This is a genomic window from Duganella sp. CT11-25 (genome assembly GCF_047302815.1).
In the GTDB taxonomy this organism is placed as follows: Bacteria; Pseudomonadota; Gammaproteobacteria; order Burkholderiales; family Burkholderiaceae_D; genus Rugamonas.
Genome location: NZ_JBKBFD010000001.1, coordinates 1,379,090 through 1,435,566, shown reverse-complemented (window position 1 = coordinate 1,435,566; position 56,477 = coordinate 1,379,090). Strand labels below are relative to the sequence as shown.

The following is a 56,477-nucleotide window of genomic DNA, read 5'->3' as shown; positions in this document are numbered from 1 at the left end:
AGTCCGCGCTTCAGCACTTTGCTGGTCGCGTTGAAGGCGTTGATCTCGTCGCGGCGCTTGCGATAGCCGCTTTCTTCTTCCAGCTGCGCGACAAGTTCGTGGATGACGTTGTCGACCACTTTCTGCTGGTACTGCGTGACGTTGCGGCCTTCTTCGTCGTTACGGCCGTAGAAATTGATCTTGCGGACGTCCAGCGCATCCATGCCCAGGTTGCGCGCGATTTCGTCCAGGATGTATTCGATCGCGATGGCGCCTTGCGGGCCGCCGAAGCCGCGGAAGGCGGTGTTCGACTGCGTGTTGGTCTTGCCGGCCATGGCGCGGATGTCGACGTCGGCCAGATAGTAGGCGTTGTCGAAGTGGCAGACGGCGCGCGTGGCGACCGGCGCCGACAGGTCGGCCGAGTAGCCGGCGCGCGACACCATCTCGACCTTGGCGGCGACGATGCGGCCGTCGTCGCCGTAGCCCATCTCGTACTCGTAGTAGAAGCAGTGGCGTTTGCCGGTGACCATCATGTCGTCGTCGCGGTCCGCGCGCAGCTTGACGGGCCGGCGCAGGTGCGCGGCCGAGATGGCGGCGCATGCGGCCCACAGCGCCGACTGCGATTCCTTGCCGCCGAAGCCGCCACCCATGCGGCGGCACTCGACGACGATGTCGTGCGAATGGCGGTGCAGGGCGTGTGCGACGACGTGCTGCATTTCGGTCGGGTGCTGGGTCGAGCAGTAGATCAGCATGCCGCTGCCTTCCTTCGGAATGGCATACGAGATCTGGCCTTCCAGGTAGAACTGCTCCTGGCCGCCGACGTGCAGTTCGCCTTTCAGCTTGTGCGCGGAGCGCTCGAACGCAGCTTGCGCGTCGCCGCGCGCCAGGTGCATCGGCGGGACGACGAAGGACTGTGCGTCGCGGGCGGCTTGCGGCGTCAGGATGGCCGGCAGCTCTTCATATTCGATGACGGCCTTCTTGACGGCGCGGCGGGCGTTGTCGTGCGAATCCGCCACCACGATGAAGATGGGCTGGCCGATATATTGGACCAGGCCTTCGGACAGGATGGGGTCATCGTGAATGATAGGGCCGCAATCGTTGACGCCCGGGATATCCTTGTGCGTATAGACCGCCACCACGCCGGGCATGGCCTTGACGGCGTCGAAGTTCATCGACAGGATATTGGCGTGCGCCTTGGACGAGATGCCCAGCGCGGCGTGCAGCGTGCCTTGCGCTTCGGGGATGTCGTCGGTGTAGGTGGCTTCGCCCAGCACATGCAGCACCGCCGATTCGTGCGGATGCGACTGGCCGACTTCGGCCCATGCCATGGGGACGGGCTGCGTCAGGAATGCTTCCGATTTGCTGTTCATGCTGTCAGCGCTCCTTCGGCGTAGTGGTAGGCGTTGATCGATTGCAGCGGCTGCGCCGAGTCGGGATTGGTCTCCAGCCAGTAGCGCTGCAGCAGGTTTTGCGCGGTCTTCATGCGGTAGGCGGCGGTGGCGCGCATGTCGCTCAGCGGCGTGTAGTCCTGCGCCAGCGCCCGCATGGCCAGCCTCATGGTCGCCTCGTCCCAGCGCTTGCCGTTGACGGTCGCTTCGGCCAGCGGCGCGCGGCGCGAGGTCGCGGCCATGCCGCCGTAGGCGATGTGGGCATCGCTGACCACGCCGTCCTTCAGCGTGAAGGCGAAGGCGGCGCAGACGGCCGAGATGTCCTGGTCGTAGCGCTTGGCCAGCTTGTAGGTGCGGAAGTGGATGTCCGTGCGCGGCAGCGGGATGCGGACGGCTTCGACGAATTCGCCCGGCTGCCAGTCCTTCTTCATGTAATCGAGGTAGAACTTCTCCAGCAGCATGGAACGCTGGCCCCGATCGCTGCGGATGACGATTTCCGCACCCAGCGCGATCATCCACGGCGCCGAATCGCCGATTGGCGAGCCGTTGGCGACGCTGCCGCCCAGTGTGCCGGTGTTGCGGATCGGCTGAGAGGCGAAGCGCTGCCACATTTCGTGCAGCTCTTCCTTGTAGTGCTTGCAGACGGCTTCGTATGCGTCGTTGAGCGAGACGGCCGCGCCGATGGTCAGCATGCCGTTGCGCTCTTCCATGTGATGCAGTTCGCGCACCTGGCGCACATAGATGATGTCGCCCAGGTTGCGCATCTGCTTGGTGACCCACAGGCCGACGTCGGTCGAACCGGCGACGATGGTGGCGGTGGGCTTGTCGGCGCGCAGCGCGGCCAGTTCGGCCAGCGTGCGCGGTGCGTAGAAGGTTTGGCCATCGTGGCTATAGCTGTACATCTCGGTGCGCTGGATGGTTTGCAGCGAGGCTTTCAGCGCCTCGCGGTCGAAACTGACGGGCGGCAGCTCGCTCATGCGGCGCGCGGCTTCAATGATGGGGCGGTAGCCGGTGCAGCGGCACAGGTTGCCCGACAGGGTTTCGTCGACGGTCTTGCGGCAGGGCGGCGCGGTCCGGCCCTCCTGTTTGAGGTACAGGCTCCATAAGGACATGGCGAAGCCCGGCGTGCAGAAACCGCATTGGGAGCCGTGGCATTCCACCAGGGCTTCCTGCACCGGGTGCATGCCGCCGTTGGGCTGCTTCAGGTCTTCGATGGTGAAGACGGCCTTGCCATCCAGCGTGGGCACGAACTGGATGCAGGAGTTGACCGACTTCATGGCCACTTCACCGTCCGGCTGCAGCTCCGCCACGACCACGGTGCAGGCGCCGCAGTCGCCTTCGGCGCAGCCTTCCTTGGTGCCGGTGCAGTGCAGGTCTTCGCGCAGATGCTGGAGCAGGGTGCGGGTTGGCGCGCCGCCTTCGACGGCACGGACTTCGCCGCGGTAGAAGAATCGAATAGGTTCAGACATGATTGCTCCGCAATGACGGGGTTTGGAACTGGCGCAGGAAGTCCAGGAAGATCTGTGCCGATACCTCGGCGTCGTCCGCCGTCATGGTTTCCAGCGGGTTGTGGCTGATGCCGCCATTGCCGCAGCGCGTGAACAGCATGGCGACATCGGTCATGCGGGCCAGCGCCATGGCGTCGTGGCCGGCGCCGGACGGCAGCTCGAAGACTTCGATGCCGGCGCGCTCGGTGGCGGCGGCGATCTGCCTGACCAGCCACGGCGCGCACGGCGCGGCCGGGGCCTGCATGATCTTGGTGATCTTGAGGCCGATCTGGCGCCGCGCGCACACGGCTTCGGCCTGGTTCAGGATATCGGTGACGGCGGCGTCGCGGGTGGCGTCGTCGGCTGCGCGGATGTCGAGCGACAGCTTGCAGGCGCCGGGGATCACGTTGACCGAGCCGTCCGGCACGTGCAGCTGACCGACGGTACCGACCAGCGAACGTTCGCGGCCGCAGCGGTCTTCCACGTACAGCACAATCTCGGCGGCGGCAGCGGCGGCGTCCTTGCGCATGATCATCGGCGTGGTGCCGGCGTGGCTGGCGAGGCCGGTCAGTTCGACCTGGTAGCGGCAGCTGCCGGCGATCGAGGTGACCACGCCGGTCGGCAGGCCCTTGCCCAGCAATACCGGGCCTTGTTCGATGTGGACTTCGACGAAGGCCAGCACGTCCTCCGGCTTGCGCGCGACCGACGCGATCCTGCCGACGTCGTGTCCCGCCTCGGTCAACGCGCTGCGCATGGTGATGCCTTGCGCGTCGGCCTTGTCCAGCAGGGCCAGGTCGAACTGGCCGATGACGGCGGTGCTGCCCAGGAAGGTGCTTTGATAGCGCACGCCTTCTTCTTCGGAGAAACCGATGATCTCCAGGTTGAACGGCAGGCGTTCGCCGCGTTCGTGCAGATGCTTGACGACGGCGATCGGCAGCAGGATGCCTTCGCGGCCGTCATACTTGCCGCCGTTGCGCACGGTGTCGTAATGCGATCCTGTCAGCAGCGTCTTGGCGCCCGGCTGGTCCGACTTGTAGCGGCCGACGACGTTGCCGACCGGGTCGATCTCCACTTCCATGCCGGCTTCGCGCATCCATGTCGCCAGCTGCGCGGCGGTCTTGCGGTGCGCGTCGGTCATGTAGGCGCAGGTCAGGTTGCCGACGTCGTCGCTCCAGGCGCCGATCACTTCCGACCATTCCATGATCTGCGGGCCGAATTGCAGGTTCAGCTCCATCAGCGCATTGAGGCGCATTTCGGCGATGCGGCCGATCTGGCGCAGGCACTCGGCCAGTTCGTCGTCGCGCTGCGAGCGCAGGCGGCGGCTGAAGGCGGCGATGATCTCATGCCGCGTCAGTCCGCCACCGGTCGGGCCCTTGACCGCGAGGATGAAGGGGAAGCCGAACTTGCTGTTGTAGTCGGCGTTCAGCTTGTGCAGCGTGGCCAGTTCGTCGGCGCTGCAATGCGTCAGGCCGGCCTGCGCCTGTTCGCCGGTGGATTCCGCCGTCAGTTCGCCGGCCAACGCGGCTTTGCCTGCCAGCTCGGGATGGGCGCGGACCAGGCCGAGTTGTTCTTCTTCGCTGGCGTTGCGGACCACGGCTTGCATGGCCTGCTTCAGTGCCGCTGTCGTGATGAAGGGGCGTTGTGCGGCGGCGCGTTGCGGTATCCATGGCGAGTGTTCGTACAAGCCATGCAGCAGCGAGGTGAATTCGTCGGCGCTGCAGTTGTTCAGGTGGTGCAGAGTGATGGTCATTGTTGTGCAGGCGGCGCCTGTCTCCTCTTGTTGGGCCGCTGGGGGAACGGCGCTTGATATAAGAGGAATAATATAGTGCGGGGGCGATTGTTATATACGCCCGGAGCCATAATCGCACTCAGCCCGGGCTTATGGGAAGTGTTGTCGGCGTGCGACGCCGACGGCCGATTTCCAGGCGATGAGCTAGGCGGTGAGCTAGGCGGTGAGCGCGTGCGCGGCCTGCGTGACGAGGTCGCGCAGCCACTTGTGCTCCGGCGCGTGATGCACCCGCTCGTGCCACAACTGGTAGAAGCGCATGGGCGGGAAGCGCAGCGGCACGGTGTAGGTCTTGATCGGCAGGTTGCGCTCGTAGAAGCGCAGGTACTGGCGGCCCGTGGTCAGCACCATGTCGGTCTGCGTCAGCATGTAGGGAATCAGGCTGAAATACGCCGATTCCACCACCACGTTGCGCTGGTGGCCCTGCTGCGCCAGGAAGCTGTCGATCACGCCGTGGAAGCCGGGCAGCGTGGGCGAGGGCGCCACGTGCGGCAGGCTCAGATAGTCGTCCAGCGTCATGTCGTTGGCGCCGGTGCGCTTGGCGTAAGGGGCGTCGGCGCGCATGGCGCAGACGATGGGATCGTCAAACAGCCGTGACAGGTGCAGGTGCTCCGGCGGTTCCGCCCAGTTGCCGATCAACAGATCGAGTTCGCCGTCCGACAGCATGCGCACCGAGTCGACTTCCGCGCCCAGGCTGTGGATGATGACGCGGCTTTTCGGCGACTCGCGTCGCAAGCGCGCCACAACGTTGGGTAGAAATTGCACGTCCAGGTAGTCCGGCGCGCCGATGCGGAAGGTGCGGCTTTCCTCCTGCGAGGCGAACGGCGTCTTGTGCAGGAACAGTTGTCCGACCTCGTCGAGGATACGCTTGGCGGGCTTCTTCAAGCTCTCGCCGTGCTGGGTCGGCACCATGCCGCGCCCGCCCCGCACCAGCAGGGGATCGCCGGTCAGCTCGCGCAGTTTTTGTAGCGCGGCCGAGACAGAGGGCTGGGTTTGATCGAGTTTCATCGCTACGCGGGTGACGTTTTTCTCGCATAGCAGCATGTACAGAATGCGTATCAGGTGCAGGTCTAAATGGTCGGGAAGTTGTGCCATGGTGGTATGTCTATAACTGTGAGCCTATTTTTAATATACGGCCACTGCGATAAGAAAAGCCAGAATTAGTTTATCGTTCGTCCTACACCATGCGCGTTCGCGTGTGGGTTCAATCGGTCGCAGCGGAGCTCTCAACGGTTCGCGGCCAAAAGGGGACATCTTCCCCGTCGTCTGGAGCGCCCGCGGTGGCAGACGAGCTTAAATCCAATGAAGAGGAAGACATGGAATTGCTCGCTTACGGCGTGGATTGGCTCAATCTATTGGTGCGCTGGCTGCACCTGATCACCGGGATTGCGTGGATAGGCGCATCCTTCTATTTCGTTTGGCTCGACAACAGCATCCGTCCGCCCAAGCCGGGTTCCGACCTGGCGAAAAAGGGTGTGTCGGGCGAGCTGTGGGCCGTTCACGGCGGCGGCTTCTACAACCCGCAGAAATACCTGGTGTCGCCGGCCGAGCTGCCGTCGGACCTGCACTGGTTCAAGTGGGAGGCATACGCCACCTGGATCTCCGGCTTCTCGCTGCTGTTCATCGTCTACTACTTCAACGCCTCGGCGATGATGATCGACAAGTCGGTCGCGGACCTGACGCAGTGGCAAGCGATCGGCGTCGGCCTCGGTTCGCTGCTGTTCGGCTGGGTGGTCTACGACGCGCTGTGCCGCTCGCCGCTGGGACAGAAGGAGGGCTTGATGGGGATCGTGATGTTTGTCTTCATCGTCGCCATGGCCTATGTACTGACCAAGTTCCTGAGTGGCCGCGCCGCCTACATCCACGTCGGCGCCATGATCGGCACCATGATGGTCGGGAATGTGCTGATGCTGATCATTCCGGGCCAGCGCAAGCTGGTGCAGGCGATGGAGCAGGGCAAGTCGCCCGATCCTATCCACGGCAAGAAGGCCAAGCAGCGCTCGGTACACAACAACTACTTCACGCTGCCGGTGCTGCTCATCATGATCAGCAACCACTATGCGATGACCTACAGCCACGCCTATAGCTGGGCGCTGCTGGGCGCGATCATCGCGGCCGGCGTCCTGATCCGCCACTTCTTCAACCTGCGCCACCACGGCCACAACGCCTGGGGCTTCCCGGCCGCCGGCGTGGCGATCCTGGCCGCCGTCGCCGTGGTAATCGCGCCGCGTCCCGCAACGGCACCCGTGCCGGCGTCCGCTTCGGCGCTTGCCGCCGCGCCCGGCGCCGCCGGCGACGCGCACGGCGCAGCACTTGCGACGGCCGCGCCGACCGCTCCAGACATGGCCCGCGTCCAGGCCATCGTCAACCAGCGCTGCGCCAGCTGCCATTCGGCTCAGCCCACGCAGCCCGGCTTTGCCACCGCGCCGGCCGGCATCATGCTGCACACGCCGGAACTGATCCACCAGAACGCGGCAAAGCTGAACCAGCAGGCCGTGGTGCTGAAGGCTATGCCGATCGGGAATATGACCAACATGACGCCGGAAGAGCGCGCCGAAATCGGCGCCTGGTTCGCGGCCGGTGCGAACTGAGAGAGAGACTGATATGACTACCACCACCATCAATGGCTTCAACCTGACGGCCGCGCAAGTCGTCGCCGTCGCCCGCAACCACGCGATCGAAGTGAACCTGGCCGCATCGTCGCGCGCCGCGCTGAAGGAAAGCCGCGACTATATCGAGTCGACCTGGATGCACGACGAGGCGCCGATGATGTACAGCTTTAACACCGGCGTCGGCCTGCTGAAGGACACCCGCGTCAAGGTGCGGGACATCGAACTGTTCCAGACTCAGCTGATCAAGGCGCACGCCTGCGGCATGGGCGAGCCGTTCTCCGAGGAGGTCAGCCGCGCCACCATGCTGTTGCGCGCCAACGCCTTCGCCAGTAACTACTCGGCGCCGCGCGTCGAAGTGGTGGACCGCCTGCTGGCCTTCGTCAACGCCGGCATCCACCCGATCATGCCGCAGAAGGGCTCCGTCGGCGCCTCCGGCGACCTGGCGCCGCTGGCCTACCTGGCCGCCGCCATCGCCGGCTTCGACGAGGCGGAAGTGATGTACCAGGGTCGCCGCATGCCGGCGCCGGAAGCGATCGTCGCCGCCAATGTCGGCCCGATCAAGTTCGGCCTGAAGGCCAAGGATGCGTCGGCGCTGATCAACGGCTGCACGGTGTCGCTGGCGGTGGCGCTGCTGGCCGCTTCCGATGCGCGCAACATGCTGTCGGACGCCTGCCTGTCGCTGGGCCTGACGCTGGAAGCGATGCGCGCCGAAATGGCGGCCTTCGATCCGCGCATCCATGAAGCGCGTCCGCACGCGGGCCAGATCAAGACCGCCGCCATCGTGCGCCACCTGCTGCAAGGCTCGACCCGCACCACGCACGAGGCGCGCGCGGTGCAGTTCCCGGAAGAGTCGCGCCGCACCGATATCCCCTACACCGCCCGCATCCAGGACGTGTACTCGCTGCGCTGCGCGCCGCAGGTCTACGGTCCGGTGTTCGATGCGCTGGATTACATCGACACCATCCTCGACAAGGAGGTGAACTCCGCCACCGACAATCCGCTCATCTTCGGCAAGGACGGCGGCGGCTTCGAGATCATCTCGGGCGGTAACTTCCACGGCCAGTACCTGGCGCAGGCCATGGACCTGCTGGCGATGGCGGTGGCGGACCTGGGCAGCATCGTCGAGCGCCGCGTCGCGCGCCTGATCGACCCGACGCTGTCGTGGGGCCTGCCGCGCAACCTGATGTCCGGCGTGCGCGGCGTGAACACCGGCTACCCGGTGATGCAATGCTCGCTCAGTTCCCTGGTGATGGAGAACCGCACGCTGTGCATGCCGGGCAGCGTCGACTCGATTCCGGCCAAGGGCAACAGCGAAGACCACGTGTCCAACTCGACCTGGTGTGCCCGCAAGGCGGCCACTGTGGTATCGAACACACAATACATTGTCGGCGTAGAAATGTTATTGGCGTCGCAAGCGTTGACCATGACGGAAAACCTGCTGCCCGGTTTTGTGCTCGGCGCGGGCACGCAGGCGGCCTACGACGCGGTGCGCAGCCAGATCCCGGCCAGCCTGGAAGGTGACCGCTGGTTGCACGACGACCTTGAAATGGCGCGTTCCTTCATCGTCAGCGGCTCGGTGCGCAAGGCGGTGGAGGCGAAGATCGGCGATTTCGTTTAACCGACATTACGCGAAGCGATAGGAGGGACAGCAAGGGACTACGCCGTAGGCGATACGGCGCGTCCCGACTGTTATAGGCCATAACAGATAGCAGGTATGCCACCAAACCAATTTCATCAAGTGGCCCCTGAGATAAGGTCAACGCTGATTGTTCCCATGTTTAATCGGCGGATGACAAAGATAAGAAGTTAATTAGAACACGGAGACGACATGTTAATTCTAGAGAAGTTATTCAAGCTAAAAGAGAACGGTACAGACGTGCGCACCGAATTGGTCGCAGGCCTGACGACCTTCCTGACGATGGCGTACATCATTTTCGTCAATCCCTCCATCCTCGGTGACGCCGGCATGCCCAAGGGCGCTGTCTTCGTCGCCACCTGTATCGCGGCCGCATTGGGCTGTCTGATTATGGGCCTGTACGCAAACTATCCGATTGCGATGGCGCCGGGCATGGGGTTGAACGCTTATTTTGCCTACGTGGTGGTCAAGGGCATGGGCATGCCATGGGAAATGGCGCTGGGCGCGGTATTCATTTCCGGCTGCCTGTTCCTGTTTGTCAGCATATTCAAATTGCGGGAGATGATCGTCAACGGCATCCCGCATTCGATCCGCACCGCGATCACGGTGGGCATCGGCCTGTTCCTGGGACTGATCTCGCTGAAGAGCGCGGGCATCGTCATCAGCAGTCCCGACACGCTGGTCAAGGTCGGCAACCTGCATGCGCCGACGACGCTGCTGGCCATCTTCGGCTTCTTCGTGATCGTCGCGCTGGACCGCCTGAAGGTCAAAGGCGCGATCCTGATCGGCATCATGGTGGTGACGGTGCTGAGCTTCTTCGTTGCCGGCAACCAGTTCAACGGCGTGGTCGACATGCCGCCTTCGCTGGCGCCGACGCTGTTCAAGCTTGACTTCATGGGCGCCTTGTCGGTCGGCCTGCTGAACGTGGTGCTGGTGTTCTTCCTGGTTGAACTGTTCGACGCCACCGGCACGCTGATGGGCGTGGCCAATCGCGCCGGCCTGCTGGTCAACGGCAAGATGGAACGCCTGAACAAGGCGCTGCTGGCCGACAGCACGGCGATCCTGGCCGGCTCGATGCTGGGCACCTCCAGCACCACCGCCTACATCGAAAGCGCGGCCGGCGTGCAGGCGGGCGGCCGCACCGGCCTGACCGCGGTGGCCGTCGGCGTGCTGTTCCTGGCCTGCCTGTTCATTTCGCCGCTGGCCGGCGTGGTGCCGAGCTATGCGACCGCGCCCGCGCTGTTGTATGTCTCGTGCCTGATGCTGCGCGAGCTGGTTGAAATCGACTGGAGCGACACCACCGAAAGCGTGCCTGCCGCGATTGCGGCGCTGACCATGCCGTTCACGTATTCGATCGCGCTGGGCGTGGCGTTCGGCTTTATTTCGTATGCGGTGCTGAAGCTGATGACCGGCCGCGTGCGCGAAGTGCGTCCCGTGATCTGGGCCATCGCCTGTGTATTCACCTTCAAGTTCGTCTACCTCGGCGCTGGCTGAGACAAAAAACCAAGGAAAACCATAAAAATGAAAACGAGACAAATTCCTCAGCTGTTCTGCATCGCTTGTGTCTTCATCTCGGGCGGCGTGCACGCCGCCGACTGGAGCGATACGTCGATCAGCTGGCGCTACGGCCAGGACTTCCGCGAGCCGTTCAATTCCAGCGACATCTCCAAGCACATCGTGGCGCTCACGCATGTCAGCGGCTACAAGTACGGCACCAACTACTTCAACGCCGACTTCCTGATGTCCGACAAAAACGACCCGGCGTCGCTGACGCAGAAATCCGGCGCCAACGAAGCGTATATCCTGTACCGCAACACGGTCGACCTGAGCAAGGTCACCGGCGGCGAATACAAGTTCGGCCCGGTGCGCGGGTTGGGCATCACGGGCGGCTTCGACGTCAACACCAAGAACGACGTCGGCTACAACTCGCGCAAGCGCATGCTGGTGCTGGGGCCGACGCTGATGTGGGACGTGCCGGCCGGGCACTTCAACACCAGCCTGTTCCTGGTCAACGAGAGCAACGCGCCAAGCGGCGCCTTCCCGCCGATCTCCAACGTCGGTGGACGCTATACCTACAAGACGCATGCGATGCTGTCGTCCGAGTGGGGGATTCCGGTCGGTTCGCTGTGGTCGTTCGAAGGCTATGCGAACTTCCTGGCCCAGAAGGGCAAGGACGAAGTGGGCAACGACACCGGCGCCGAGACCAATATCGACATGCAGCTGATGCTGGACGTGGGCGCGGCAATGGGACGCGCGAAGAATGTGTTCCGGGTCGGCGTCGAGTACCAGTACTGGCGCAACAAGTTCGGCAACACCTCCGCCACCACCGGCGGCCAGGGCTATGTCGCCAGGACGCCGATGATACGGGCCGAGTATCACTTCTAGGTGATCACTAGACTTTGACTTCAGGGAACAGCGCCTGCAGCGCCAGGCGCTGGCCGCTTAGCGCGCCGTCGTAGCCGGGCAGGGCGGCCAGGGTGCCCTTGAAGCCGTCGCTCTCCATCACCGTCAGCGCCGCGGCCACCAGCGGCGCGGCGGGCGCTTCCCGGGCGCAGGCGAAGAAGTAGCGTTCGCGTATCACCGGCACGAAATCGAGGTCGAAGCGGCGCGCGGCGGTTTCCACGCCAAAGCCGGCGTCGGCCATGTCGCTGGCGACATAGGCCGCCACCGCCGCGTGGGTGAATTCGGCGCTGTCGAAGCCGTTGATGGCGTCCGGCGCGATGTTATGGCCGTCCAGCAACAATTCCAGCAGCAGCCGCGTGCCGGAGCCGCGCTGGCGGTTGACGAAACGGATATCGGGCCGGGCCAGGTCGGCCAGCGAGCGGATATCCTTCGGGTTGCCCTTGGCGACAAATATCCCTTGCATGCGGAAAGCCAGGTGGATCAGCATATGGCGCGCCGGATCCAGCCATGGCAGATACTTGGCCGCCGCCGCCCCCTCGTAGTCGCCGACCGGCAGGTGGAAGCCGGCCAGGTCGCACTCGCCGCGCGCCAGGGCGGTCACGGCCTCGGTGCTGCTGCGGTATTGCAGGTCGACCAGCACGTCCTGCTGCTCCAGCCGGTTGACCAGCGCCGCCACCGCGAAACCGTGCGAGGCGGTCAGGCGCAACGCCGGCGGGCGCTCGTCGAGCAGGCTGGCCAGTTCCTGCTGCAATTCCGAGGCCAGGCTGTCGAGCATGGGGCTGAGCCGGGCGCTGATGCGCTTGTCGGCCCAGAGCAGCTTGTCGGCCAGCGGCGACAGCACCGTTCCCTGCCCACGCGACTTGTGTACCAGCTCGGCGCCGAACTGCTCGTTGAACTCCCGCAGCAGTCCCCAGGCGTGGCGGTAGGAGATGCCGCGGGCCGTCGCCGCCTGGCTGATACTGCCCGAACTGCGCACCGCCTCCAGTAAACCCAGCAGCACCGGCAATGACACCGCCCGCCCGCTAGGTTGGCGCAATACCCAGTCGGGTTGGATCTCAACTTTGATCATATGCAAAATCCTTCATATTGCTTCGTTGTTTTTACAGTGCTAGCCTAGGGGCATGCGTTAATAATACGCGTGATATATGCTAAGTAGAACATATGCGCGCCCGTAGCACACGATAAAAAACACGGAGACATCATGTCGCAGCGTACACCCCAGGCCCAGACCGATATAGCCGCCCAGGCCAACGCCATTCTTGCCGCCAGCAGCGGCACCCAGGACCAGCTGTTGCCGGTCCTGCACGCGATCCAGGACGCGGTCGGCTACATTCCACCCGACCAGGTGGTGCAGATCGCCAGCACCTTCAACCTGTCGCGCGCCGAAGTGCATGGCGTGATCACGTTCTACCACTACTTCCGTACCGAACCGCCTGCGCGGCAGGTGGTGCAGATTTGCCGCGCCGAGGCTTGCCAGAGCATGGGCGGCGACGCGCTGCTGGCGCATGCCGAGCGGGCGTTGGGCTGCAAGCTGCACGCCCACAGCGGCGACGGCGCCTTCGCGCTGGAGCCGGTCTACTGCCTGGGACAGTGCGCCACCGCGCCGTCGCTGATGATCAACGAGGCGTTGCACGCGCGCGTCACGCCGGCCCGCTTCGACGCGCTGCTGGCCAAGGCCAAGGAGGCAGCATGAGCATCCGTATCTATATTCCCGGCGATTCGACCGCATTGGCGCTGGGCGCCGACGACGTGGCGACGGCCATCGCCGCCGAAGCGGCGCGCCGGGGTGTCGACGTCGACATCGTGCGCAACGGCACGCGCGGCCTGCTGTGGCTGGAACCGCTGGTGGAAGTCGCCACGGCGGACGGCCGCATCGGCTTCGGCCCGGTCGACGCCACCGATGTCGCCGCGTTGTTCGACGCCGGCTTCCATCTGGGGCAGGGCGGCCATCCGCTGGCGCTGGGCCTGGTCGAGCAGATCCCATATCTGGCCAAGCAAAGCCGCTTGACCTTCGTCCGCGCCGGCGTCACCGATCCGCTCTCGCTGGCCGACTACGAAGCGCATGACGGCTACAAGGGCCTGCGCAACGCGCTGGCGATGGAACCGGCCGCCATCGTCGCCGCCGTGACCGCGTCCGGCCTGCGCGGCCGCGGCGGCGCCGCGTTCCCGACCGGGATCAAGTGGAACACCGTGCTGAAGGCGGGCGGTTCCCAGAAATACATCGTCTGCAACGCCGACGAGGGCGATTCCGGCACCTTCGCCGACCGCATCGTGATGGAAGGCGATCCCTTCATGCTGATCGAAGGCATGACCATCGCCGGCCTGGCCGTGGGCGCCAACAAAGGCTACATCTACGTGCGCAGCGAATATCCGCACGCGATCGCCAACCTGAACCACGCCATCGCCAGCGCCGTCAAGGCCGGCTTCCTGGGCGCCAACATCCTGGGCTCGGGACGCGGCTTCGACCTCGAAGTGCGCAAGGGCGCCGGCGCCTACATCTGCGGCGAGGAAACCGCGCTGCTTGAATCGATCGAGGGCAAGCGCGGCGTGGTGCGCGCCAAGCCGCCGCTGCCCGCGTTGTCCGGCCTGTTCGGCCTGCCGACCGTGATCAACAACGTGCTGTCGCTGGCCGCCGTGCCGCTGATCCTCGAGAAGGGCGCGGCCTACTACCAGAACTACGGCATGGGCCGTTCGCGCGGCACCCTGCCGGTGCAACTGGCCGGCAATATCAAGCAGGGCGGCCTGATCGAACTGGCGTTCGGCGTCACCTTGCGCGACATCCTGTACGAATACGGCGGCGGCAGCGCCTCCGGCCGGCCGATCAAGGCGGTGCAGGTCGGTGGTCCGCTGGGCGCGTATTTACCCGAATCGCAGTGGGACACGCCGCTCGACTACGAGGCATTCGCCGCGCTGTGGGCGGTGCTGGGCCACGGCGGCATCGTGGTGCATGACGAGAGCGCCGACATGAGCAAGCTGGCGCGCTACGCCATGGAATTCTGCGCGGTCGAATCGTGCGGCAAATGCACGCCGTGCCGCATCGGCTCCACCCGTGGCGTCGAGGTGATCGACAAGATCACCGCCAACGCCGACGGCGAACGTCCGCGCCAGGTCATCCTGCTGCGCGAACTGTGCGACACCATGCTGCATGGCTCGCTGTGCGCGATGGGCGGCATGACGCCGTACCCCGTGCTGTCGGCCCTGAACCACTTCCCGCAAGATTTCGGCCAGGTCCCTGAAGACCAGCGCGCCGCCTAGGAGAACAATATGATCGAAACCATCATCGCCCGCGACCTGGGCACCCCGCCGCCGCTGAACCCGAACATGGAGTTCGTCACCCTGACCATCGACGGCGAGCGCGTGACGGTCGCCGCCGGCACCTCGGTGATGCGCGCCGCCGCCGAAAGCGGCACCAATATTCCCAAACTGTGCGCCACCGACAGCCTGGAGCCGTTCGGCTCCTGCCGTCTGTGCCTGGTCGAGATCGAGGGCCGGCGCGGCTACCCGGCCTCCTGCACCACGCCGGTGGAAGAGGGCATGGTGGTGCGCACCCAGACCTCCAAGCTGCAGGAACTGCGCAAGGGCGTGATGGAGCTGTACATCTCCGACCACCCGCTGGACTGCCTGACCTGCCCGGCCAACGGCAATTGCGAGCTGCAGGACATGGCCGGCGTGACCGGCCTGCGCGAAGTGCGCTACGGCTATGAGGGCGAGAACCACCTGAAGCTGAAGAAGGACGAATCGAATCCCTACTTCACCTTCGACTCGTCCAAGTGCATCGTCTGCAACCGCTGCGTGCGGGCCTGCGAGGAAACCCAGGGCACCTTCGCGCTGACCATCTCCGGGCGCGGCTTCGAGTCGCGCGTCTCGGCCGGCGCCGGCGAGTCGTTCATGGAATCGGAATGCGTGTCCTGCGGCGCCTGCGTCGAGGCCTGCCCGACCGCCACGCTGCAGGAAAAATCGGTGATCTGGCTGGGCCAGGCCGAACACAAGGTCACCACCACTTGCGCCTATTGCGGCGTCGGTTGCTCGCTCGATGCGGAGATGAAGGGCAGCGAAGTGGTGCGCATGGTGCCGTCGAAGGACGGCAAGGCCAACGAAGGCCACGCTTGCGTCAAGGGCCGCTTCGCGTGGGGCTATGCGACCCACAAGGACCGCATCCTGAAGCCGATGATACGCTCGAAGATCACCGATCCGTGGAAGGAAGTGTCCTGGGACGAGGCGCTCGACTACGCGGCGTCCGAATTCAAGCGCATCCAGGCCAAGCATGGCCAGGATTCGATCGGCGGTATCGTCTCCTCGCGTTGCACCAACGAAGAGGGCTACCTGGTGCAGAAGCTGGTGCGCGCGGCGTTCGGCAACAACAACGTCGACACTTGCGCCCGCGTTTGCCATTCGCCGACCGGCTATGGCCTGAAACAGACGCTGGGCGAATCGGCCGGCACCCAGACCTTCGCCTCGGTGGCCAAGTCCGACGTCATCATGGTGATCGGCGCCAATCCGACCGACGGCCATCCGGTGTTCGCCTCGCGCATGAAGCGCCGCCTGCGCCAGGGCGCGAAGCTGATCGTCATCGATCCGCGCCGCATCGACCTGGTCAAGTCGCCGCACATCCGCTCGCAATTCCATTTGCAGCTGCGTCCCGGCACCAACGTCGCCATGGTCAGCTCGCTGGCCCACGTGATCGTCACCGAAGGCCTGCTGGCCGAGCAGTTCATCGCCGAACGTTGCGACGACCGCGCGTTCAACCAGTGGCGCGACTTCGTGGCGCAGGCGTCGAATTCGCCGGAGGCGATGGAATCGGTGACCGGCGTGCCGGCCGAGCAGGTACGCGGCGCGGCCCGTTTGTTCGCCACCGGCGGCAACGGCGCCATCTTCTACGGCCTGGGCGTGACCGAGCATGCGCAGGGTTCGACCACCGTGATGGGCATCGCCAACCTGGCCATGGCCACCGGCAACGTCGGCCGCGAAGGCGTTGGCGTCAATCCGCTGCGCGGCCAGAACAATGTGCAGGGTTCGTGCGACATCGGCTCCTTCCCGCACGAACTGCCGGGCTACCGCCACGTTTCCGACACCACCGTGCGCATGCAGTTCGAGGCCGCATGGGGCGTCGAGCTGCAGGCCGAACCAGGCCTGCGCATCCCGAACATGTTCGAGGCGGCGCTGGACGGCAGCTTCAAGGGCCTGTATTGCCAGGGCGAGGACATCGTCCAATCCGACCCGAACACCCAGCATGTGATCTCGGCGATGGAAGCAATGGAGTGCATCGTGGTGCAGGACATCTTCCTCAACGAAACCGCCAAGTACGCCCACGTGCTGCTGCCGGGTTCCTCGTTCCTGGAAAAGGACGGCACCTTCACCAACGCCGAGCGCCGCATCTCGCGCGTGCGCAAGGTGATGGCGCCGAAGGCCGGCTACGCCGACTGGGAAGTGACGGTGCAGCTGTCGAACCGCCTGGGCTATCCGATGAACTACAAGCATCCGTCGGAAATCATGGATGAAATCGCGCGTCTGACGCCGACCTTCAGCGGCGTCAGCTACGCCAAGCTGGAAAAGCTGGGCAGCATCCAGTGGCCGTGCAACGACGCCGCGCCGGAAGGCACGCCGACCATGCACATCGACAGCTTCGTGCGCGGCAAGGGGCGTTTCATCATCACGCAATACGTGCCGACCGACGAGAAGGTCACCCGCATGTATCCGCTGATCCTGACCACCGGCCGCATCCTGTCGCAGTACAACGTCGGCGCGCAGACGCGGCGCACCGAGAACGTCCAGTGGCATGCCGAGGACCGGCTGGAGATCCACCCGCACGACGCCGAGGAGCGAGGCATCAAGGACGACCAGTGGGTCGGCATCCAGAGCCGCGCCGGCGAGACCGTGCTGCGCGCGCTGGTGACCGAGCGCATGCAGCCGGGCGTGGTCTACACCACCTTCCACTTCCCTGAATCGGGCGCCAATGTGATCACCACCGAGAACTCGGACTGGGCCACCAACTGCCCGGAATACAAGGTCACGGCGGTGCAGGTGATGCCGGTGCAGCAGCAGTCCGACTGGCAGCTGGAGTTCGCGCGCTTCCACGAAGAGCAGATGGCCCACAAGGACGCCGCGGCGGTCCAGCCGGCATAAGGAGAACCGATACAATGAACGTACATCACCTGGTCACCATGGCCAACCAGATCGGCTCCTTCTTCGCGTCCTATCCGGACCAGGAGGAGGCCAGCACGGAGATCGCCAACCATCTGCAGCGCTTCTGGGCGCCGCTGATGCGCCACAAGCTGCTGGCGCACGTCGCCGAGCGGCAGGGCGAAGGGCTGGATCCGGCCGTGCTGGCGGCCATCCGTGCCAACATCAAGCGTTTGACGCCGCCGCCGCTGCGGCTGACGGCGCACGCCGAAGGCTAGGCCACCTGCAGCATCACCTTGCCGATGTGCGCGCTGGTTTCCATCAGCGCGTGCGCTTCGGCGGCCTGCTCCAGCGGGTAGGTGCGGTAGATGACCGGCTTGATCAAGCGGTCCTCGATCAGCGGCCAGACCCGCGCGCGCAGCTGGCGGGCGATCGCGGCCTTGAACGCCACCGGACGCGGACGCAGCGTGGAACCGGTCACGGTCAGGCGCCGCAGCAGGATCTGCCCGAGCGGCACCTCGGCCCTCGAGCCGCCCAGCAGCGCGATGAACACCAAGCGTCCATCGTCGGCCAGGCAGTTGATCTCGCGCGGCACGTAGGCGCCGCCCACCATGTCCAGGATCACATCGACGCCCTTGCCGCCGGTGGCCGCCTTGACCACTTCCACGAAATCCCCGGTGCGGTAGTTGATCGCCTGGTCGGCGCCCAGTTCGACGCAGGCGCGGCATTTGTCGTCGGAGCCGGCGGTGGCGAACACGCGGTGGCCCAGGGCCTTGGCCAGCTGGATCGCCGTCACGCCGATGCCGGAGGTGCCGCCCTGCACCAGCAGGGTTTCGGCCGGCGCCAGCGCGGCGCGGTCGAACACATTGCTCCACACGGTGAACAAGGTCTCCGGCAGCGATGCCGCCTCCAGCGGCGACAAGCCCCGCGGGATCGGCAGGCACAGCTCGATCTGCGCCGGGCAGTACTGCGCGTAGCCGCCGCCCTGGACCAGCGCGCACACCATGTCGCCGATGTGGAAACCGCTGTCGCCGACATGACCGGCGACGATTTCGCCCGCCACCTCCAGCCCGGGCAGATCGGAGGCGCCGGGCGGCACCGGGTATTTGCCGGCGCGCTGCAGCAGGTCGGGCCGGTTGATGCCGGCCGCGTGGACTTTGATCAGCACCTGGCCGGGCAGCAGCGACGGACGCTGGCGCTCGCACAGCTGCAGGACCTCGGGCCCGCCGGGCTGGGTGATTTCGATGGCTCGCATGATCATGGCTTCCTCTTCTGTGATGGGGGAAGCCGATGGTAGGCGCGGGCCCGGAAAAATCACCATGACCGCAGTCAATTTTCCGCAAGACAGGGTGGCGGCAGGGCGCCGCGGCCATCTTGCTAATCTTGACCGAGGTCAATGAGAGTTTTCACCCCCGCTGCCTATGATGGTGTCATCCTTGGCGCCAGACCGCATTTTGCGCCGCAGCAAAACTAATGAAACAGCTATGTGCCGCAGCGGTGCATACTATCAAAAAAATTATAAATTGTTTGGAGACAGTAATGAGCAAAGCATTAGATGGAGTGCGCGTACTCGATTTCACCCACGTGCAGTCGGGACCGACCTGCACGCAGCTGTTGGCGTGGTTCGGCGCCGACGTGATCAAGGTTGAGCGGGCCGGGGAGGGCGACGCCACGCGCGGCCAGCTGCGTGATATTCCGGGCGTCGACAGCCTGTATTTCACCATGCTGAACCACAACAAGCGTTCGATCACGCTCGACACCAAGAAACAGATGGGCAAGCAGGTGCTGGAGACGCTGATCAAGGATTGCGACGTGCTGGTCGAGAATTTCGCCCCCGGCGCGCTGGACCGCATGGGCTTCAGCTGGGAACGCATCCAGGAACTGAACCCGCGCATGATCGTGGCCTCGGTCAAGGGCTTCGGTCCCGGCCCTTACCAGCATTGCAAGGTCTATGAGAACGTCGCGCAGTGCGCCGGCGGTTCGGCCGCCACCACCGGTTTCGACGACGGCCCGCCGGTGGTCACCGGCGCCCAGATCGGCGACAGCGGCAGCGGCCTGCACCTGGCGCTGGGCATCGTCACCGCGCTGTACCAGCGCAACGCCAGCGGGCGCGGGCAGAAGGTCGACACCGCCATGCAGGACGCCGTGCTGAACCTGTGCCGCGTCAAGCTGCGCGACCAGCAGCGCCTGGAGCGCACCGGCACGATGGAGGAATATCCGCAGTTCGCCAACGGCACCTTCGGCGATTCGGTGCCGCGCGCCGGCAACGCCTCCGGCGGCGGCCAGCCGGGCTGGATCCTCAAGTGCAAGGGCTGGGAGACCGATCCGAACGCCTACATCTACTTCATCGCCCAGGCGCCGGTGTGGCCGGCGATCTGCCAGGTGATCGGGCGCGAAGGCTGGATCACCGATCCCGACTACGCCACCGCGCGCGCGCGCCTGCCGCGCCTGATGGCCATCTTCGCCACGGTCGAGGAGTGGACCCGCGAGCACACCAAGTTCGAGGTGATGGACATCCTCAACAAGTTCGACATCCCGTGCGGGCCCATCCTGTCGATGAAGGAAATCGCCGAGGAACCGTCGCTGCGCGCCAGCGGCACCATCGTCGAGGTCGACCATCCGGAGCGCGGCAAGTACCTGACGGTGGGCAATCCGATCAAGCTGTCGGACAGCCCGACCGACGTCACCCGCTCGCCGCTGCTGGGCGAGCACACCGACGAGGTGTTGCGCGAGCTGGGCTACAACGCCGAGCAGATCGCCGCGCTGCGCGACGAGCGCGTGATCTGAGGCGCCAGCCCGAGCACGCGCCATGCCCTTACATGCGGCCAACCTGAACCGGCAGTTCGGCGAGCTGGGTTTCCTCGACCGTTTCGAAGCGGCGGCGCAAGCCGGCTTCGACGGCGTGGAATTCCTGTTCCCGTACTCGTACCCGGTCGAGCAGATCGCGCACCGGCTGTGCAGCCACGGGCTGCGGCTGGTGCAATACTGCCTGCCGGCCGGCGACTGGCCGGGCGGCGAGCGCGGCATCGCCTGCCATCCGGCGCGCGTGCGCGAATTCCGCTACGGCGTGGAGGAGGCGATCCGCTACGCCCGGCCGCTGGACGTGCGGCGGCTGCGCTGCCTGGCCGGCCTGACGCCGGCCGACGCGACGCCGGAACTGGCGCGCCTGACGCTGGTGGACAACCTGCGCTACGCCGCCGCGCTGCTCAAGCAGCACGGCATCGCCCTGATGATCGCGCCGCACGAGGGCGCCGGCGGCGCCGGCCACTTCCTCACCAGCCACGGCCAGGCGCTGGCCATCATCCGCGATACCGGCTCGGACAATCTGTTCCTACAGGAAGAATGCTCATGAAACAGCCAACCCGGCACACCCGCGTGTACACCCATGTCGATTGCTATGACCACCAGCCGGGCGACGGCCACCCGGAGTCGCCGCAGCGGCTGGCGGTGGTGCTGGAGGCGCTGAAGGCGCCCGAGTTCGCCGCGCTGGATTGGCAGGAGGCGCCGCTGGGCACCCGCGCCCAGGCCGAACTGATACACGACGCCGACTACTACGACGAGGTCGCCGAGGCGATGCCGCTGCGGGGCACGGTGCCGCTGGACGGCGGCGACACGCTGCTGTCGCCCGGTTCCTGGCGGGCCGTCATGCGCTGCATCGGCGCGGCCTGCGCCGGCGTCGACGACGTCATGCTGGGCGAGGCCGTCAACGTGTTCTGCGCGACGCGGCCGTGCGGCCACCACGCCGAGCCGGACCGGGCGATGGGTTTTTGCATCTTCAACCAGGCGGCCATCGCCGCCGCCCACGCCAGCCGCGCCTACCAGCTGGAGCGGGTGGCGGTGGTCGACTTCGACGTCCACCACGGCAACGGCACGCAGGCGGCGTTCGCGCCGCTGACGGGGCTGTTCTACGCATCCTGCCACCAGTCGCCGCTGTACCCGGGCACCGGCTTGCGCAGCGAGACCGGCAGCCGCAACAACATCCTCAACGTGCCGTTGCCGCCGGGCTGCGATTCGGCCATGTTCCGCGACCGCGTGCGCTTCGAGCTGCTGCCGGCGCTGCGGGCGTGGGCGCCGCAGCTGCTGGTGATCTCGGCCGGCTTCGACGCCCACCGCGACGATCCGCTGGCCGGCCTGCAGCTGGGCGACGACGACTTCCACTGGATCACCCGCGAGCTGATGGCGGTGGCCGCCGAGAGCGCGCAGGGACGCATCGTCTCGATCCTGGAGGGCGGCTACAGCGTCGGCGGGCTGGCCGGCGGCGCCGCCGCCCATGTGCGCGCGCTGATGGCCTAGGCCGGCGCCAGGTACTGCTCGATCAGCGCGGCGCCGTCGCTGAGCAGGAATTGCTTGAACGCCAGCGCGACCGGCGGCAGGCGCTTGTTCTTGCGGTGCACCACGTACCAGTTCAACATCACCGGAAAACCCTCGACGTCCAGCACCACCAGGCTGCCGGCCTTCAGCTCCTGGCTGATGGTGTGCGCCGACAGGAAGGCCACGCCCATGCCGGCGATGACGGCCTGCTTGATGGTCTCGGTGCTGCGGATCTCCATCGCCACATTCAGCCGCTCCAGATGCGCGCCGAAGCCATCCTCCATCGAATTCCAGGTGTCCGAGCCGCGCTCGCGCACCACGAACGGCTCGGTCACGATGCGTTCGATGGCGATCCTGCGCCGGCCCGCCAGCGGATGCTGGGGCGGCGCCACGATCACGTAGGGATGGGGCGCAAACGGCGTGTGCGCGGCGTCGGCCTGCTGCGGCGGCCGCACCATCACCGCCAGGTCGGTGCGGTTGCTGACCAGCTGCTCGAGCAGCTCGGCACGGTTGTGCACCGTCAGGTTGAGCTTGACGCCCGGATGGCGCCGCGCGAATTCCACCATCAGGCGCGGGAAGAAATAATCGCCGGCGCTGATGACGGCCACGTTCAGCTTGCCGCCGGCGATGCCGCGGAATTGCGTCAGCGCGTCGTCGGCCTCCTGGAACTGCTGGATGATGGCGCGGCTGTGGTACAACAGCTCGGCGCCGCCCGGCGTCAGGTAGACCTTCTTGCCCAGCTGCTCGAACAGCACCAGGCCGGCATGGCCTTCCAGCGTCTTGATCTGGGTCGACACCGCCGGCTGCGTCAGGTGCAGCTCGGCGGCGGCGCGCGAAAAACTCAGGTGGCGCGCCACCGCCTCGAACACTTTCAGCTGGCGCAGGGTCGCGTGTTTCATTGCTTTGCCTATGTATACAGGATCATGAATGGATATGCCAAAAAGCTTTAACTATACCTAATCATTGTTACGCCCTACGATGGATTGGTCAACTGACAATTTTCCAACAAGAGGAGCAAACCATGAACGCGATCAGTTATCTGGAAACCGATACCACCGGCCTCGGCGAAGCGCAGCGCCAGGCCTATAACGCCGCCTTTTACGAGCTGGGCCTGCGCTGGCATTGGGACAGCAGCGATTACGATTGCCAGATGTGCGTCGAGAGCCAGCGCGCGCATCTGCGCCGCTACGTCGAGAGCCACCATCCGCACATGCTGAAGGTGTACGACGCCGAGTTCCTGGTGACCGCGATCCAGACCACGATGACGCGCTGCCTGGAGACCGGCCGCATCGGCGACGCCACCTTGGCCGCACCGAAATGGGCGGTTTTGCGGCACGGCGACACGGGTTTTTGAGCAATCGCGCGACGCCGCTATTTTTCGCTTGAAATAAATGAAAGAATGTCGAATCTTAACCGCGGTCAAGGATATCGGTTTTTGCTTCTTCCACAATCATCGCGTCGATCGGATTTTTAAACGTCCGCGGTGATACCGGCAGCAGCAGGTGTTTGCGCGGTCAACCAGACACGGTCCAACACTAAAAAATATATGGAGATAACGAAATGAAGCATGACGATGATATCGCGCCGGTGGTCAGGCCTCCTTCATACCGCTGGCTACAACTACTCATGGGCATAGTCTGTATGGCCATGATTGCCAACCTGCAGTATGGCTGGACCCTGTTCGTCAATCCTATCGCCGACAAGTACGGCTGGAGCAAAGCGGCCATCCAGGTCGCCTTCACCATCTTCATCCTGACCGAGACCTGGCTGGTGCCGGTCGAAGGTTGGGCGGTCGACAAATTCGGTCCGCGTCCGGTCGTGCTGTTCGGCGGCTTGCTGTGCGCGGTGGGCTGGGTCATGAATTCCTTTGCCGACTCGCTGACCTTGCTCTACATCGCTGCCGCCATCAGCGGTATCGGCGCCGGCGCCGTGTACGGCACCTGCGTCGGCTCCGCGCTGAAATGGTTCCCGGATCGCAGGGGGCTGGCGGCGGGCTTGACGGCGGCCGGCTTCGGGGCCGGATCGGCGGCCACCATCATCCCGATCTCGATGATGATCGCCAAGAGCGGCTATGAATCGACCTTCCTGACCTTCGGCATCGGCCAGGGCGTGATCGTGATGCTGCTGGCGCTGATGATGGTGCGTCCACCGGCCCACGTTCCGAGCAAGGTCCTCAAGCAGACCAAGGTGCAGCAGGCCCGCGCCGACTTCGGTCCGTCGCAGATCATCCGCAAGCCGGTGTTCTGGGTCATGTATGTGATGTTCGTCCTGGTGGCCGCCGGCGGCCTGATGGCGACCGCGCAAATGGGCCCGATCGCCAAGGACTTCAAGATCGACGGCGTCAACTTCAACGTCATGGGCATGGTGCTGCCGGCACTGACCTTCGCGCTGGCCATCGACCGTGTGCTGAACGGTTTGACGCGGCCCTTCTTCGGCTGGGTCTCGGACCAGATCGGCCGTGAAAAGACCATGTTCATCGCCTTTGCGCTGGAATCGGTCGGCATCCTCGCCTTGTACCACTGGGGCCGCGACCCGATCATGTTCGTCATCCTGACCGGCCTGGTGTTCTTTGCCTGGGGCGAGATCTACAGCCTGTTCCCCGCCACTTGCGCCGACACCTTCGGCACCAAGAACGCGGCGGGCAATGCCGGCCTGCTGTACACGGCCAAGGGCACGGCCTCGATCTTCGTGCCGCTGTCGAGCGTCATCACGGCCGCCACCGGCAGCTGGGAAGCGGTGTTCTTCGTCGGCTGCGGCCTGAACGCGGTGGCCGCCTTCATGGCCTGGTGGGTGCTGCGGCCGATGCGCAAGCGCTTCATGGATACCGCCGTGACCCCGGTCGCGGCTGCCGACAGCAACGAATTGACGACCGCCGCGCGGCTCGCCAACTAGTCGCCCCACCTGACCTATATGCGCCGGCTGCTGCCACTGCTGTTGCTGCCCATGCTGCTGATCTAGCGGCAGTGGCGGTGGCCAGCCGGCGTCTTCATGAGACGAGAACGACATGATCCAACGCTGGCTGCGCTTCCAACATTTCGACACCGTGCGTTTCGGCACGGTGGAAGGCGAAAAAATCCGCATCTACCAGGGCGATATGTTCGACGCCCCTTCGCGCACCGACTTCACGCTGCAACTGGCCGACGTCAAGCTGTTGACGCCGGTGGTGCCCGGCAAGGTGCTGGCGATGTGGAACAACTTTCATGCGCTGGGCCAAAAGCTCGGCCTGGAACCACCGCCCGAACCGCTGTACCTGCTGAAAACGCCGAACTCCTACCTCGCACCCGGTGGCGCCATCCGCCAGCCGCTGTGCGAAGGCAAGGTCGCCTTCGAGGGCGAACTGGCGATCGTGATCGGCAAGACCTGTTTCAATGTGTCCGAGGCCGACGCCCCGGACCATATCTTCGGCTACACCTGTGCCAATGATGTCACCGTCAACGACATCATCAAGCGCGATCCGACCTTTCCGCAGTGGGTGCGGGCCAAGGGTTTCGATACCTTCTGCCCCTTCGGGCCGGTGATCGCCACCGGCCTGGACCCGGCCATGCTGGTGGTGCGGACCATCCTCAACCGTGAAGTCCGCCAGGACTACCCGATCAACGACATGGTGTTTTCGGCCGCCCAGCTGGTGAGCCGGATTTCCAGGGACATGACGCTCGATCCGGGCGACATGCTGCTGTGCGGCACCTCGGTCGGCGTCGGTTCGATGCGTCCGGGCAGCATTGTCGAGGTGGAGATCGATGGCATTGGGAAGCTCAGCAACAGTTTCGAGTAAAAACCAAGGAGCCGCAAATGAAAATCGCCATTGTAGGGGCGGGAGCAATAGGAGGATTAGTGGGGGCCAGGTTGGCCCTGGCAGGTGAGCAGGTCACGTTTCTGGTGCGGGGGGCCAACCTGCTGGCCATCCGCAACAAGGGCATCAAGTTGATCGAGCACGACGGCACCGAGCAGGTGGCCGCCAATGTGGCCGCGACCGACGACTATGCCGAGGCGGGACCGCAGGACCTGGTGATCCTGGCGCTGAAGGCGCACCAGGTGGCGGCGGTGGCCGATCAGCTGCCGCTGCTGTTCGGACCGGAGACCTGCGTGGTCACCATGCAGAACGGCATACCGTACTGGTATTTCCACCAGCACGGCGGCCAGCTGGAGGGACGGGCGGTGCTCAGCGTCGATCCGGACGGCCAGCTGGCGGCGCGCATACCGCCGTCGCGGGTGATCGGCTGCGTGGTCTATCCGGCCTCGGAGCTGGTGGCGCCGGGGGTGGTGCGGCATGTGGAGGGCGAGCGTTTTCCGCTGGGCGAGCTGGACGGCTCGGACAGTCCGCGGGTGCAGGCCATTTCGGCCTGCTTCACCCGGGCCGGCTTCAAGGCCCCGGTGCTGGACAATATCCGGTCCGAGATCTGGCTCAAGCTGTGGGGCAACCTGACCTTCAACCCGATCAGCGCGCTGTGCCATGCGACGCTGGAGGGCATCTGCCAGTATCCGCTGTCGCGCGAGCTGGCGGCCGACATGATGCGCGAGGCCGAAACGGTGGCCAACAAGCTGGGCGTGACGTTCCGCGTGACGCTGGACAAGCGGATCGCCGGCGCCGAGAAGGTGGGCCGTCACAAGACGTCGATGCTGATGGATATCGAGGCGGGACGCGGGCCGGAAATCGACGCGCTGGTCGGCTCGGTAGTGGAACTGGGGCGGTTTACCGACACCGCTACGCCCCATATCGACGCGGTGTATGCACTGGTCAAGCTACTGGAACGGACGATGTCCGATGAAAGAGGGCAGGTCAGGTTGCAGAAAATGGCGGCTTAAAAAAAACCGGGCATCCCATAAGGATGCCCGGTTGTTTTTTTTTGCGTTGCAATATTACATGCCCCAGGTGTAGGCGGCGTCGCTCTTGTCGCCGGCGGTGTCGGCGTCCAGTTGTTCGCGCAGGTTGACGGCGAACAGGGTTTCGATGATGAACATCAGGCTGAACGGCTGTGCCGGCGCGGGGTTCGACAGGTTTTGCTTGTTGGTGATGGTGGTCATGATGATTCCTTTGAAGTTAAAAAATCCGGTTTCCACATGGCTTGGGTGGGGTATGAATTCAGTATAGGCAGCCGGACTCCCGCCCGCCAATTGTGCGCTCGCATATCAGGTATAACTGATGTGAATATTGTCTATGGAGAACCCGCCTTTTCCTGATATTTCTCATTTCAGGATTCTTGACCGCGGTCAAGATTCGGCTAGATCTTTCCTTGGTTTTTCAGCCGGCTGAGCGTCTCGGGCGACAGGTTCAGGTAGGAAGCGAGTTGCTTCTTCGGCAAGCGCTCGAACATCTCGCTGTGCTTGCGCACAAAGCGGTGCACGCGGCCCGGCGCATCGAGCAGATGCAGGGTGATGGTGTGGCCCATGATTTCGCTCATCAGGTGCATCACTTCGTATTCGAAGCTGTGCTTGAGCTGGGAATGGCTTTCCATAAAAGCCACCCATTGCGGCATGGCCAGCTTGGCCACGCGCGCCTTGGTCACGCAGACGATGCTGTACGGCGTCGGCGTCTTCAGGCGCCAGGCCGCGTAGCTGGTCTCGATGTCGCGCTCGCAGGCGAAGCGCAGGATCATTTCCTTGGCCTCCTGGTTGGTCACGACGCGCTTGAGGATGCCGTCGAGGATGAAGTATTGCTCCATCTCGTGCACGCCCTGGTTCAGCAGCATGTCGCCCTTCTGGTAATCGACCACGCTCAGGTAAGGCTCCAGGGCCGCCATTTCACTTTCGCGCAGTTCTTTCAACACGATGTTCTGCCGCAATTGCACGCGCAGGATGTTGCGTTCGGGATGGTTGGCTAACAGCGTCATGACTCAGGCTCGATACTTATTTTGAAATGTTGGACATCTTCCTTTGAAAATTGACCGCGGTCAATGAGAGAAAACAAAGGGGCTCGCTATGATGGCCTCAACAACTTTCCGGACGCAGGGCACCCGGGGGATGCGCGGGGCAAGACCTTTATTAAACCAATATAAGAGACACTCATCATGACAAATAACACACAGTCATCCGAACAGACCGATGGTTTCCACCTGGTAATCGATGCGCTCAAGCACAACGACATCGAGACCATCTTCGGCCTGGTGGGCATTCCGATCACCGACCTGGCGCGCCTGGCGCAGGCTGAAGGCATGCGCTTCATCGGTTTCCGTCATGAGCAGCACGCGGGCAACGCCGCCGCCATTGCCGGCTACATGACGCAAAAGCCAGGCATCTGCCTGACCGTCTCGGCGCCGGGCTTCCTGAACGGCCTGACCGCGCTGGCCAACGCCACCACCAACTGCTTCCCGATGATCCTGATCAGCGGTTCGAGCGAACGCGAAATCGTCGACCTGCAGCAGGGCGACTACGAAGAGATGGACCAGCTGAACGCGGCCAAGCCGTACGCCAAGGCGTCGTACCGCATCAACAAGGCCGAGGACATCGGCATCGGCGTGGCGCGCGCGATCCGCGCCGCCGTCTCGGGTCGTCCGGGCGGCGTCTACCTCGACCTGCCGGCGCAATTGCTGGCGCAGGTGATCGACGCCGAACACGGCCGCAAGTCGCTGGTCAAGGTGGTCGATCCGGTGCCGCGCCAGATCCCGGCGCCGGACGCCGTGCAGCGCGCGCTGGACCTGCTGAAGGGCGCGAAGAAGCCGCTGATCCTGCTGGGCAAAGGCGCCGCCTACGCCCAGGCCGACGCCGACATCCGCGCGCTGGTCGAAGAGTCCGGCATTCCCTACCTGCCGATGTCGATGGCCAAGGGCTTGCTGCCGGACACCCACGAGCAGTCGGCCTCGGCCGCCCGTTCCTACGTGCTGGCCGAAGCCGACGTGGTGGTGCTGGTCGGCGCCCGCCTGAACTGGCTGCTGGCGCACGGCAAGGGCAAGACCTGGGGCGTGCCGAAGCAGTTCATCCAGATCGACATCTCGCCGACCGAGATCGACAGCAACGTGGCGATCGCCGCGCCGCTGATCGGCGACATCGGTTCCTGCGTGTCGGCGCTGCTGACCGGCATCCGCAGCGGCGGCCACGGCAAGCCTGACGCGGCCTGGACCGGCGCGATCGCCGAGCGCAAGGACAAGAACCTGACCAAGATGGCCGGCATGCTGAACCAAAATCCATCGCCGATGAATTTCCACAGCGCGCTGCGTTCGATCCGCGACGTGCTCAAGACCCGGCCCGACATCAACGTCGTCAACGAAGGCGCCAACACGCTGGACTTCGCCCGCAGCATCATCGACATGTACGAGCCGCGCAAGCGTTTCGACTCCGGCACCTGGGGCATCATGGGCATCGGCATGGGCTACGCGATTGGCGCCGCCGTCACCAGCGGCAAGCCGGTGGTGGCGATCGAGGGCGACAGCGCGTTCGGCTTCAGCGGCATGGAGCTGGAAACCATCTGCCGCTACGAGCTGCCGATCGTGACCATCGTCTTCAACAACAACGGCGTGTACCGCGGCACCGACGTCAACCCGACCGGCGGCAAGGATGTGGCGCCCACCGTGTTCGTCAAGAACGCCCGCTACGACAAGATGATCGAAGCCTTCGGCGGTGTCGGCTACCACGTCACCACCCCGGAAGAAATGACCAAGGCGCTGACGGAAGCGATCGCATCGGGCAAACCGACGCTGATCAACGCCGTCATCGACGAAACCGCAGGCACCGAGAGCGGCCGCCTGACCAACCTGAACCCCAGCACCGCAGGCAAGAAGTAAGCGTCATAAAACTACACCAGGAGACTTACCATGACTAAACCGTTAGAAGGCATCAAGATCATCGACTTCACCCACGTGCAAGCCGGTCCGGCCTGCACCCAGCTGCTGGCCTGGTATGGCGCCGATGTGATCAAGGTCGAGCGCCCAGGCGCCGGCGACGTGACCCGCTCGCAACTGCGCGACATCCCGGGCGTCGATGCGCTGTACTTCACCATGTTGAACAGCAATAAGAAATCGCTGACCCTGGACACCAAGACCGCCGAAGGAAAAGAAGTCCTGACGCGCCTGATCAAGCAGTCCGATGTGCTGGTGGAAAACTTCGGCCCCGGCGCGCTGGACCGCATGGGCTTCACCTGGGAGCACATCCGCGAACTGAACCCCGGCATGATCGTCGCATCGGTCAAGGGCTTCAGCGACGGCCACCACTACGAAGACTTGAAGGTCTATGAAAACGTCGCGCAGTGCGCCGGCGGCGCCGCCTCGACCACCGGCTTCGACGACGGCCCTCCGACCGTCAGCGCCGCCGCCCTGGGCGACAGCAACACCGGCATGCACCTGGCGATCGGCATCCTGACCGCGCTGCACGCCCGCAACCGCAACGGCGGCAAGGGCCAGAAGGTCGCCGTGTCGATGCAGGACAGCGTGCTGAACCTGTGCCGCGTCAAGCTGCGCGACCAGCAGCGCCTGGACCGCATCGGCTACCTGGAAGAGTATCCGCAGTACCCGCACGGCAGCTTCACCGACGTGGTGCCGCGCGGCGGCAATGCCGGCGGCGGCGGCCAGCCGGGCTGGGTGCTCAAGTGCAAGGGTTGGGAAACCGACAAGAACGCCTATATCTACTTCACCATCCAGGGCCACGCCTGGGCGCCGATCTGCAAGGCCATCGGCAAGCCGGAGTGGATCGATGATCCCGCCTACATGACCGCGCAAGCGCGCCAGGACAAGATCTTCGACATCTTCGGCACCATCGAAGCCTGGCTGGCGGACAAGACCAAGTTCGAAGCGGTCAACATCCTGCGCAAGTTCGACATCCCGTGCGCGCCGGTGATGACGATGAAGGAACTGGCCAACGATCCGTCGCTGCGCGAGAGCGGCACCATCGCCGAGGTGGACCACAAGGAACGCGGCAAGTACCTGACCGTGGGCAGCCCGATCAAGTTCTCCGACCTGAAGGTGGAAATCACCGGTTCGCCGCTGCTGGGCGAGCACACCAACGAAGTGCTGGAAACGCTGGGCTACAGCTCCAAGGAAATCGCCGCGCTGCACGCCGCGTCGGCGGTATGATGTTCATCTAGAAGGACGACGAAGGGCGGACTGGATCCGCCCTCGTTTATTTTGGAGACAAGCATGCAAACAATAGATTACCAGCAGCTGGTGGGCGCCATCGGCGACGCGGTGGTGGTGTGCGACGCCGAAGGGGCCATCGTCGTCTGGAACGACGCGGCGGTGCGCATGTTCGGCTTCACGCGCGAGGATGCGCTGGGCAAGTCGCTCGACCTGATCATTCCGGAGCGCCAGCGGCAGCGCCACTGGGACGGCTACAACAAGTCCATGGCGACCGGCGAGACCCGCTACGGCAGCGATGTGCTGCGGGTGCCGGCCTTGCACAAGGAAGGCCGCACGCTGTCGATCGCGTTCACGGTGGCGATGCTGTACGACGCCGAGCGCAAGGTGACGGCCATCGTGGCCGTGGTGCGCGACGAGACGGTGCGCTGGGGCGAGGAGCGCCAGATGCGTACCCGCCTGGCGCAGCTGGAAGCGGCGGCGGTTTCGGTCGGCACCTCGATCTAGGTGAGGCATGGCTGATCCCGTTTCCCTGCGCTGCGTCGTCCTCACGATCAGCGCCAGCCGCACGGCGGCCGACGACAGCTCGGGCGACTTGCTGGCGCAACGCCTGCAGGCCGCCGGCCACCAGCTGGTGCGGCGCGCCATCGTCACGGACAATCTCTACGAGATCCGGCGCGTATTGAGCGATTGCATCGCCGGACGGGAAGTCCAGGTCGTGCTGATGAACGGCGGCACCGGCTACGCGGCGAACAATGTGGTGCCGGAAGCCGTGCTGCCGCTGCTGGACCGCGAGGTGCCCGGCTTCGGCGAGTTGATGCGCCAGCTGTCGTATGCCGATATCGGCACGTCCGCGCTGCAGGCGCGCGCGCTGGCCGGCTTCGCCAATGGCAAGCTGATCTTCTGCCTGCCGGGATCGACCGGCGCCTGCGCGCTGGCCTGGGACGGCATCCTCGCCGAGCAGCTCGACAGCCGCCACAAACCCTGCAACTTCGCCTCCCGGCTGGGCGTCAACGCTTGAGAGGACTTTTCTCTTTGGTGATGGCGACGGCGATCGGATCGCTGGACGGGAAGGTCTCGTCCAGCGCCTCGTCCAGCACGTCTTCCTGATGAGCCGCCTTGCTTGCGGCCGGTGCCGGCGGCGGCTTGGTGGGACCCGGTGAAGGCGCTGGCGTGTGCTTGCTCATGATGGTTCTCTCGTGATGTTGTGATCAGAGGTCGGTTTCCGCCTCGGCAATGGTTTCGCGCACTTCGTCGGCGAAGCCGAACTGCACCTCGTGGCCGCCCGGCCCATCCTGGTACATGAAATGAATTGGCCCGTCTTCATCGGCGACCAGCCAGGCATCGACCTCGGCGCGGTGATGCTGGTCGCTGATGCTGACCACGTCGATCTTCTGCCGGGTTCCAGGCCGAAGATTCTTGACCACGGTTTTGGTGCGTTCGGTGCTGAGCGGGACGTAGCTTGCTGCGTGACGGTCTATCATGGGAACTCCGGTAGTGTGAAGCTTGATTGTCGCACTGCGGGCCGATGGGCGTCGCACGTCAAAAGATCAGGATGCCGGAGCGGCGGAAGCGGCTATCATGGAGGCCTGACCTGAAGGAATCCTGCCATGAGCGACAGTTGTGCACACTTGAGTGAGATCCAGACCCGCGCCGCGCATACCGAGGGTTGCGAGGAATGCCTGAAAACCGGCGACAGCTGGGTGCACCTGCGGGTGTGCATGGTTTGCGGCAAGACCGGTTGCTGCGACAATTCAAAGAACAAGCACGCCACGCGCCACTTCATGGAAACCGGCCATCCCATCATCCGCTCCAAGGAGCCGGGCGAGACATGGGGCTGGTGCTATGTCGATCGCCGGATGTTTGATCCGATCTGAGTTGTGGAGGGTTGCATCATGCCTGCGAAATGCATCGATGATTATGAAGTCGAGTTCACGGCGGAGCGGCTGGAGGGCACCAGCCTGTGGGGCGCCTACGTCGCGATTTTCATGCCGTCTGCCAATCCCATGCACATGAATAACATCTACCCCAAGCAGCGCGTCGCCGTGGATGTGCTGCTGGCGAGCGAATCGGCTGCTGAGGCGGAGGCCGAGAAATCCGCGATGAGGATACTCGGGCAATTGCGGTCAGCATCCGGAGGGGGCTGACCGCACCGCGACAAACTTACAGCTGGCTCATGCCGCCGTCGACGATCAGCTCCGTGCCGACGATGAAGGCCGCTTCCGCCGACGACAGGTACAGCACCGCGCTGGCGACTTCGTCCGGCGTGCCGAAGCGTTTCAGCGGAATCTGCTGCTGAATTCCCGCCGCCATCTCGCTCAATTGCTCCGCCGGCATGCCCAGGCGGCCATACAGCGGGGTTGCCACCGGGCCGGGGCTGACCACGTTGACACGCACGCCGCGCTCCAGCAGCTCGGACGACAGCGTTTTGGCGAACGAGATCAGCGCCGCCTTGCTGGCCGCATACACCGACGAAGTCTGCATGCCGATGTGCGCGTTGATCGAACCGTTCAGGATCACCGCCGCGCCGCGGTTGAACAGCGGGGTCAGGGCCTGGATCGTGAAGTAAGCGCCTTTGACATTGACGTCGAAGGTCTGGTCCCACAGCGCTTCGTCGATGTCGTCGAAGGGCGCGAACTTCGCCACGCCGGCATTGATGAACAGCGCGTCGAGCGTGATGTGCTGTTCCTTGAGGGTGGCGGCCAGCAGGCGGGCGTCCTTGATGTTGCCCTGGTCGTTCTGCAACGCGATGGCGTCGCCGCCCAACTGCGCGCGCGCCTCCTCAAGGGTGACCGGATCGCGGCCCGTGATGACGACGCGGGCGCCTTCCTTGGCGAATTGCAGGGCGGCGGCCAGGCCGATGCCGCTATTGCCGCCGGTGACGAGGACTGTTTTGTTTTCGAAACGTTTCATGATTATGCTCCAAGTGAAAGGTGGGGTGTTGGTGTGACATCACTATATGATTTGCGATGAACGGAATCAAAGCCCGGATTGTTGTTGGAGCATTCAGAATTTATGAATAAAAGCCCAGGCTCAGGCACTAAGCATTTTGAGCCGGTCCAGCTCCGCGAGGAATCTCTCTTCGGCCAGAGCGGGCGGCCACGGTTCCCACGCGGTGCCGCCGTAGATCGCTTGCAGCGGATCGTCGTTTAGCGGCGGCACCGTGATCTTCAGCGTGTGCAGCACTTCCCTGGCCGACCAGCCGGCCACATGCACCGCTTCGCTGGCGGCGGCCAGGCGGTCGGCGAGTTTGTGGGCGGCGTATTCCTTCGGCGTCCATTGCTGCAGGCCGTAGCGGATGAAGACGGCCGCTTCCAGCTTCACCGTCAGCGCCTTGAAGGCTTCGCCCAGAAACGGTTTCAGCGGCGACAGGCAGTCGAATCCCAATAAGCCTTCCTCCGCATCGTGCAGCAGCTCGCGCAGCGCGGCCAGCGGCGCCAGTTCGATGCCGGCCGCCTTGCAGGCCGCCGCGCGCAGATGCATCACCGTCAGCGAATGCTGCGCCACCGACAGCGGCAGCGGCCACGCCGTGTGCCCGCCCCAGCGATAGGTGCGCGCCAGTCCCAGCGCTAGGTCGCTGTCCTCCCAGTCGAACGGCGTGGGGTCGAGCAGGTCCAGCCGGCGCTCCGACGGCATGCGGACCCAGGCGCGGATTTCATGATGATCGCGACCCATGCGGCGTTTTCTCCTCTGTGGCTAAGGCTACATCGTACACTGAAGCGTCGGAATTATTTTTCGGCAACTTGTGCTGGTTTTGAAATACACTATGAGCATTGTTTAACTCTCAATATTGATGAGCTCATGGCAACCAGACCTTCATATATTTACCAGGGCGGCTCGGTGATGATGCATTCGCCGCTGCAATTGAAAAACTCCGAGATGTACGGCTTTTTCGTCAAGGGCGATCTGGCCAAGCTGCAGGCCACGCTGGACGGCACGCTGAACCAGGTGGCCGGCGCGCGCATGACGTTCAAGGCGATTTCGCCGTATGTGCTGCTGACGTTCACGCGCGTGAACCACGCCGATTCCGCAGCGCCGGTCGATCATGCCAAGGGCTGGATCACCGAGATCGATATCGTCACCTGGATCATGGTCGGGGCGATGGACGACGAGGGCGAGCTGGCCCACATCTACTACTACCCCGCGCACATCTTCGTCGACGATGCGATGGCGCTGATTAACGGCCGCGAGCTGTTCGGCTACCCGAAATACCTGTGCGAGTACGAGATTCCGCAGGCGGGCACGGAGCCGCTGCGCTGCTCGGTCGCGGCCAAGGGCTTCCAGCCGTTCTCGCCGGAGACCAGGATCGCCATGCACCCGCTGCTGGAGGTGAACGCGACGCAGAAGACCGGCATCGAGAAGCCCATCCACAGCGTGCTGGATCTGATCGAGGAGGCGATCGAGCTGTTCCTGTCGATCCCCGATTTCTTCAACATGGATGTCGCGGGCTGGGAGGAGATCATCTCGCTGCTGCGCAATCCGCGCATCGATCAGATCTTCCTCAAGCAGTTCCCGGACAGCGCGGGCTTGAAGGCGGTGTACCAGGCCATCCTGGCGGCGCCGGCCACCATCGAGAAGATCCACAGCGGTAAGCTGCTCGGCTATGAATACGAGTGCGTGCTGCATGCCTTCGACAGCTTCCCGCTGGCCGAGACGCTGGGCCTGAAACTGGGCCCGCAGGAGGCGATCCTGCCGTACAACCTGAACTTCGATTTCACCGCGCAACCGGGCGAGGAACTGATCGATAATTCGTCGGTGTCGCCGCAGAAGATCGCCATCCTGGGCGGCGGCGTCGGCTCGATGACGGCGGCCTACTATCTGAGCGACCAGCCGGGCTGGCAGAACAACTACGACATCACGGTGTACCAGCAGGGCTGGCGCCTGGGCGGCAAGGGCGCCAGCGGACGCAATGCGAAGCTCGGCCAGCGCATCGAGGAGCACGGCCTGCATATCTGGTTCGGCTTCTATGCCAACGCCTTCAAGATGATCAAGCAAGCCTATACCAGCCTGGATCGGCCGCCCGGCGCGCCGCTGGCGACGTGGCGGGACGCGTTCAAGCAGCACGACTACGTGGCGCTGTCCGAGCAGGTCGGCGACCAGTGGCGCAACTGGTCGATCGTGTTCCCGACGCTGCCGGGCGAACCGGGCGAGGGCGACGAGAAGATCACGCTGTGGCAGCTGGCGGTGGCGATGGTCGGCTGGATCGAGCAGTGGATCAAGAGCCTGGACAACCTGACCAAGGAAATGGAGCTGCCGCCGCATCCGCACCACACCGGCATCATCCCGGACTGGCTATACCACATGGCCGAGGGCGTGACGTCGTCGGTGAATGAGCTGATCGACGACGTGCAGCTGTTGGCCGGCGCCTTGTCCGGCATGGTGTTCAACCTGTCGGCCGATGTCGAGCAGCAGACCGAGGGCCAGCATCTGGCGCTGGCCGGCGCGATGGAAGGCGTGCGCGCCCGGCTGCATTCGCGCTACGACAGGCTGATCGCGCGCGCCGAGGGCGATGCGTCCGACGATATCCGCCGCTTGTTCATTTGCCTCGACCTGGGCATCACGGTGATGAAGGGCGTGTTTGCCGACGGCGTGATCAAGAACGGCTTCGACGTCATCAACGATATCGATTTCCGCGACTGGCTGCGCAAGCATGGCGGCGATGAGCAACTGTGCGTGCAGTCGGCGCCGGTGCGCGGTTTTTACGACCTGGTGTTCGCCTACGAGGGCGGCGATTTCAAGAAGCCGAATATCGAGGCGGGGACCTTGCTGCGCTCGATGGCGCGCATCGGCCTGTGCTACAAGGGCGGCATCATGTTCAAGATGCAGGCGGGGATGGGCGATACCGTCTTCACGCCGCTGTACCAGGCCTTGCTGGCGCGCGGCGTCAAGTTCAAGTTCTTCCACAAGGTCGAGGAGCTGGTGCCGGACGGCCGCCAGATCGGCAGCATCCGCATGACCGAGCAGGTCAAGCTGGCCGCCGCCGACTACGATCCGCTGGTGCCGGTGAAGGGCCTGGACTGCTGGCCGAGCGAGCCGAATTACGGCCAGATCGACAAGGCGCAGGCCGAGCTGCTGCAGGCGAACCAGATCAACCTGGAGTCGCACTGGAGCGACTGGCCGCGCGTGTACCGCGAAACCTTCGACAAGGAGCTGCCGGTGAAGACGCTGAAGCGCGGCGTCGATTTCGACCAGGTGGTGTTCGGGATTTCGATCGGTTCGCTGCCGGTGCTGTGCCCGCAACTGCTGGCGCAAAGCCCGGCGTTGCGCACCACGTCGGAGCAGGTGCAGACGGTGGCCACGCAAGCCTATCAGGTCTGGCTGGACAAGGACCTGACGCAGATGGGCTGGAGCTATCAGCCCGACGGCCAGCAGCCGGTGCTGAGCGGCTTCACCGAGCCTTACGATACCTGGGCGCCGATGGACCAGTTGCTGGTGCGCGAGGACTGGCCGGCCAGGCTGGAGCCGCGCAACGTGTCCTATTTCTGCAGCGCGCTGACGGTGTCCAGTTATCCGCCGGCCAGCGATACCGGCTTCCCGAAACAGATGGCCGATATCGCCAAGGCCGGCGCGATCAAGCAGCTCGGTCAAGAGATCGCGTCGCTGTGGTCGGCGGCGGGTCCGGCCGGCGCCTTCCCTTGGCAATGGCTGGTGGACGGCAGCGAAGCCATCGGCGTGCAGCGCTTCGACAGCCAGTACTGGCGCGCCAACGTCGATCCGTCCGAGCGCTACGTGATGTCGGTGGTGAACAGCACCAAGTACCGCTTGCAGACCGACCAATCGGGTTTCTCGAACCTGTTCCTGACCGGCGACTGGATCAAGACCGGCTTGAACGCGGGCTGTGTGGAGGCCGCCGTCATGGCCGGCATGCAGACTTCGCGCGCGATGAGCGGCCACCCGGCCGTCATCGAGGGCGAGACCGACTTCTGAGTTTGCGTCTAAAGCTGCTTGTAGAAGAAAGTGGTGGCGCAGTAGGCGCCGTCCGGCATCAGCGCGTAGTTCGGCACGCTGCCGGCGCTGTGCCAGCCGGCGCGCTGGTACAGGCGCTCGGCGTCGCCGCCGGTGACGGTGTCGAGCACCAGCACGGTCTTGCGCTCCTCGCGCGCGGCCTGGTCGACGGCCGCCATCAGCAGTCCGGCCACGCCGCGCCGGCGGGCGTCGCGGTGTACCAGCATCTTGGCGATGTCGGCGCGGTGCGGCTGGTTGTCCGGCAGCGCGGTGATCAGCTGCACGGTGCCGATGATGCGGCCTTCCGTCGTTTCCGCCACCAGCAGCACGCGCTCGCCGCGCGCGGCGCCATCGAGCACGCCGCGCCAGAACGTCAGCGCCTTCTCGCGCGGCAGCGGCAGCATGAAGCTGACCGAGGCACCGCCTTCCACGCAGTCGATCAGCACATCGGCCAATGCGGACGCCAGTTCGTCGGCGTGCTCACGGGCTTCGGCGGCGGCGACGCGCCGCACGCTCACGTTATCGGTCATCAGGTTCTCCTGCTGTTGGGTTGAGTCGTCAGCGCGACCAGGTAGCGCGCCTGCTTGCGGGTGGGATTGTGGTAGACGATGTGGCGGTCGAGGCGCATGGCCAGCGTGTCGCCGGCGTCGAGGCGCCATTGCTGGTCGCCGACGCTGATGTCCATCGTGCCTTCGATGATCCAGATTTGCTGGTGGATGTCGGCGTTGTGCGGCGTGCTGTCGTAGGCCACGCGCTGGCCGGCCGGGAAGACCACGTCCACCAGTTGCAGCGGCGACGGCGCGGCGGGCGACAGGCTGCAACGCCTGTAGCCGGAGCCCGGATCGGTCCATACCGGCTGCTCGGCCACGCGGGCCACCGGCGACGGTGCCTGCTCCGCCGGGGCCTTGTCTTCAAACAGCGAGGCCAGCGCCACGCCGAGCGCGCTGGCCAGCTTGTCCAGCACGGCGGCCGTGGGGCTGCTCTCGCCGCGTTCGATCAGCGAGATGGTGGAGCGGCCTACGCCGCTGCGCGCGGCCAGCGCGTCGAGCGACAGGCTTTGCGCATCGCGCAGTTCACGCACGCGGCGTGCGATCAAGAGAGTAATGTCCATGAATTCCATTTTACCGGAAATATTAATCCGGTAAACTGGAATTTACTGAAGGGCGTCAGTCCTTGCTTTTATTGCTGGTGTGGCTGGTGTCGTCGCCGCGCGCGCCGGCGGCACGGTCGCGATGCGTGGTTTCGGCCGACGCGGTCGATGCGCTCTGCTTGTTGTGCAGGTCGGTGCGGCTCTGGTTGTCCTGGCGCAGCGTCGATTCGGAGCGGGCCGGCTGGCGGCCGCTCTGCTGGTTGCCGGTGACGACGTCGTTGGCAGGATGCCCGGTGGCGTGGTTGCCGCTCTCGCTCATGCCTTCGCGTTCGGGATCGTAGCCGCCGTCCGGCATATTGGCGCCGGGTTTCAACCCTTTGTCTTTGTTGGATGCAGTCATGATGTATCTCCTTTGAGAAATTCCGCGCACGGACCGTGGACGGATTCCTCCATGCTAGGCCGCTGCGGCCGCCGCTACCGTTGGACAGCGTACGGAAGCGGACAATCAGGCGTGGCAATCTGGCTGTCTCAGGAGGCTTTATGACCGACGACATACGCAAGGGCCAGGCGCCGGCGCCGCTGGGCCGCGACGAATTCCGATTGCAGTTCATGCGTTCTTTCCAGGATCCGGATTTCGGCCCGGTGCAGAGCGCGCTGGCGCAGGTGGAGGAGGTGGCCTGGAAAAATTATCATGCCGGCCGCAAGGCGCCGGCCACGCAAAAGGCGGGCGCGGAGTTCGCCGACCCGGATTACGACCTGTCGGTGGAATGGAAGGCCACGCGCGACCGTCTGCTGGCCGCCGAGAAAAAGCAGAAGGATCCGCAAACCCGCTCGCGCGTGCTGCTGATCATCGGCGCCGCGCGTAACGACGGCACCTGTCCCGGCGAGATTTCCAAGACCTTCCGCATGACGCAATGGGCGCAGCAGACGCTGGCCGATGAAGATATCGAGACCGAGGTGCTGGATCTGAGTTTGCTGACCTCCAGCTACGATCTGCACATCCATCCCTGCAAGGGCTGCGTCTCGACCGCCATGCCCTTGTGCCACTGGCCGTGCAGCTGCTACCCGAACCACGGCGAGCGCCAGACCAACGACTGGATGGCGGAGATATACGAGAAATGGGTGGCCGCGCACGGGATCATCATCCTGACGCCGACCTACTGGTACCAGGCGCCGTCGGTGCTGAAGCTGATGATAGACCGGCTGGTTTGCGCCGACGGCGGCAATCCCGACCCGACCGCCACGCACGGCAAGAAGGCGGCCGAGGCCAAGGCCTTGGAGCTGGCGGGCTGGGATTATCCCAAGCATCTCTCTGGCCGAGCCTACGGGTTGGTGGTGCATGGCGACGTGGCAGGTGTCGAGAGCCTGCGGCGCAACCTGGCCGACTGGCTGGACTGGATGGGATTGATCGACGCAGGCCGGCAGTCGGCGCTGGACCGCTACGTCGGCTACTACGAATCGTATGCGGAAAGCCACCAGGTGCTGGACCGCGACGAGAAGTTCCAGCAGGAGGTGCGCAACGTGGCCGCGTCGGTGGCGGCGGCGGTGGGGCAGTTGCGCACCGGCTGGCTGTCCAAGCCCGATGCGGCGGTGCCGCCGGCGCGGCCGAAGTAATTGTACTCAGGCCTGCCGCGCGCCGACCACCACACGGGAGAAGCTGGCGACGCTGGCCACGCCCGCAAACGCGGCCGCCAGCATCAGCGCATATGCCGTGCCGCGCGTGGCCGACAGCGTGAAGCAGTATGCCACCAGCGCCGCGCCGGTGGCCTGGCCGATCAGCCGCGCGGTGGCGACGATGCCGCTGGCGCCGCCCGCGCGCTCCTTGGGCGCGCTGCCCATGATGGCCTTCAGGTTGGGCGCCTGGAAGAAGCCGAAGCCGATGCCGCACCACGCCATGCGCCAGCCGATGTCGAACACCGACGGATTCGCCGGCAGCATCAGCATCGCCATCAGCCCGGACGACAGCAGGGCCAGGCCGATGCCGCCCAGCGCGCCGGGCGAATAGCGGTCGCTGAGGCGGCCGGCGATCGGCGCCATGATCGCCACCAGCACCGCCCACGGCGTCATCAGGAATCCTGTTTCAATCGGCGAGCGCCCCAGCGTGATTTCAAAATAAAACGGCAGCGAGACGAAGGCCAGGCCCTGCGCGGCGAAGGTGCACACCGCCGTCAGCGCCGACAGCGTGAACAGCGGCCGCTTGAACAGGTCGACCGGCAGCATCGGCGCCGCATGGCCGGCCTGGCGGCGCAGCAGCAGCGCGAAGAAGATCAGCGTGGCGATCAGCTCCGGCAGCAGCTTGCGCCAGCCTTCCTGGTGCGCGGCGTCGCCGAAGGTGAGGATCAGCAGGCCGAAGGCGAACACGTTGAGGATGGCCGTCATGGCGTCGATCTTGTGGGCGGCGCGCGGCGTGACCGGCAGCGCGCGGCGCGCCAGCAGCACGGCCGCCACGCCCAGCGGCACGTTGAGGGCGAACAGCCAGGGCCAGGAGGCCACCGCCAGGATCAGCGAGGCCGCCGTCGGACCGACCGCGAAGCCGACGGCCACCACCAGCGAATTGAGGCCGAAGCCGCGTCCCTGCAGCCGCGACGGGAAAATCGCCCGCACCATCGCGGTGTTCACGCCCATCATGGCGGCGCCGCCGACGCCCTGGAACAGGCGCGCCACCACCAGCGACGGCAGCGACCACGCCAGCGCGCAGGCCAGCGAGGCGGCCGTGAACACGCACAGGCCGAAGATGCAGACACGCCGGTAGCCGACCACCTCGCCCAGCGCGGCGAACGGCAGCAGCGTGGCGACCATCGCCAGCTGGTAGACGTTGACGATCCAGACCGAGGCGGCGGGCGTGGTGTTGAGCTGATCGGCGATCGCCGGCAGGGCGGTGTTGGCGATGGCGGTGTCGAGCGAGGCCATGCCGACGCCGATGGCGACCGACAGCATGGCCCAGCGCCGCGCATCGGGCGGCAGGCCGTCGCGCTCGGCCAGGGCGGCGTCGGCGCTGAGGGATGATGACATGGGATATCCGATGCTGATGTGCTGAGCCCATCATTGTGGCGGAAATTGGCGGAGTCTGCTGGCGGCCGCGCGGAAATTGTTGAACTTACCACGATCATTGGCGGTCCTACCTTGACCATCAACGAAAGGAATAGTCATGGGCATACTCAGCAATATCTTTCACAAGATTTTTCCCGGCTCGCATCCGGCGGTAACGCCGCCTGCCGCGCAGCCGGCGCCAGCTCCGGCGGCGGCGCCGGCCCCGACCCCGGCCGCCACGGCGATGCCGCCGGTCGACGTCGAAGCCATCCTGAGCGGCATGGCGGCGCAGGCGGGACAACCGCTGAACTGGCGCACCTCGATCGTCGATTTGCTCAAGCTGCTCAATCTCGACAGCAGCCTGGCGGCGCGCCAGGCGCTGGCCGTGGAGCTGCACTACGGCGGCGACCGCAACGACTCGGCCACCATGAACGTCTGGCTGCACCGGCAGGTGATGGTCAAGCTGGCGGAAAACGGCGGCAAGGTGCCGGCGGAGTTGAAGGACTAGGCCGTGGCGTTGCTGGGGCTGGTGGCGTCGGCGGCGCTGCGCAGGTCGGCGCAGGCCTTGTCCAGCGCCGCCTCGACGTCCGGCAGCATGTCGATCACTTCGACCAGGTCGCCGGCGGCGGCGGCCGCCTCCATCTCGTGGCACAGCGTGTGCAGGTGGGTGGAGCTGAGGTAGCCGGCGCTGCCCTTGAGCGCGTGGATCGCCGCCGCCGCCGCGCTGGAATTGCCGGCGGCGACAGCGGCGCGCGCCGTCTCCAGCCGGCGCGGCGCCTCGTCCAGGAAGGCCTGGGTGATGCGCTGCATGTGCTTGTGCGACAGGCCGGCCAGCGGCATGATCTGCACCGTGGACGGATCGGGCGCGGCGCCGTCGCCGGCGGCCGGCGCCACGTCGAACTGCTGGTCCAGCGATTCGCGGCGCTCGGCCGCCAGGCGCGCCGCATCGGTGGCGCGCAGCGGCCGGCCACGGCTCAGGTGCTGGGCGATGGTCTTCTCGATCTGGTCGTACAGCAGGCGCTCGTCCACCGGCTTGCTGAGGAAGCCGTCCATGCCCACCGCCAGGTAGCGCGCGCGGTCATGGTCGCTGGCGTTGGCGGTCAGCGCGATGATCGGGATGCCCGGATCGAGCACGCGGTAATCCTCGCTGCCGCCGGCGCGGATCAGGCGTGCCGCCTGTTCGCCGTCCATCATCGGCATGCGGCCGTCCATCAGCACCAGGTCGTAGGCGGCGGTGCTCAGCGCATGCAGCGCCTGCAGGCCGTTTTCGACGATGCGGATGTCGTGGCCCATGTTCTCCAGCAGCGTGCTGACGATGATCTGGTTGGTGCGCACGTCCTCGGCGCACAGCACGCGCAGGCGATAGGCGTGGTGGTCCTTGCGCGGCAGGCTCAGTGGATCGATGGCCGGCGCCGCGCCCAGCGCCAGCGGCAGCGTGAAGCTGAAGGTGGAGCCGGCACCGACCCGGCTGTCGGCCGAGATCGATCCGCCCATCAGTTCCACCAGCTCCTTGCAGATGGCCAGGCCGAGGCCGGTGCCGCCGTAGCGGCGCGTGGTCGAGTGGTCGGCCTGCTCGAACTTCTGGAACAGGCGCGGCAGCGTGTCGGCCGGGATGCCGGGGCCGGTGTCGCTGATGTCGAAACTGACGCTGGTGCGGCCGCCTTCGGCGCTCAGCAGCGCCGAGGCGTCCAGCCGCACTTCGCCGCGGTCGGTGAACTTGATCGCGTTGCCCAGCAAATTGAGCAGGATCTGGCGCAGCCGGGTCGGATCGCCGCGCACGTAGCGCGGCAGGTCCAGCGCCAGGTCGCAGCGCAGCAGCAGGCTCTTGGCGTCGGCCTGGCCCTGCAGGATGCCGATGGCGTCGTCCACCAGCGCGATCAGGTCGAAGTCGACGTTCTCTATCGACAGGCGGCCGGCGTCGATCTTGGAAAAGTCGAGGATGTCGTTGAGGATGGCCAGCAGCGATTCGCTGTTCTGCAGGCCGATGCGCAAATACTCTTCGGTGCGGCCGCGCACGGACTGGTCGCGCATGGCGAACTTGATCATGCCGATCACGCCGGCCAGCGGCGTGCGGATGTCGTGGCTCATCGCCGACAGGAAGTCGATGCGGTGGCGGCTGACGATCTCCGCGTGTTCCTTGGCCTCGCTCAGCTGGGCGGTGCGTTCCTGCACGCGCTGTTCCAGCGTGTTGCGCAGCAGGCGGATCTGGTCGGCCAGCGCGAACGCCAGCAGCACGCCGTCCAGCGTGCCGCCCAGGAGCGTGAACAGCTGGGCGTTGGTAACCACGGCCGGTATCAGGCCGACGTTGGCCGGCAGGATGAACAGGCCGGGCACCATCAGCGCGACAAAGCCCAGCACGAAGAAGCGCGCCGGATAGTAGCCGCGTCGCCAGACCACGATGCCGCTGGTGAGCGCCATCGTCATCCAGATGGTGATGACGATGGTGGCGATGGTGTGCGCGTAGCTGAGGAAGAACAGGCAGCTCGGCACCGTCAGCAGCGGCAGCACGAGGTTGATGCGGCTGAGCTTATACAGCAGCGGCGCGTTTTCCTTCAAGCGCAGGAAGGTGGTGTAGAACAGCGTGCTGAGGACGGGCAGCAGGAAGAAGGGCACGTAGTGCCAGTGCAGGTTGTGCCAGCCGAACAAGTCGGCCGTCATGTGGAAGGTCATGCCCCAGGCCACCGCGTAGCACAGCACGTACAGCGAGTAGTACAGCGACGAGCGGTCGCGCGTGATCGAGTAGATGAAGAAGTTGAACACCGTGAGCGCCAGCAGCGCGCCGATGGAGCCGATGATCAGCACGTTCTCGCGCGCCACCAGCTGCTGGTAGGCGGTGCGCGGCAGCACCGAGAACACCGGCGTGCGCGCGTAGTAGGGGCTGGAGAAGCGGATCAGCACCTGGTAGCGCTGGCCCGGCTGCAGGTCGACGTCTTTACCGTAGTGCAGCAGGTAGGAATGCGGCTGGCGGTAGCCGGTCAGCATCTGGCGGATGCTGCCGTCCTCGCCGTAGACCTGGATGTCGATCGTGTCGATCAAGGTGTCGTTCGGATCGATGACCCAGGCCGGCTGGCGGCTTTCGTTGCGCAGCTCGGCGTACAGCCAGTAGCCGCCGCCCAGCAGGTCGACCTTGTCGGCCGGCTTGAGGCTGGCCACCAGCGCGGGCAGGCCGGCGGCGTTGACGGGATAGGGCTGGCCTTCGTCCTTGTACAGTTTGCCGGCGGTGGCGAGGTCGATGCTGGCGGTGGTCAGTCCGATCGGTGCGGCATGGGCTGACAGGCCGAACAGCGCCCAAACAAGCGTCAGCAAAGGCAGCAGTCGGTAGAGCAGCGGGAATGGCATCGGGGTATGGCGGCGTTGTTTTCCTCATTGTAAACGAGAACTTATCGTTTTATCCAAAATATGGGCGGGGCGGTTATCATGGCGGTTTTGCGCGACAGGAAACAATCTTGCTAATTTCTCCAGAGCAATTCATCGGCTTTATCAGCGCCGCGCTGCTGATCACGATTTCCCCCGGTCCGGACAACCTGATGGTGCTGAGTGTCGGCATGTCGCGCGGGCGGCGCCAGGGCATGGCTTTCGGCCTGGGCTGCGCGCTGGGCTGTTTGAGCCACACGCTGCTGGCCACGCTGGGCGTGAGCGCGTTGATCGCCGCTTCGCCGCTGGCGTTTGGCGGCTTGAAGCTGCTGGGCGGGGCTTATCTGATCTGGCTGGGCATCGGCGCGCTGCGCAGCCGGGGCGGGGCGCGGGTCGAAGGCGCGGGCTTGCCGGATGAGAGCCTGCGCAAGTTGTTCGCCAAGGGGCTGTTCGCGAACGCGGTCAATCCGAAGGTGGTGCTGTTCTTCCTGTCGTTCCTGCCGCAATTCGTGGTGGCGGAGCGGGGCGATGTCAGCTGGCAGACCGCGCAACTGGGCTTGCTGTTCACCGCGCAGGGTGTGGTGATCTTTGGCTTGCTGGGCTATTTCTCCGGCGCGGTGGGCGGCTGGATCAACCGCCATCCGGGCGCGGGCATGTGGATGGACCGCATCGCGGGCGCGATTTTCGTCGGCCTGGGTCTGAAGCTGATTATCTCGCGTTAAAAAAAGTTTGTTCGTGGAGAGCGGATGTCATCAGCGCGTCATGCACGGCTGAGATACTGGCTTTGCTCTTTCAAGTCTCTCCCGATTTGAAACCTTCGGCCCGCGCCTCTTTGTGTCGCGGGCCTTTTTTTTATTTGGCCGTCAGGTCGAAGCGCAGTTCCATCTGGTCTTCCACGGCCATGGCGCCGCCCATCACCGAGAACGGCGTCAGGCCGAAGTCGGTTTGCTTGAGGTTGACGCTGCCCTTCACTGTGACGACGCCGTTTTCTTCGCGCAGTTCGACCGGGATCGCCATCGTGCGCGTGACGCCGTGCAGCGTGATCGACACCTGCAACGGCTGGCCCTGCGCGCCGCGCTCGGCGTGGATGCTGACCACCGGATAGCGCTCGGCGTCCAGCACCTTGGTCAGCATGTTGTGGCGCGTGCCGTCGATGGCGTCGGCGGACGGTTGTTTTTCCAGGCCGGCGATCAGGCGCAGGTCGGCTTCGTCCACCTTCATCTCATCCAGGCGAAACTGGAAGTCGGCGCGGTTTTGCGTGGGAGAGACCGTGCCGCTGATCGTGTGGCTGGCGACCACGTGATCGTGGCCCAGCCGCGCCAGCACGCCGCCGCGCCGCACGGTGACGGCGATCAGCGATCTTGCGGTGTCGATGTGCAGTTGCGGGCCGATGGCGGGCGGCACGACGGCGGGCGCGGCGGCCACCGGCGCGGGCTGCGTGGCCGGCGTGGGCAACTGCGTGCAGGCGGCCATGGCGCACAGCGCCACGGCGCCGAGCAGGCGTTGAAATGTTAAATGTGCGTGCGTCATTTGGCCGTCATATTGTCCGATTATTATGCAGTTCGCTGGTCACAGCGTGCTCTAGTTGGTCCCGCGTCCAAGCCGGTGCGTGATTTCACAAAGCATGACTCAGCAGGCTCGCCGGTGGCCTGAAACACCGGCACCATCCTCCTTATACCCCACCTTAATGAAGTCCTAAGCCTGTGCCAAGCGATGTCTGGCAAAGTAACACCTGTAGCGCGCGGTTCAGCCGGGCGCCCGGTTGCCGGACTCTGTCAAGCCCGGCACAGAATTCGTCCAGGCGGCACCATCGCCGCCGGACCCGAACATCCCCACGCTTTCGAGCGTTTTGCAACCAGCATCATCTCACGATGACGCTGGTTTTTTTTGCCTGCGTTTTAGCCGCGCTTGGCCAGCCACGCGTCGATCTGCGGCAGGCGCTTGCTGCGCACCTTGATGCGGTACTCGATCGCGGCAATCGCGGTCCTGGTGTCGCCTTGCGCCTCGGCCGCCAGATGCCGCTGGGCGTAGGCGCGCAGCTTGCCGACCATCGCCGGGTCGGCCGAACGTCCGCCCAGGCCAGGGAAATAGCGGCTGCGCGAGGTGGCGTCGATCTTCTTGTCCAACTGCTCCTGATGCGCGACGGCGAAGTCGAACGCCAGGTCCGGATGTTGGCTGGCGACGTGGCTGATCATCGAAGCGCCGGACGTGGCGCCCGGTTCATCGGTCAGCGCCAGGTCCAGCGTGCGCTGCGCCAGCGCCTTGTCCTTGGCCGCGCCCAGCAGGTCATACAGTTCGCTCTTGATCATGCTGGATTGCTCGGCCTTGGCCGTGGCGCGCAGCTGATCCCATGCGGCGGCATCGGCATTCGAGGCGATCACCGCCAGGATGGGGCGGCGCAGCGCGGCCGGCATCGCGTTCGGATCGGTGGCCGAGGCGGCGTAGCGGCGGCGCGCTTCGGCGATCACGCCTTCGTCGCCGACGTCGCCCAGGGTGCTGATCAGCGTCTCGCGCAGGTTGGCGACCGGCGCCGCCTCGTCCTTGGCGGCGGTCCAGCCGATGCGCGCCAGCACCGGCGCCAGGCGCGAGCGCGCATAGCGGTCCAGCGCCGCCTGCTGCTGCGGCTTGGCTTCGTTCATGTCGTGCAGCCCGGCCAGCACGTCGGCGATCTTGCCCCATACCTGCGGCGCGGCGCCCAGCGGCGCTTGGTCGACCAGGTCGAGGAAGCTGGAGGCCGGCATCCGGCCGCCCAAACCCAGCGCCCAGCTGTCCGACAGCAGGCCCAGTTGGTCGAGGGCCGGCATGGAGGCAAAGCGCCCGGCCAGCGCGGCAAAGGCTTTCGGCGCGTACAGCGTGCGGTAGTAGCCGCTCTGGCCCGCATTGACCAGCACCGCGCCGCAGCCCGGCAGCGTCATGCTGGCCTTGCCGCCGTTGACCACGGTGCGCACGGTCGTGCCGCCGACGGTCTGCGCGATCACCGGCACGCGCCAGCTCAAGGGCTTCTTGTTTTCCTGGTCCTTGCTGAACTCACCCTGCGTCAGCTGGATGGTGGTCTTGCCGTTTTTGCAGACGGCGTCGGATACGCGTATCAGCGGCACGCCCGGCTTCAGCGTGAAGTCGTGGGCGATCGCGGTGACCGGCTTGTGCGCGGCCTGTTCCACCTCGCGCCACAGGTCGTCGGACACCGTATTGCCGTAGGCATGCCTGGCGATGTAGCTGCGTACGCCGGCGCGCCATGCTTCGTCGCCCACGTAGTTCTCCAGCATGCGGATGACCGATTCGCCTTTTTGATAGGTGATGCTGTCGAAGGCCTGGCTGGCCTGTTCGACAGTGGCGATGCGCTGCACGACAGGGTGGGTGGTGGCGAGCGCGTCGCGTTCCATCGCCTGCTCGCGCGTGCCGACCGCGCGCAGCTCCCAGTTCCACTCAGGGTGCAGGCGGGTGGTGGTGCGCGATTCCATCCACGAGGCGAAGCCTTCGTTGAGCCACAGGTCGTCCCACCAGGCCATCGTCACCAGGTCGCCGAACCACTGGTGCGCCATCTCGTGCGCGGCCACCAGGAAGGAGGTCTCCTTGTCGGATTGCGTGGCGACGCGCGGATCGAGCAGCATCGCGTATTCGAAGGTGAAGATCGCGCCCCAGTTTTCCATCGCGCCGAAGAACTGGCTGCGGCCCGGCGCGGCGATGTTGTCCAGCTTCGGCAGCGGATACTTGACGCCGAAGTAGTCGTTGTATTCCCTCAGTACGTCGCGCGAGGAGTCCAGCGCGAACTGGGCCTGGTTCAAGGCGCCTTTCTGCGTGACGACGCCCAGCTCGACGCCGTCCACCACGGCGGTGGCGCGGTCGAATTCGCCCAGGCCGAAGAACAGCAGATAGGTCGACATCTTCGGCGAGGTGGCGAAGCGCACCAGTTCGCGGCCATCGGCCAGCTTGCTGGTCGAGACCACCGGCATGTTCGACACCGCCATCTGGCCGGCCGGCACGGTCGCTTCCAGCGCGAAGGTGGCCTTGTAGAACGGCTCGTCCCACGACGGGATCACACGGCGGGCGTCGGAGTTTTCAAACTGCGTATACAGCGCGCGCTTCTTGGCGCCGCCGTTTTCATAGTCGAGCGAGAACAGGCCGGTGGCCTGGGTACCGATCACGCCGGTGTAGTCGAGCTTGAGCTGGTAGCTGCCCGGCTTCAGCCGCTCGGTGAAGGTGAAGGTCGCGGTCTGCTGGTCCTCGTCCACCTGGATTTTGCTGGCGGCCAGCGCCGGCTTGCCCGGACCGGCGCTGATGGCGGCGGTGCTGAATTTCAGGTCGGCCGCATGCAGCGTCAGGCTGTTGGTGCTCAACTTGACGTCGAGCGCGATGGTCACGCTGGCGCTGAAACTGCTGTTGGCGGCGTCCGGCGTCAGCGACACGGCGTAGTGCGTGGGCACGGCGTTGCGGGGAAGCTGGGTGGTGACTTGCGCGGCTTTATGGGCGGGCGCGGCGGCGGCCAGGGCCAGGGTTGGAGCGCCGGAAGAAAAACCCAGCAGCGCCATGACGGCGAGCGAAATCAGGCTGCGTTGCATGCTTTATCCTTTGTATGTGGTCGGCTTCGTGGGCCAGCGAGCAATCTACGGGGAACCGTTGGCGATGTCAAATCCGGATTAGGAGGTATCATCCTGCCATACCAATAAAGGAGACGCAGCATGAAGTTCTACACATCCACCCGCGCCCCCAATCCGCGCCGGGTTGCCATGTTCATTGCCGAGAAAGGCTTGACCGATATCGAACAGGTGCAGGTCGACCTTGGGGCGCTGCAGAATCGCAGCGCGGAATACCTGCAGAAGAATCCCTTTGGCCGCGTGCCGGCGCTGGAACTGGACGACGGCCGCATCCTGTGCGAGACGCGCGCCATCTGCAGCTGGCTGGAAGGCTATGCGCCGGAGCCGAACCTGATGGGCGAGGGTTACGAGGAGCGCGCTTTCATCGAGATGGCGGACCGCCGCATGGAGCTGCATCTGTTCCTCGGCATCGCCAACTGCATCCGCCACACGCATCCCGGCCTGGCGGCGCTGGAACAGCCGCAGTTTGCGGAGTACGGCGCGGCGCAGGGCGAGAAGATGCGCGAGACGGCGCGCTGGCTGGACAGCACGCTGGCCACGCAGCCTTTCGTGGCGGGCCAGCGCTTCACCATCGCCGATATCACGGCGTTCTGCGCGCTGGAGTTCGGGCGTGGGCTGATGAAGTTCCGGCCCGGTCTTGAGGGCATGGCGCATCTGCAGGCCTGGCGCGACCGCATCGCCGAGCGGCCCAGCGCGTCCGTGGCTTACTGATAGCGCCGTCATTCCCGCGCAGACGGGAACGACGTTATGCCACGCGCTTGTACCACGGCTGGTGCGCCAGCACCGGCCGGTAGTGCCGCGCCATCGCATCGTGCTGGTCGAATTCGCGGTCCAGCGCAAGCATGCCGAACGGCGCCAGGCTGTCGTCGAACAGCTGGATCACGCGGCGGCGCAGCGCCGGGCCGAAGTCGGGCAGGGCGCGATGGCCCAGTATCATCTGAAACTCGTTGAACGAGGCGTCCGTCACCAGGTTGTATTGCGCCCAGGTGATGCGGCTGCGCAGCTGCGGCAGCAGCACCGCGCGGGTCCCTTCGGCGTTGACCTCGAAATAATCCAGCAGCTTGCCGACGCCGCCGCTGCGCACATAATTCCCCTGTAGCTCCGTCAGCCGCACCATCGGCAGGCTGGCTTCCTGCGCTTCGGCCAGCATGGCGTCGCTGGCCACGGTGGCGTAAATTTCGGTGCGCGTGCCCAGCTGCTCCTGTTCCAGCAGGATGGCCAGCGTCCACGCCTGCTGTGCGCCGGCGCAGTCGGCCAGCCACACGCGCGGCAGCGCGGCGCCGTGCAGGCACACGCCCAGCGACATGCGCAGCATCGACACTTCCGAGGCGTTGTCGAACATCAGCGCAGGCTCCACGTACAGGGCGCGCAGCAGGGTGTTGTAGACGTCGGCGTCGTGCAGTATGCGCGACTGCAGTGCGGAGATGGTGGCCAGGTCGAGCTGCACGCGCACGGCGTTCACCTTGCGCTTGACGACTTCGCGCTCATAGCCGCGAAAATCGTAGCCGTGGCACTGGAACAGGGCTTCCAGCAGCAGCTCCAGTTCCAGCTCCTCGACCGACGACGGCGAGTGGCGTCGGCCGGAGCCGCCGGACGTCACCAGTACCGGCGGGCCGGAGGCGCCGCCGGGCGGTGCCTCCGGCTCGGGCACTATCGCCGCCGCCTGCGCCTGCGCCTCCGGTCCGCGCAGCGCCGCCTTGATGGATGCGAACAAGGACGTCATCGATACGGCCATCAATGCAGCCAGACCCGCATCAGCGACAGCAGCTGTGCCACGTCCACCGGCTTGGTGATGTAGTCCGATGCGCCGGCCGCGATACATTTATCGCGGTCGCCCTTCATCGCCTTCGCCGTCAGCGTGATGATGGGCAGCGATTTGAATTTAGGAATGCGGCGGATCGCGCGCATGGTGTCGTAGCCGTCCATCTCCGGCATCATGATGTCCATCAGGACGATCTCGATGGTCGGATCGCGCTCCAGCACCTCGATGCCGTCGCGGCCGTTCTCGGCGAACGAGACCTGCATCTGCTGGCGCTCCAGCAGCGACGACAGCGCGAAGATGTTGCGCAAATCATCATCGACGATCAATACCTTGCGGCCCGCCAGGCCGCCGTCGGCCGCGTGGATCTCCTCCAGCATGCGGCGCTGGGCCGCAGGCAGGCTGGCCTGCGAGCGGTGCAGGAACAGCGCCGTCTCGTCCAGCAGCCGTTCCTGCGAGCGCGCATCCTTGATGACGATGGTCTTGGCGTAGCGCTTCAGCTTGGCCACTTCCTTGCGGTTCAGGTCCTTGGCGGTGTTGATCACGATCGGCAGGTCGCGCAGCGACTCGTCCTTGCCGATGATGTCGAGCAGGTCGAAGCCGCTGATGTCGGGCAGCGTCAGGTCCAGCACCATGCAGTCGAAACGCTGCTCGCGCAAGGCGTCCAGCGCGGCCTGGCCGGTATCGACGGCGACGATGTGCAGGTCGGCGTCGCCGATCAGCGCGACGATGGAGTCGCGCTGTGCCGGCTCGTCATCCACCACCAGCAGGCTGCGTTTGCCGCCCAGCAGGAACTTCTGGATGCGGGTGAATTCTTCCTGCAGCGCGTCCTTGCTGACCGGTTTGTTGAGGTAGGAGATCGCGCCCAGGCGCAGCGCGCGTTCGCGCTCGCGCAGGCTGGACATCACGTGCACTGGAATGTGGCGCGTGCTCGGATCGCGCTTCAGGCGGTCCAGCACAGTGAAACCGTCGATGTCCGGCAGGTCGAGATCGAGCAGGATCGCCGAAGGCAGGTAGTCGCGCGCCAGGCTCAGGGCCGAATCGCCCTGCATGGTGACGATGCCCTTGAAGTTTTTCTCGCGCGCGAAGCCCAGCACGATCTTCGAGAAACGTTCGTCGTCTTCGATGATCAGCACCGACGGATCGCCCGGCGCCACCAGGCCACGGTCGTCGCTCTTGCTGTGTTCATCGATTTCCGCATCCAGTTCGCTCAGCGTGCTGCTGACGGTGTCGTGATCCAGCGCCGGCGGCGAGTAGACCACCTGCGGCGACGGCGCGGGCAGGCGCACCTGCGGCTGGCGGCCCATGTCGTAGTTGACGAAGCCGGTGCGGTTATACGGCAGGAACAGCGTGAAGGTCGAGCCGTTGCCGACGATCGATTCCACGCGGATCTCGCCGCCCAGCAGGCGCGCCAGTTCGCGCGAGATCGACAGCCCCAGGCCGGTGCCGCCGTACTTGCGGGCGGTGGAGCCATCGGCCTGCTGGAACGCTTCGAAGATCAGCTGCAGCTTGTCGGCGGCGATGCCGACGCCGGTGTCGGTGACGGCAAACGACAGCACCGCGTCCGCGTGCAGCAGGTTGGGGTGGTCGCTTGAGAAGCCGGTGGTGACCAGGCTGATATCCAGCGCGACCTGGCCGTGCGTGGTGAACTTGAACGCGTTCGACAGCAGGTTCTTCAGCACCTGTTGCAGGCGCGTGGTGTCGGTCATCATCGCCACCGGCAGGTTTTCCTTCAGCTCCACCGAGAAGCCCAGGTGCTTGGCTTCGGCCATGTGGCGGAAGGTGCGGTCCACATAGTTGCGCAGGTTCTGGAAGCGGTACTCGGAGACGTCCAGCGTCACCGTACCGGATTCGATCTTCGACAGATCCAGAATGTCGTTAATCAGCGTCAGCAAGTCGGAGCCGGAGCCGTGGATGGTTTTCGCGAATTCCACCTGCTTGCCGGACAGGTTGCCGTCCGGGTTGTCGCCCAACTGCTGCGCCAGGATCAGCAGCGAATTCAGAGGCGTGCGCAGCTCGTGCGACATATTCGCCAGGAACTCGGACTTGTACTTGGACGACAGCGCCAGCTGGGTGGCTTTCTCTTCCAGCGCCAGTTTCGCCTGCTCCACCTCGCGGTTCTTGCGCTCCACCTCGATGTTTTGCTCGGACAGCAGGCGGGCTTTTTCGGCCAGCTCCTGGTTGGTCTGTTGCAGTTCCTGCGCCAGCGACTGCGACTGCGTCAGCAGCGATTCGGTACGGCTGTTCGCCTCGATGGTGTTCAGCACCACGCCGATCGATTCCATCAGCTGGTCGAGGAAGGACAGGTGGGTTTCGGTGAAGCGGTCCAGCGAAGCGATCTCGATCACCGCCTTGACCTGCTGCTCGAACAGGATCGGCAGCACGACGATGTTGGTCGGCGGCGCCGCGCCCAGGCCGGACGAGACGACGATGTAATCGCGCGGCACGTCGGTCAGCCAGATGCGGTTTTTCTCCAGCGCGCACTGGCCCACCAGACCTTCGCCCGGCAGGAAGGAAGTCGGCAGCTTGCGGCTGGAACGGTAGCCGTAGCTGGCGATCATGCGCAGGCGGGCGTCCGATTCCTGCGAATCCATCATGTAGAACACGCCGTGGTGCGCCGACACCAGCGGCGCCAGCTCCGACAGAATCAGCTTGGTCACGGCCTGCAAGTCGCGCTGGCCCTGCAGCAGCCGGGTGAAGCGCGCCAAATTGGTCTTCAGCCAATCCTGCTGCGCGTTCTTCAGCGTGGTGTCCTTCAGGTTGCGGATCATCTCGTTGATGTTGTCCTTCAGGTAGGACACCTCGCCGCGCGCTTCCACTTGGATGGAGCGGGACAAGTCGCCGCGCGTCACGGCGGTCGCCACCTCCGCGATCGCGCGCACCTGGTTGGTCAGGTTTGCCGCCAGCTGGTTGACGTTCTCGGTCAAATCCTTCCATGTGCCGGCCACGCCGGACACGTTGGCCTGGCCGCCCAGCTTGCCCTCGGTACCCACCTCGCGGGCCACGCGCGTCACCTCGGAGGCGAAGGAGGACAATTGGTCCACCATCACGTTGATGGTGTCTTTCAGCTCCAGGATCTCGCCCTTCACGTCCACCGTGATTTTCTTCGACAAGTCGCCGCGCGCCACGGCGGTGGTCACCGCCGCGATGTTACGCACCTGGCCCGTCAAGTTGGACGCCATGAAGTTCACGTTGTCGGTCAAGTCCTTCCAGGTGCCGCCGACGCCCGGCACATAGGCCTGGCCGCCCAGCTTACCCTCGGTACCGACTTCGCGCGCCACGCGCGTCACCTCGGATGCGAAGGAGGACAATTGGTCCACCATCACGTTGATGGTGTTTTTCAGTTCCAGGATCTCGCCCTTGACGTCCACCGTGATTTTCTTCGACAGGTCGCCGTTGGCCACGGCGGTGGTCACGTCGGCGATGTTGCGCACCTGGCCGGTCAGGTTGCCCGCCATCGAGTTCACGCCGTCGGTCAAATCCTTCCATGTGCCGGCGACGCCCGGCACGTTGGCCTGGCCGCCCAGCTTGCCCTCGGTACCCACCTCGCGCGCCACGCGCGTCACCTCGGAGGCGAAGGAGTTCAATTGGTCCACCATCACGTTGATGGTGTTTTTCAGTTCCAGGATCTCGCCCTTGACGTCGACCGTGATCTTTTTCGACAAGTCGCCGTTGGCCACGGCGGTGGTCACGTCGGCGATGTTGCGCACCTGGCCGGTCAAGTTACCCGCCATCGAGTTCACCGAATCGGTCAAGTCCTTCCATGTACCGGCCACGCCTTTCACCTGCGCCTGGCCACCCAGCTTGCCCTCGGTGCCGACCTCCCGCGCCACGCGCGTCACCTCGGAGGCGAAGGAGGACAATTGGTCCACCATCACGTTGATGGTGTTTTTCAGTTCCAGGATCTCGCCCTTGACGTCCACCGTGATTTTCTTGGACAAGTCGCCGTTCGCCACCGCGGTGGTCACCGCCGCGATGTTGCGCACCTGGCCCGTCAAGTTGGACGCCATGAAGTTCACGTTGTCGGTCAAGTCCTTCCAGGTGCCGCCCACGCCCGGCACATAGGCCTGGCCGCCCAGCTTGCCCTCGGTACCCACCTCGCGCGCCACGCGCGTCACCTCGGAGGCGAAGGAGCGCAGCTGGTCCACCATGACGTTGATGGTGTCCTTCAATTGAAGAATCTCGCCGCGCACGTCGACCGTGATCTTTTTCGACAAGTCGCCGTTGGCCACGGCGGTGGTCACCTCGGCGATGTTACGCACCTGTGAGGTCAGGTTACCCGCCATCGAGTTCACCGAGTCGGTCAAGTCCTTCCAGGTGCCGGCCACGCCTTTCACCTGCGCCTGGCCGCCCAGCTTGCCCTCGGTACCTACCTCGCGCGCCACGCGCGTGACTTCGGAGGAGAAGGAGGACAGCTGTTCCACCATGGTGTTGGCGGTGGTCGCCGCGCGCAGGTACTGGCCCTTCAGCGGGTGACCGTCCACCTCCAGCGCCATGGTCTGCGACAGGTCGCCTTTCGCCACGGCGCCGATGACGCGCGCCATTTCGGTGGTCGGCCGCACCAGGTCGTCGATCAGCGCATTGACCGCGCTGATGATGGTGGCCCAGCCGCCTGCCATGTTGGGCACTTGCGCGCGCTGCGTCAGCCGGCCTTCGCGGCCCACGACGCGGCTGACGTCGGTGACCACATGGACCATTTTTTCCTTGGTCTCGATAATCTCGTTCAGGGTATCGGCGATCTTGCCGGCCATGCCGGTCCAGTCGGACGGCATGCGCACGGAGAAGTCGCCTTTTTTCAGCGCCATCAGCGTAGCAAGCAATAGTTTGGCGTCGATCTGTTCGCCCATGTCGGTCATATTATTCATGGCTTATATTTTCCTCATTGCTTAGGAGGGTTGGGGCTTCGGGTTCGGTTAAGGCGGTATTTTCGATCAGGCCGGCGGCTTGCAGCGGCGGATAAAACAGTTCGCCCTGGCAGGCGTC

General features: G+C 65.0%; 49 protein-coding genes (2 of these 49 running past the window's edge). 26 read left to right on the top strand and 23 right to left on the bottom strand.

Annotated elements, in window-relative coordinates; genetic code table 11:
• The 4 genes from xdhB to ACEN9F_RS05795 form a co-directional block, all read right to left on the bottom strand.
• Positions 1-1,349: the 5' portion of a xanthine dehydrogenase molybdopterin binding subunit gene (gene xdhB, locus ACEN9F_RS05810; protein WP_413418737.1), read on the bottom strand. 997 nt of this gene lie to the left of the window's left edge; the window shows 1,349 of its 2,346 coding nt (coding positions 1-1,349); its start codon is at positions 1,347-1,349; the stop codon falls past the left edge of the window.
• Positions 1,346-2,836, bottom strand: a complete 1,491-nt coding sequence (gene xdhA / locus ACEN9F_RS05805) for a xanthine dehydrogenase small subunit (protein ID WP_413418735.1) — start codon at positions 2,834-2,836, stop codon at positions 1,346-1,348. The genes xdhB and xdhA overlap by 4 nt, the downstream gene beginning before the upstream one ends.
• Positions 2,829-4,604 (bottom strand): allantoate amidohydrolase, encoded by a 1,776-nt coding sequence (locus ACEN9F_RS05800; protein ID WP_413418733.1) that lies wholly within the window; start codon positions 4,602-4,604, stop codon positions 2,829-2,831. The genes xdhA and ACEN9F_RS05800 overlap by 8 nt, the downstream gene beginning before the upstream one ends.
• 195 nt (positions 4,605-4,799) lie before the next feature.
• A complete protein-coding gene (locus tag ACEN9F_RS05795; protein ID WP_413418731.1) occupies positions 4,800-5,735 on the bottom strand; it encodes a LysR substrate-binding domain-containing protein in 936 nt (311 codons plus the stop codon).
• A 221-nt stretch (positions 5,736-5,956) separates the two neighbouring features.
• Between ACEN9F_RS05795 and ACEN9F_RS05790 the strand changes: the two genes are divergently transcribed.
• The 4 genes from ACEN9F_RS05790 (at position 5,957) to ACEN9F_RS05775 (ending at position 11,273) form a co-directional block, all read left to right on the top strand.
• Entirely contained in the window at positions 5,957-7,231 is a 1,275-nt protein-coding gene (locus ACEN9F_RS05790) for a urate hydroxylase PuuD (protein WP_413418729.1), read from the top strand.
• A gap of 13 nt (positions 7,232-7,244) precedes the next feature.
• Complete coding sequence (locus ACEN9F_RS05785) at positions 7,245-8,870, top strand: HAL/PAL/TAL family ammonia-lyase (RefSeq protein WP_413418727.1); 1,626 nt, start codon at positions 7,245-7,247, stop codon at positions 8,868-8,870.
• A gap of 210 nt (positions 8,871-9,080) precedes the next feature.
• Positions 9,081-10,382: an NCS2 family permease gene (locus ACEN9F_RS05780; RefSeq protein ID WP_413418725.1), complete on the top strand. Its 1,302-nt coding sequence runs from the start codon at positions 9,081-9,083 to the stop codon at positions 10,380-10,382.
• 27 nt (positions 10,383-10,409) lie between these two features.
• Entirely contained in the window at positions 10,410-11,273 is an 864-nt protein-coding gene (locus ACEN9F_RS05775) for an outer envelope protein (RefSeq protein ID WP_413418723.1), read from the top strand.
• A gap of 7 nt (positions 11,274-11,280) precedes the next feature.
• On the opposite strand, the gene ACEN9F_RS05770 is transcribed toward ACEN9F_RS05775, so the two are convergent.
• Entirely contained in the window at positions 11,281-12,360 is a 1,080-nt protein-coding gene (locus ACEN9F_RS05770; protein ID WP_413418721.1) for a substrate-binding domain-containing protein, read from the bottom strand.
• A 132-nt stretch (positions 12,361-12,492) separates the two neighbouring features.
• Between ACEN9F_RS05770 and ACEN9F_RS05765 the strand changes: the two genes are divergently transcribed.
• From ACEN9F_RS05765 to ACEN9F_RS05750, 4 genes are all read left to right on the top strand, one after another.
• Positions 12,493-12,984: a formate dehydrogenase subunit gamma gene (locus tag ACEN9F_RS05765; RefSeq protein WP_413418719.1), complete on the top strand. Its 492-nt coding sequence runs from the start codon at positions 12,493-12,495 to the stop codon at positions 12,982-12,984.
• Positions 12,981-14,546, top strand: coding sequence for a formate dehydrogenase beta subunit (locus ACEN9F_RS05760; RefSeq protein WP_413418717.1), 1,566 nt, complete (start codon positions 12,981-12,983; stop codon positions 14,544-14,546). Before ACEN9F_RS05765 ends, ACEN9F_RS05760 begins: the two co-directional genes overlap by 4 nt.
• A 66-nt stretch (positions 14,547-14,612) precedes the next feature.
• On the top strand, positions 14,613-17,414 hold the full coding sequence (gene fdhF, locus ACEN9F_RS05755; protein WP_413426976.1) for a formate dehydrogenase subunit alpha: 2,802 nt from the start codon (positions 14,613-14,615) through the stop codon (positions 17,412-17,414).
• A 14-nt stretch (positions 17,415-17,428) separates the two neighbouring features.
• Positions 17,429-17,689: a formate dehydrogenase subunit delta gene (locus ACEN9F_RS05750; RefSeq protein ID WP_413418715.1), complete on the top strand. Its 261-nt coding sequence runs from the start codon at positions 17,429-17,431 to the stop codon at positions 17,687-17,689.
• Here ACEN9F_RS05750 and ACEN9F_RS05745 read toward each other — a convergent pair.
• The gene (locus ACEN9F_RS05745; protein WP_413418713.1) at positions 17,686-18,666 is read right to left on the bottom strand and encodes an NAD(P)H-quinone oxidoreductase; all 981 of its coding nucleotides are present in this window, start codon (positions 18,664-18,666) and stop codon (positions 17,686-17,688) included. The genes ACEN9F_RS05750 and ACEN9F_RS05745 overlap by 4 nt on opposite strands.
• Positions 18,667-18,950: 284 nt before the next feature.
• Between ACEN9F_RS05745 and frc (ACEN9F_RS05740) the strand changes: the two genes are divergently transcribed.
• From frc (ACEN9F_RS05740) to ACEN9F_RS05730, 3 genes are read left to right on the top strand one after another with little or no spacing between them, the layout of a single operon-like run.
• Positions 18,951-20,198: a formyl-CoA transferase gene (gene frc / locus ACEN9F_RS05740; RefSeq protein ID WP_413418711.1), complete on the top strand. Its 1,248-nt coding sequence runs from the start codon at positions 18,951-18,953 to the stop codon at positions 20,196-20,198.
• 22 nt (positions 20,199-20,220) lie between these two features.
• A complete protein-coding gene (locus ACEN9F_RS05735) occupies positions 20,221-20,763 on the top strand; it encodes a TIM barrel protein (RefSeq protein ID WP_413418709.1) in 543 nt (180 codons plus the stop codon).
• The gene (locus ACEN9F_RS05730; protein ID WP_413418707.1) at positions 20,760-21,704 is read left to right on the top strand and encodes a histone deacetylase family protein; all 945 of its coding nucleotides are present in this window, start codon (positions 20,760-20,762) and stop codon (positions 21,702-21,704) included. The genes ACEN9F_RS05735 and ACEN9F_RS05730 overlap by 4 nt, the downstream gene beginning before the upstream one ends.
• On the opposite strand, the gene ACEN9F_RS05725 is transcribed toward ACEN9F_RS05730, so the two are convergent.
• Positions 21,701-22,621 (bottom strand): LysR family transcriptional regulator, encoded by a 921-nt coding sequence (locus tag ACEN9F_RS05725; RefSeq protein ID WP_413418705.1) that lies wholly within the window; start codon positions 22,619-22,621, stop codon positions 21,701-21,703. The two genes, ACEN9F_RS05730 and ACEN9F_RS05725, sit on opposite strands and share 4 nt — an antisense overlap.
• A 122-nt stretch (positions 22,622-22,743) precedes the next feature.
• On the opposite strand from ACEN9F_RS05725, the gene ACEN9F_RS05720 reads away from it, so the two are divergent.
• The 4 genes from ACEN9F_RS05720 to ACEN9F_RS05705 all read left to right on the top strand — a co-directional run bounded on the left by ACEN9F_RS05720 (position 22,744) and on the right by ACEN9F_RS05705 (position 26,525).
• Positions 22,744-23,076, top strand: a complete 333-nt coding sequence (locus tag ACEN9F_RS05720) for a hypothetical protein (RefSeq protein ID WP_413418703.1) — start codon at positions 22,744-22,746, stop codon at positions 23,074-23,076.
• A gap of 206 nt (positions 23,077-23,282) precedes the next feature.
• Positions 23,283-24,614 (top strand): oxalate/formate MFS antiporter, encoded by a 1,332-nt coding sequence (gene oxlT, locus ACEN9F_RS05715; protein ID WP_413418701.1) that lies wholly within the window; start codon positions 23,283-23,285, stop codon positions 24,612-24,614.
• Positions 24,615-24,726: 112 nt separating this feature from the next.
• A complete protein-coding gene (locus tag ACEN9F_RS05710) occupies positions 24,727-25,494 on the top strand; it encodes a fumarylacetoacetate hydrolase family protein (protein WP_413418699.1) in 768 nt (255 codons plus the stop codon).
• Positions 25,495-25,511: 17 nt separating this feature from the next.
• A complete protein-coding gene (locus ACEN9F_RS05705) occupies positions 25,512-26,525 on the top strand; it encodes a 2-dehydropantoate 2-reductase (RefSeq protein ID WP_413418697.1) in 1,014 nt (337 codons plus the stop codon).
• A 54-nt stretch (positions 26,526-26,579) separates the two neighbouring features.
• On the opposite strand, the gene ACEN9F_RS05700 is transcribed toward ACEN9F_RS05705, so the two are convergent.
• Both ACEN9F_RS05700 and ACEN9F_RS05695 read right to left on the bottom strand, forming a co-directional pair.
• Complete coding sequence (locus tag ACEN9F_RS05700) at positions 26,580-26,744, bottom strand: hypothetical protein (RefSeq protein ID WP_413418695.1); 165 nt, start codon at positions 26,742-26,744, stop codon at positions 26,580-26,582.
• A gap of 197 nt (positions 26,745-26,941) precedes the next feature.
• Entirely contained in the window at positions 26,942-27,550 is a 609-nt protein-coding gene (locus ACEN9F_RS05695; protein ID WP_413418693.1) for a Crp/Fnr family transcriptional regulator, read from the bottom strand.
• A 177-nt stretch (positions 27,551-27,727) separates the two neighbouring features.
• Between ACEN9F_RS05695 and oxc the strand changes: the two genes are divergently transcribed.
• From oxc to moaB, 4 genes are all read left to right on the top strand, one after another.
• Positions 27,728-29,437: an oxalyl-CoA decarboxylase gene (oxc, locus tag ACEN9F_RS05690; RefSeq protein WP_413418691.1), complete on the top strand. Its 1,710-nt coding sequence runs from the start codon at positions 27,728-27,730 to the stop codon at positions 29,435-29,437.
• Between the two features lie 30 nt (positions 29,438-29,467).
• The gene (frc, locus tag ACEN9F_RS05685) at positions 29,468-30,721 is read left to right on the top strand and encodes a formyl-CoA transferase (RefSeq protein WP_413418689.1); all 1,254 of its coding nucleotides are present in this window, start codon (positions 29,468-29,470) and stop codon (positions 30,719-30,721) included.
• 63 nt (positions 30,722-30,784) lie between these two features.
• The gene (locus ACEN9F_RS05680; protein WP_413418687.1) at positions 30,785-31,228 is read left to right on the top strand and encodes a PAS domain S-box protein; all 444 of its coding nucleotides are present in this window, start codon (positions 30,785-30,787) and stop codon (positions 31,226-31,228) included.
• 7 nt (positions 31,229-31,235) lie between these two features.
• A complete protein-coding gene (moaB, locus tag ACEN9F_RS05675; RefSeq protein WP_413418685.1) occupies positions 31,236-31,742 on the top strand; it encodes a molybdenum cofactor biosynthesis protein B in 507 nt (168 codons plus the stop codon).
• On the opposite strand, the gene ACEN9F_RS05670 is transcribed toward moaB, so the two are convergent.
• Complete coding sequence (locus tag ACEN9F_RS05670) at positions 31,732-31,908, bottom strand: hypothetical protein (RefSeq protein ID WP_413418683.1); 177 nt, start codon at positions 31,906-31,908, stop codon at positions 31,732-31,734. The genes moaB and ACEN9F_RS05670 overlap by 11 nt on opposite strands.
• A 24-nt stretch (positions 31,909-31,932) precedes the next feature.
• The gene (locus ACEN9F_RS05665) at positions 31,933-32,205 is read right to left on the bottom strand and encodes a hypothetical protein (protein WP_413418681.1); all 273 of its coding nucleotides are present in this window, start codon (positions 32,203-32,205) and stop codon (positions 31,933-31,935) included.
• Positions 32,206-32,331: 126 nt separating this feature from the next.
• Between ACEN9F_RS05665 and ACEN9F_RS05660 the strand changes: the two genes are divergently transcribed.
• Entirely contained in the window at positions 32,332-32,598 is a 267-nt protein-coding gene (locus ACEN9F_RS05660) for a UBP-type zinc finger domain-containing protein (protein ID WP_413418679.1), read from the top strand.
• Positions 32,599-32,616: 18 nt separating this feature from the next.
• The gene (locus tag ACEN9F_RS05655) at positions 32,617-32,868 is read left to right on the top strand and encodes a hypothetical protein (RefSeq protein WP_413418677.1); all 252 of its coding nucleotides are present in this window, start codon (positions 32,617-32,619) and stop codon (positions 32,866-32,868) included.
• A gap of 16 nt (positions 32,869-32,884) precedes the next feature.
• Here ACEN9F_RS05655 and ACEN9F_RS05650 read toward each other — a convergent pair whose 3' ends face one another.
• Both ACEN9F_RS05650 and ACEN9F_RS05645 read right to left on the bottom strand, forming a co-directional pair.
• Positions 32,885-33,634 (bottom strand): SDR family oxidoreductase, encoded by a 750-nt coding sequence (locus ACEN9F_RS05650; RefSeq protein WP_413418675.1) that lies wholly within the window; start codon positions 33,632-33,634, stop codon positions 32,885-32,887.
• A 120-nt stretch (positions 33,635-33,754) separates the two neighbouring features.
• Positions 33,755-34,396 (bottom strand): phosphohydrolase, encoded by a 642-nt coding sequence (locus tag ACEN9F_RS05645; RefSeq protein WP_413418673.1) that lies wholly within the window; start codon positions 34,394-34,396, stop codon positions 33,755-33,757.
• Between the two features lie 126 nt (positions 34,397-34,522).
• Here ACEN9F_RS05645 and ACEN9F_RS05640 point away from each other — a divergent pair, with 126 nt between their 5' ends.
• Positions 34,523-37,648, top strand: a complete 3,126-nt coding sequence (locus tag ACEN9F_RS05640) for an NAD(P)-binding protein (RefSeq protein ID WP_413418671.1) — start codon at positions 34,523-34,525, stop codon at positions 37,646-37,648.
• 8 nt (positions 37,649-37,656) lie between these two features.
• On the opposite strand, the gene ACEN9F_RS05635 is transcribed toward ACEN9F_RS05640, so the two are convergent.
• Genes ACEN9F_RS05635 through ACEN9F_RS05625 form a run of 3 tightly spaced genes read right to left on the bottom strand, consistent with a single transcriptional unit; the run spans position 37,657 to position 39,156 of the window.
• Complete coding sequence (locus ACEN9F_RS05635; protein WP_413418669.1) at positions 37,657-38,196, bottom strand: GNAT family N-acetyltransferase; 540 nt, start codon at positions 38,194-38,196, stop codon at positions 37,657-37,659.
• Positions 38,196-38,777, bottom strand: coding sequence for a helix-turn-helix domain-containing protein (locus tag ACEN9F_RS05630; RefSeq protein WP_413418667.1), 582 nt, complete (start codon positions 38,775-38,777; stop codon positions 38,196-38,198). Before ACEN9F_RS05630 ends, ACEN9F_RS05635 begins: the two co-directional genes overlap by 1 nt.
• 55 nt (positions 38,778-38,832) lie before the next feature.
• The gene (locus tag ACEN9F_RS05625) at positions 38,833-39,156 is read right to left on the bottom strand and encodes a hypothetical protein (RefSeq protein WP_413418664.1); all 324 of its coding nucleotides are present in this window, start codon (positions 39,154-39,156) and stop codon (positions 38,833-38,835) included.
• Positions 39,157-39,296: 140 nt separating this feature from the next.
• Here ACEN9F_RS05625 and ACEN9F_RS05620 point away from each other — a divergent pair, with 140 nt between their 5' ends.
• Positions 39,297-40,370 carry a flavodoxin family protein gene (locus ACEN9F_RS05620; protein WP_413418662.1) on the top strand — a complete coding sequence of 358 codons (1,074 nt, stop codon included), beginning with the start codon at positions 39,297-39,299 and terminating at the stop codon, positions 40,368-40,370.
• Positions 40,371-40,376: 6 nt separating this feature from the next.
• On the opposite strand, the gene ACEN9F_RS05615 is transcribed toward ACEN9F_RS05620, so the two are convergent.
• The gene (locus tag ACEN9F_RS05615) at positions 40,377-41,768 is read right to left on the bottom strand and encodes an MFS transporter (RefSeq protein ID WP_413418660.1); all 1,392 of its coding nucleotides are present in this window, start codon (positions 41,766-41,768) and stop codon (positions 40,377-40,379) included.
• Between the two features lie 136 nt (positions 41,769-41,904).
• Between ACEN9F_RS05615 and ACEN9F_RS05610 the strand changes: the two genes are divergently transcribed.
• Positions 41,905-42,294, top strand: a complete 390-nt coding sequence (locus ACEN9F_RS05610) for a DUF3597 domain-containing protein (RefSeq protein ID WP_413418658.1) — start codon at positions 41,905-41,907, stop codon at positions 42,292-42,294.
• Here the strand turns inward: ACEN9F_RS05610 and ACEN9F_RS05605 are convergent.
• Positions 42,291-45,092 carry an ATP-binding protein gene (locus ACEN9F_RS05605; RefSeq protein ID WP_413418656.1) on the bottom strand — a complete coding sequence of 934 codons (2,802 nt, stop codon included), beginning with the start codon at positions 45,090-45,092 and terminating at the stop codon, positions 42,291-42,293. The two genes, ACEN9F_RS05610 and ACEN9F_RS05605, sit on opposite strands and share 4 nt — an antisense overlap.
• A 140-nt stretch (positions 45,093-45,232) precedes the next feature.
• Between ACEN9F_RS05605 and ACEN9F_RS05600 the strand changes: the two genes are divergently transcribed.
• Positions 45,233-45,862 (top strand): LysE family translocator, encoded by a 630-nt coding sequence (locus tag ACEN9F_RS05600; RefSeq protein WP_413418654.1) that lies wholly within the window; start codon positions 45,233-45,235, stop codon positions 45,860-45,862.
• A gap of 130 nt (positions 45,863-45,992) precedes the next feature.
• On the opposite strand, the gene ACEN9F_RS05595 is transcribed toward ACEN9F_RS05600, so the two are convergent.
• Positions 45,993-46,670, bottom strand: a complete 678-nt coding sequence (locus ACEN9F_RS05595; protein WP_413418652.1) for a YceI family protein — start codon at positions 46,668-46,670, stop codon at positions 45,993-45,995.
• Between the two features lie 368 nt (positions 46,671-47,038).
• Positions 47,039-49,699: a M1 family metallopeptidase gene (locus ACEN9F_RS05590; protein ID WP_413418650.1), complete on the bottom strand. Its 2,661-nt coding sequence runs from the start codon at positions 49,697-49,699 to the stop codon at positions 47,039-47,041.
• A 120-nt stretch (positions 49,700-49,819) separates the two neighbouring features.
• Between ACEN9F_RS05590 and ACEN9F_RS05585 the strand changes: the two genes are divergently transcribed.
• Positions 49,820-50,446 carry a glutathione S-transferase family protein gene (locus ACEN9F_RS05585; protein ID WP_413418648.1) on the top strand — a complete coding sequence of 209 codons (627 nt, stop codon included), beginning with the start codon at positions 49,820-49,822 and terminating at the stop codon, positions 50,444-50,446.
• A gap of 34 nt (positions 50,447-50,480) precedes the next feature.
• On the opposite strand, the gene ACEN9F_RS05580 is transcribed toward ACEN9F_RS05585, so the two are convergent.
• The 3 genes in view from ACEN9F_RS05580 to ACEN9F_RS05570 are tightly spaced (at most 11 nt apart) and all read right to left on the bottom strand, a layout consistent with a single transcriptional unit that may run on beyond the window.
• Positions 50,481-51,458, bottom strand: a complete 978-nt coding sequence (locus ACEN9F_RS05580) for a CheR family methyltransferase (protein WP_413418646.1) — start codon at positions 51,456-51,458, stop codon at positions 50,481-50,483.
• 11 nt (positions 51,459-51,469) lie between these two features.
• Positions 51,470-56,359 carry a HAMP domain-containing protein gene (locus ACEN9F_RS05575; protein ID WP_413418644.1) on the bottom strand — a complete coding sequence of 1,630 codons (4,890 nt, stop codon included), beginning with the start codon at positions 56,357-56,359 and terminating at the stop codon, positions 51,470-51,472.
• Positions 56,352-56,477 carry the final stretch of a putative bifunctional diguanylate cyclase/phosphodiesterase gene (locus tag ACEN9F_RS05570; protein WP_413418642.1) on the bottom strand. The gene runs 1,767 nt beyond the window's last position, so only the last 126 of its 1,893 coding nucleotides appear in the window; the start codon falls outside the window, past its right edge; its stop codon occupies positions 56,352-56,354. The genes ACEN9F_RS05575 and ACEN9F_RS05570 overlap by 8 nt, the downstream gene beginning before the upstream one ends.

Bases quoted from the DNA above. Each gene is read 5' to 3' on its own strand.
- xdhA (WP_413418735.1), bottom strand. From the start codon at position 2,836: ATGTCTGAACCTATTCGATTCTTCTACCGCGGCGAAGTCCGTGCCGTC.
- ACEN9F_RS05800 (WP_413418733.1), bottom strand. From the start codon at position 4,604: ATGACCATCACTCTGCACCACCTGAACAACTGCAGCGCCGACGAATTC.
- ACEN9F_RS05795 (WP_413418731.1), bottom strand. From the start codon at position 5,735: ATGGCACAACTTCCCGACCATTTAGACCTGCACCTGATACGCATTCTG.
- ACEN9F_RS05790 (WP_413418729.1), top strand. From the start codon at position 5,957: ATGGAATTGCTCGCTTACGGCGTGGATTGGCTCAATCTATTGGTGCGC.
- ACEN9F_RS05785 (WP_413418727.1), top strand. From the start codon at position 7,245: ATGACTACCACCACCATCAATGGCTTCAACCTGACGGCCGCGCAAGTC.
- ACEN9F_RS05780 (WP_413418725.1), top strand. From the start codon at position 9,081: ATGTTAATTCTAGAGAAGTTATTCAAGCTAAAAGAGAACGGTACAGAC.
- ACEN9F_RS05775 (WP_413418723.1), top strand. From the start codon at position 10,410: ATGAAAACGAGACAAATTCCTCAGCTGTTCTGCATCGCTTGTGTCTTC.
- ACEN9F_RS05770 (WP_413418721.1), bottom strand. From the start codon at position 12,360: ATGATCAAAGTTGAGATCCAACCCGACTGGGTATTGCGCCAACCTAGC.
- ACEN9F_RS05765 (WP_413418719.1), top strand. From the start codon at position 12,493: ATGTCGCAGCGTACACCCCAGGCCCAGACCGATATAGCCGCCCAGGCC.
- ACEN9F_RS05760 (WP_413418717.1), top strand. From the start codon at position 12,981: ATGAGCATCCGTATCTATATTCCCGGCGATTCGACCGCATTGGCGCTG.
- fdhF (WP_413426976.1), top strand. From the start codon at position 14,613: ATGGAGTTCGTCACCCTGACCATCGACGGCGAGCGCGTGACGGTCGCC.
- ACEN9F_RS05750 (WP_413418715.1), top strand. From the start codon at position 17,429: ATGAACGTACATCACCTGGTCACCATGGCCAACCAGATCGGCTCCTTC.
- ACEN9F_RS05745 (WP_413418713.1), bottom strand. From the start codon at position 18,666: ATGCGAGCCATCGAAATCACCCAGCCCGGCGGGCCCGAGGTCCTGCAG.
- frc (WP_413418711.1), top strand. From the start codon at position 18,951: ATGAGCAAAGCATTAGATGGAGTGCGCGTACTCGATTTCACCCACGTG.
- ACEN9F_RS05735 (WP_413418709.1), top strand. From the start codon at position 20,221: ATGCCCTTACATGCGGCCAACCTGAACCGGCAGTTCGGCGAGCTGGGT.
- ACEN9F_RS05730 (WP_413418707.1), top strand. From the start codon at position 20,760: ATGAAACAGCCAACCCGGCACACCCGCGTGTACACCCATGTCGATTGC.
- ACEN9F_RS05725 (WP_413418705.1), bottom strand. From the start codon at position 22,621: ATGAAACACGCGACCCTGCGCCAGCTGAAAGTGTTCGAGGCGGTGGCG.
- ACEN9F_RS05720 (WP_413418703.1), top strand. From the start codon at position 22,744: ATGAACGCGATCAGTTATCTGGAAACCGATACCACCGGCCTCGGCGAA.
- oxlT (WP_413418701.1), top strand. From the start codon at position 23,283: ATGAAGCATGACGATGATATCGCGCCGGTGGTCAGGCCTCCTTCATAC.
- ACEN9F_RS05710 (WP_413418699.1), top strand. From the start codon at position 24,727: ATGATCCAACGCTGGCTGCGCTTCCAACATTTCGACACCGTGCGTTTC.
- ACEN9F_RS05705 (WP_413418697.1), top strand. From the start codon at position 25,512: ATGAAAATCGCCATTGTAGGGGCGGGAGCAATAGGAGGATTAGTGGGG.
- ACEN9F_RS05700 (WP_413418695.1), bottom strand. From the start codon at position 26,744: ATGACCACCATCACCAACAAGCAAAACCTGTCGAACCCCGCGCCGGCA.
- ACEN9F_RS05695 (WP_413418693.1), bottom strand. From the start codon at position 27,550: ATGACGCTGTTAGCCAACCATCCCGAACGCAACATCCTGCGCGTGCAA.
- oxc (WP_413418691.1), top strand. From the start codon at position 27,728: ATGACAAATAACACACAGTCATCCGAACAGACCGATGGTTTCCACCTG.
- frc (WP_413418689.1), top strand. From the start codon at position 29,468: ATGACTAAACCGTTAGAAGGCATCAAGATCATCGACTTCACCCACGTG.
- ACEN9F_RS05680 (WP_413418687.1), top strand. From the start codon at position 30,785: ATGCAAACAATAGATTACCAGCAGCTGGTGGGCGCCATCGGCGACGCG.
- moaB (WP_413418685.1), top strand. From the start codon at position 31,236: ATGGCTGATCCCGTTTCCCTGCGCTGCGTCGTCCTCACGATCAGCGCC.
- ACEN9F_RS05670 (WP_413418683.1), bottom strand. From the start codon at position 31,908: ATGAGCAAGCACACGCCAGCGCCTTCACCGGGTCCCACCAAGCCGCCG.
- ACEN9F_RS05665 (WP_413418681.1), bottom strand. From the start codon at position 32,205: ATGATAGACCGTCACGCAGCAAGCTACGTCCCGCTCAGCACCGAACGC.
- ACEN9F_RS05660 (WP_413418679.1), top strand. From the start codon at position 32,332: ATGAGCGACAGTTGTGCACACTTGAGTGAGATCCAGACCCGCGCCGCG.
- ACEN9F_RS05655 (WP_413418677.1), top strand. From the start codon at position 32,617: ATGCCTGCGAAATGCATCGATGATTATGAAGTCGAGTTCACGGCGGAG.
- ACEN9F_RS05650 (WP_413418675.1), bottom strand. From the start codon at position 33,634: ATGAAACGTTTCGAAAACAAAACAGTCCTCGTCACCGGCGGCAATAGC.
- ACEN9F_RS05645 (WP_413418673.1), bottom strand. From the start codon at position 34,396: ATGGGTCGCGATCATCATGAAATCCGCGCCTGGGTCCGCATGCCGTCG.
- ACEN9F_RS05640 (WP_413418671.1), top strand. From the start codon at position 34,523: ATGGCAACCAGACCTTCATATATTTACCAGGGCGGCTCGGTGATGATG.
- ACEN9F_RS05635 (WP_413418669.1), bottom strand. From the start codon at position 38,196: ATGACCGATAACGTGAGCGTGCGGCGCGTCGCCGCCGCCGAAGCCCGT.
- ACEN9F_RS05630 (WP_413418667.1), bottom strand. From the start codon at position 38,777: ATGGACATTACTCTCTTGATCGCACGCCGCGTGCGTGAACTGCGCGAT.
- ACEN9F_RS05625 (WP_413418664.1), bottom strand. From the start codon at position 39,156: ATGACTGCATCCAACAAAGACAAAGGGTTGAAACCCGGCGCCAATATG.
- ACEN9F_RS05620 (WP_413418662.1), top strand. From the start codon at position 39,297: ATGACCGACGACATACGCAAGGGCCAGGCGCCGGCGCCGCTGGGCCGC.
- ACEN9F_RS05615 (WP_413418660.1), bottom strand. From the start codon at position 41,768: ATGTCATCATCCCTCAGCGCCGACGCCGCCCTGGCCGAGCGCGACGGC.
- ACEN9F_RS05610 (WP_413418658.1), top strand. From the start codon at position 41,905: ATGGGCATACTCAGCAATATCTTTCACAAGATTTTTCCCGGCTCGCAT.
- ACEN9F_RS05595 (WP_413418652.1), bottom strand. From the start codon at position 46,670: ATGACGCACGCACATTTAACATTTCAACGCCTGCTCGGCGCCGTGGCG.
- ACEN9F_RS05590 (WP_413418650.1), bottom strand. From the start codon at position 49,699: ATGCAACGCAGCCTGATTTCGCTCGCCGTCATGGCGCTGCTGGGTTTT.
- ACEN9F_RS05585 (WP_413418648.1), top strand. From the start codon at position 49,820: ATGAAGTTCTACACATCCACCCGCGCCCCCAATCCGCGCCGGGTTGCC.
- ACEN9F_RS05580 (WP_413418646.1), bottom strand. From the start codon at position 51,458: ATGACGTCCTTGTTCGCATCCATCAAGGCGGCGCTGCGCGGACCGGAG.
- ACEN9F_RS05575 (WP_413418644.1), bottom strand. From the start codon at position 56,359: ATGAATAATATGACCGACATGGGCGAACAGATCGACGCCAAACTATTG.